A 55726-nucleotide genomic window follows, 5' to 3' on the forward strand; every position below is an offset into this window, starting at 1 on the left:
CCGTAACGAGGCCGAGGGAATGGACTGGGTGCGCCGCCACGACCGCTACGAGTAAGACCAACCCACGGAATGCCTGACTTGCTTGTGAGTGGTAGCGAAGGGAAGGGGATCCAGGGGCTGTAGCGGTTTGCGATGAGACGGATTGTAATTGCTCATAGCCTACTACCAAGGTCGCGTAGCCCCTCACCGTACCTCTCCCCGTGAGAACGGGGCGAGGGGGCACAAGCGTCGCGCTTTGTCCTCAAACCTCTCATCTGGCCCGACGGTTGCGCGAGATGAGACGCTTTCAATCAAAAGTGCTCGGTTGAAGCCCCCTCGCCCCGTTCTCACGGGGAGAGGTACGGTGAAGGGCAGTACCCCGGTGAGCAACTAGGACGGATTCACCAAGAATCGCAAAGACGCGTCGAAACAGCGAGCGCAGGTTCGGCCCTGGATTCCCTTCCCGCTACCTTCGGCGGCGCCGGGAATGACAGCGTTCCACCTACACGCAACGGTCAAGATTTACGAAGACTGGCAAACAGGGAGAATTGCGCCGGAAGAGGTCCGCAAGGGCCTAATGCGGTTCATTCAAGAAGGGAGCGCTCCGAATTGTCATAGCCGGGCTTGACCCGGCTATCCAGAAACCGCCCGCGCAATACGGAGATCCAGGTTGGATTGCCGGGTCAAGCCCGGCAATGACAAAGATCGAGCAGACCTGAAGACGCTTAAGTGAACTGCATTGTCCGCAAAAGCGCCGGTTCATTTCTGCACCGGCGTGCAGTCCATCACCTTCATGCCATTGGCGGAATTGGTGACCTCCAGGCGCTGCTTTCCGCTTCTCTCGTCCTTGCCGAGATAATATTTCAGCGTGACGGGCGCCTTGCGTTGTCCGCCGACCTGCTGGGCCGGAAAGAACTTCTCGTAGGCCTGCTTGTCCTTCCTGAGCCTGGCGACGTTGTCCATCGAGACGAGCGCCAGGTAGGTTTCGAGATCCGAGGCAACGACGAGCTTGTCGCCCTTGTCGCCATAGAGCGCCACCAATTGCTGGGTGACCTTCATCGCCGGAAGATGGGTGCAGGAGAAGGTCATGTACTCATCCGGCCGCTCCTGGGCCAGCGCCGGCCCGGCCGTCAGGGCCGCCAACGCTGCGGCGAGGATGGATCGGGCTGCCGTCATACCGGATCGGCCGGCAGGAAGGCCCAGCTCATCGTGTGCTCGCCCTCGGGCAGGGTCATCACGATCTGCACGCTGCGGCGCGGTCCCTCGGGGTTGGCGAGATGCGCGGTCTCGGCCAGCGTGAAAGGCACGTCGGCCAGGAACAGCCATTCCTTGCCGCTCGGCAGGGTGATGACGATCTGGGTGTCGCCATTGGCGGGCCGGGCGGCGACGGCGGGGTGGAGGTGGAAGCGCAGCAGCACCGGCTCCTTGCCCTTCCAGGGCTCGGATTTGTGGTCGAGGAAGCTGTCGCGGCCTTCCAGCGCGCCGGTGATCTGGCTCAGCGTCAGCTCGCGCTGGTGGATCAGGCCGTAATCGTGGCGGTAGCCGTCATGGGAGGCGGTGATGGTGCTGGCCGCCGGCGAGTTCTCGCGCTGCACCGGCACATGCTTGGGGCCGGAGAGGATGGCCCGGCCGCCCAGGCTCGGCGCCGTCGCGCCGGGCTTCCTGGTGCCGCCGGCGAAATGGCTGGAGGAAGCGTCGGCCACGATGGCGGTGGAATGGGCGCCGGTGGAACGGGCGAGGTGCCGCCAGTTCTCGCGGCCCGGCGCGGGCGCGCCGCAATTGACCACGATGCGGAAATTGTCGGCCGAGAACTCGAAGGCGAGCGTGCCGGCATGGGCTTCCTGCGAGACGTTCACCGGCGGCGGCTTGCCGGTATCGACCAGCAGCACGGCGCCATTGGCCTCCAGGCGCTGATAGCCGCCATGGGGGGCGTTCTGCACCGGCTTGCCGCGGGCATCGTCATAGGCGAGCAGCGTGGCGATCAGATGGCTCTGGGTGTAGCCCATGCCGTTGAAGGCGGCGAAGGCGCCGTCGGCATGGCGGAAGAAGCGCAGCATCGGCATCATGCGGTCGATGGCGCCGATCAGTTCGGGCGGGGCGACGGCATTGCGGGCGGCGAAGGATTGGCGCAGCGGCAGCAGGTCGAGCAGCAGCTCGATATTGGCCTGCGGGTTGCGGGAGATATGGATGCCGTCGGCCAGGATCTGGCGGTTGAGCTCGCTCACCAGCCAGCGCAAGGCCGGGCGGCGCAGGCCCGCCTTGTTGGAGAGGCAGAGACTCACCTGCATCACCGCGATGGCGCAGAGCAGGCGCGGCATGCCGTCGGTGGTGGCGCGGCCGGCATGCAGGAGATAGCTGGTCTGCCAGGCGACCGAGCGCAGGAAGGCGCGGTAGAAGCCGCGATCGGCGCCGTCGAGGATCATCGGCGCCATCGAGACCCAGGCGAGCATGCGCCGCGCCGTCAGCAGCGGGTCGAGCGCCTCGGGCTGGAAGCGCAGGTTCGAGCGCACGAAATCGCCGACGAGGCGGCGCGCCACCTGCTTGCCGGCGGTGCCGTCGGCGGCCCGCAGATGCCTGAGCCAGGTGAAGCCGAGCAGCGTCTCGCGCCAGGCCGGCGAGGGCGGGGCGATGGCGAAGGGGGAGACCTCGTTGAGCACGATGGTCTTGGCGACGAAGGTGAAGCGGCCGAGCACGAGTTCGGCGGCGCGGGTGGGGTCGGCGGCCCTCAAATCCTGCGGGGCCAGCACCAGCTTTTCAGGGTCGCCGCGGCCGAAGCGCCAGCGCATGAAGGGCAGGAGGTAAAGGCGCGTCAGCACGGCGCGGCCGGATTGCGCGGCAGCAGTGAGGGAGAGACGGAGCTTGGGGCCCAGAGTGCCTCGGCTCATTCCTGACGCGGACCTCCAGAGAAGGGAACGAAGGGACGGGCGCCCGAAGCGGGCATGCCGACGTCGGCGATAGGCTCCTTGTGGCCATTGCGTGAGCTTCGCGCAAGCCTCGGGCCGGCGATTTCAGCGACATGGCCCCAGTTTTAAACGGGGGAGGGGCGGCGGATACGCTGGCCGTCGCCCAGAAAGACGCGACAAGCCCTCTCCACGAAGTGGTCTTTGCATTTCTGAAAGAAATGCATGGGGTGGCCGAGCGAAGCGAGGTCGGGAGGGGTGTAGCGGGCAGCGCGTCTCCTCTCGGATGCTTGCGCGACCGTCGTGCCATCTTGTCATGCTTATCGCACTGCCCGCCACACCCCATCCGCCCGAACTTTGTTCGGGCACCTTCCCCAGCTTCGTGGGGAAGGCTTCCCGCGCTTTACGCGGCTACCCCTTCCGCCGCATGCGTGCGGCGAAGAAGCCGTCCATGCCCGCCATCACCGGGTCGGGATCGGGCAGGAGGCTCGGCAGGGTGCGCAGGAAGCCCTCAGGCGTGATGGCGCCCTCGATGCCGCCGATGTCGTCTGACAGCACCGGCTCCAGGGTGAAATCCCCGTTCCCCTCCAGGAAGCGGGAGATCTGCTCTTCGCCCTCCTCCCGCTCCAGCGAGCAGGTGCAGTAGACGAGGAGCCCGCCGGGCTTCACCAGGCTGGCCATGCGGCCGAGCAGGCGGCGCTGCAGGTCGGCCACCGCGCCGATGTCGCGGGCGGATTTGCTCCAGGCGACGTCGGGATGGCGGCGGATGGTGCCGGTGGCACTGCAGGGGGCATCGAGGATGACGGCGTCGAAGGGCTCGGCCTTCCAGGCTAAAATGTCGGCCGTCACCACCTCCGCCTTGAGATCGAGGCGCTTGAGATTTTCGCTGAGGCGCTGCAGCCGCGCCGCCGAGCGATCGACCGCGGTGACCCTGGCGCCGGCGGCGGCGACCTGGGCGGTCTTGCCGCCGGGAGCAGCGCAGAGATCGGCGACCCGGAGCCCCGCGACATCGCCGAGCAGGCGGGCGGGCAGGGCGGCGGCGGCATCCTGCACCCACCATGCCCCGGCCTCGAAGCCCTCCAGCGCCCTGATAGTGCCGTTATGGGCCAGGCGCACCGAGCCGGTGGGCAGCAGGCGGCCGCCGAGCCGCTCGGCCCAGCCGGCGGCATCCGCCTTGACGGTGAGGTCGAGCGAGGGCTCGACCCGCTGGGCCGCCGCCATGGCCGCGGCGGTCGCCGTGCCATACTGGTCCGACCAGCGCTTGTAGAGCCAGGAGGGCGTATCCGCCTCGGGCGGGATGGCGGCGAGAAGCTCTTCCTTGCCGGCCGAGATCTTGCGCAGCACGGCATTGGCGAGGCCCGAAAAGGCCTGGGCGCGATCGTCTCCCCGGGCGAGGCGCACGGCAAGGTCCACGGCGGCACGGTCGGGCACGTCGAGGAAGAGGATCTGGGCCGCCGCCGTGATCAGGATGGCTTCGAGCGGGCCGGATTTGCGCGGCATGCCCTTGGCGAGCAGCTTTTCGAGCAGGGTGCCGATGGTGCCGTAACGGCGCATCGAGACGCCGGCGATCATGCGGGCGAGGGCGAGATCACGCGCTTCGAGCGAGGCGTCGTCGAAGGCGTCTTCCAGCGCCTGGTCCTGGCCGAGGACGCCCGCCACGGCCTTCACCGCAAGGGCGCGGGCGGCAAGGCCGGGAACGTTGGGCCCGGCGGACGGGCGGCGGGCAGGAAAGGGGGGCTTGCTCAAGGGGCTATCAATCCGATTTGCCGCCTCAATAGAGGATTTGGCCGCGGCGCGGAACCCCTGCCGGGCCATGGCAGCCCCGCAAAACCCCCGCTTTTCGCCGCCCGGTCCGTTTCGGCCGGCTGCCTTGCCTCATCGGGCAATCCGTATCATCAAGGGCAGGCCCATGGGCATGGCGGCGGGCGAGCAGGGAGGCGCTTTTGCGCAACATCGATTTCACCTCCTGGCAGAGCCTGCTGGCGACCGTGATCGGCCTCGCGCTCTTCACGCTGATCGGCGTCGGCATTCGCCTGCTGGCGATGTTTACCATCCAGCAGCGGCGCGAACGCCTGAACCGCCAGATCAACGAGCGGGTGCGCACGCTGATCGCGGCCTATCGCACGCTCGGCGGCTCCTTCACCGGTGACCTCACCGTGGATCCGATGCATCTGCGCGAGCTGCGGCAGGCCGCCCCTCCGGCCGAGGGCGAGGCAGAAGGAGAGGTGCCGCCCCTGGACCTCAGCGCCGGCAAGGTGGCGCGTTCCGACCGTGCACGCCGCATCCGCGACGCGGTCGAGGCGGCCTTGTCCGACATCATCCTGCTCGGCACCGAGGAGCATGTGCGCCTCGCCAGTCGTGCGGCGCGCGAGCTGGTCGCCGGCCATCCGGTCCATACGCAGGAACTCGTGATCTCCCTGCGCGCCTTCATCCGCGAGGCCCTCGATCTCGCCCCGATCCCCGCCGATATCGAGCTGCCGGCCCAGGGGCCGGCCCGCCCCTCGGCCTCGGGCGGCGGCAAGGGCGAGCGCGGCAAGGAGGAGGGCCGCCAGGGCGGAGGCGGTGGCAGCGGAATGGGAGGGGGAATGGGTGCCGGCATGGGCGGTGGAATGGGGCTGGGTCTGGGATCTCTCGGGCACGAGGACGACCCGTCGTCGGGCCATGGCGCCTGAAGGGCGCCGGGCGAAAAAGGGGCTTTCACCAAAACGCGCTTTGCCCTCAGGCCAAAAAGGCTCTATCGCCTGCCCATGCCCATCGAGATCTTCGTCGACGCCGATGCCTGCCCCGTCAAGGAGGAGGTGTTCCGCGTGTCCATCAGGCACGGGCTCAAGACCCATGTCGTCGCCAACAGCTTCATGCGCCTGCCGCGCGATCCCCTGATCGACTTCGTGCTGGTACAGGCCGGTCCCGACGCCGCGGATGACTGGATTGCGGCGCGCGCGACGCCCGAGGCCGTGGTCGTCACCAACGACATCCCGCTCGCCAGCCGCTGCATCGCGGTAGGCGCCCAGGTGATCGGTGCCACCGGCAAGCCCTTCACCGAAGCCTCCATCGGCATGGCGCTCGCCACCCGCAACCTGATGGAGCATCTGCGCTCCACCGGCGAGATGACCGGCGGCCCGAGACCCTTTTCCGCCAAGGATCGCTCGGCCTTCCTGCAGGCCCTGGACACGGCGATCATGCGGCTGAAACGGAAGGGCGGATAAACCTTCTCCCCGGCGGGAGAGCGAGGCCTGCGCCACCCTGTCGCTTGGCGATAGGCCGGCTTGCTCCTATCTAGGATGGGGCAGCCAGGAGACTTTCATGTCCGAGCATGACGAAGAGGCGAACCGGCTTTCGGCCAGGGCGAGGCGCTATGCCCGGGTTGGCGTCAATGTCGGCGGCGTGGCGGCCCGCATGGCCGGATCGCGGCTGATGGGGGGCGGCGGTTCCTCGAGCTCCAATGCGGTGGCGCTGGCCAAGGCGCTCGGCGGGCTGAAGGGGCCGCTGATGAAGGTCGGCCAGCTGCTCTCCACCATTCCCGACGCGCTGCCGCCCGATTACGCCGCCGAGCTTTCCAAGCTGCAGAGCCAGGCGCCGCCCATGGGCTGGGCCTTCGTCAAGCGGCGGATGATGGCCGAGCTCGGGCCGGACTGGGCCTCGCGCTTCGGCAGCTTCGAACATGAACCGGCGGCGGCCGCCTCGCTCGGCCAGGTGCATCGTGCCACCGCCAAGGACGGCACCGCGCTCGCCTGCAAGCTGCAATATGCCGACATGCAGTCGGCCGTGGAGGCCGATCTCGCCCAGCTCCAGGTATTGTTCGCCCTGCATCGGCGCTTCGATCCGGCCATCGACACGCGCGAGATCTATCAGGAGATCGGCGAGCGGGTGCGCGAGGAGCTCGATTATCGCCGCGAGGCCAAGCACACCGCGCTCTACCGCAACGCCTTCGCCTCGCTCGGCATCTCCGACGTGCGGGCGCCGCTTGTGTGGCCCGAACTCTCCACCGGCCGCCTGCTCACCATGGACTGGCTCACGGGCGAGCGCATCCTCGCCTTCAAGGAAGCCGAGCTGCCGGTGCGCAACCGGCTGGCGGCGGCAATGTTCGCGGCCTGGTGGCAGCCTTATGCCCATATCGGCATCATCCACGGCGACCCGCATCTGGGCAATTACACCGTGTTCAGCGAGGGGGGCGAGCCTTCTGGCATCAACCTGCTCGATTATGGCTGCATCCGCATCTTCCCGCCGGCTTTCGTCGGCGGCGTGGTCGAGCTTTATCGCGGCCTCCTCCAGGGCGAGACAGAGCGCGTGGTCCACGCCTACGAGACCTGGGGCTTCAAAAAGCTGAGCAAGGACCTGATCGAGACGCTGAATTTGTGGGCGCGTTTCATCTTCGGCCCGCTGCTCGACGACCGCGTGCGCACCATCGCGGATGGCGTGGCGCCTTCCGAATATGGCCGCAGGGAAGCCTATGCCGTGCACCAGGCGCTCAAGCAGAAGGGGCCGGTGACGGTGCCGCGCGAATTCGTGTTCATGGATCGCGCTGCCATCGGGCTCGGCGGCGTGTTCCTGCATCTGCGCGCTGAACTGAACTTCCACCGCCTGTTCGAGGCGGCCATCGAGGATTTTTCGGTTGAGACGGTGGCGGCCCGCCAACAGGCCGCGCTTGCCGAGGTCGGCTTGTAGGCGGCGGCAAAAGGCCGGAAACGCGTCTCTCATCATTGCCGGATATCACGGCGATCCGGAACCTTGGCTGGATCGCAAGGAGATGCCCGGGACAAGCCCGGGCATGACAAGGTCAGAGCCTGATGTGGTGAAGGCTGCCGAAAATGCCTGGGATTCCCGGCTCAGGAGGCGGGGGCTTCGGTGCGGTGATGCAGCGGATGCCGCACAGCGGCGTGATGCACCCGGCGCGGCGTCATCGGGGCGGCGGGGGCTTCGGTACCCGGTGCCGTCTCCACGGCCGGATCGACGCCCTGGCCGGCATTGGCGTTCCACAAAGGCATGGCCGCTGGTGCGACCGGTGTCTTGGCTTCGTCATAACCGAAGCCGCGTTGGATCGAATAGAAGTCGGTGATGCCATCGGCCTGGGCGCAGGAGGCCGCCGCTGCCAGCCCACATGCGGCCAAAACGGAAGTGATCAAAACTCTCATCGTGTTTACCCTTTGGAATATTGCGGTGCTCTCATGTCATCGCCGTGTCAGAAGTAGAGCATAGCGTTGCCATAAGTATGGCATAAACACAGTGTTCGCGAAGTTGTGACGTTTGTTTCTGGCGTGTTGCTGAAATATTTATCAATGATTGTCAGGATTTGCTGATGCAACTTTTCATTGAGAATGAAAACTATTTGTGGTTGCGGCGGGATAAAAATTCAACGTAGTGGTGATGATGACATCTATGCGGCCGAGAACTGCCGTGGGTGCGGTGGTTGCCATCACCGACCCATCCGCCTATGACAGTCCTCCCACCTTTGATGCCCGAATGCCGCCATGACCCCGATGCAACCGGCCACCGACCTCGCCGATCTCCGCAAAGAAATCGATCGCATCGATGCTGCCATGCATGGGCTCTTGATGGAGCGCGGCGAGATCATCGACCAACTCATCGCCATCAAGCGCTCGCAGGCCTCCGGTTCAGCCTTCCGGCCCGGGCGGGAAGCCTCGATGATGCGCGACATCGTCGGGCGCCATCATGGCATCCTGCCGGTCGATATCGTCGAATCGATCTGGCGGGTGATCATCGCCACCTTTACCCATGTGCAGGCGCCCTACACGGTGCATGGCGACATCTCGCTCGGCAATGCGGCGATGCGCGATGTTGCCCGCTTCCATTTCGGCTTCGTGGTGCCCTATGAGACGCATGACGATGCCGGCGACGTCATTCACGCGCTGAGCCATTCGCGCGGCGACCTCGGCCTGGTGCCGGTGGCCGCTCCCGGCGCTTGGTGGCGGGCTCTGGAAGGGGAGACGGCGCCCAAGATCATCGCGAGACTTCCCTTCGTCGAGCGGGCCGATCATCCGGCCGCACTGCCGACCTATGTGCTGTCCAAGCCGATCGATGAGCCGCTTTCTTCCAGCGATGTCAGGCTGGTCTCGGCCGTGCTGCCGATGGCCCTGCCCAAGCTGCCGCAGGGCTGGAGCATTCCCGCCCATGCCGGCGCGGCCCTGCTGGTCGCCCTGCATCCGGGGCAGACCATCGTTGCGCTCGCCGAGGCCCTGCCGTCTGGCACCAGCTTCGAGACTGTCGGCTTCCATGCGCCGGCTTTCGTCCTGCCTCTCAAGTAACCTTCGGAATCCCCAGACATGAACGGTCCCGTTCCCCGCAAGGGCATCCTCGACATCGATGCCTATGTGCCCGGCAAGTCGGCGGCGCCCGCTGGCGTCAAGCTTTGGAAATTGTCGTCCAACGAGACGCCGCTCGGTCCGAGCGCCCAGGCCAAGGCTGCCTATGCCGCCGCCGGCGAGAAGCTCGAACTCTATCCCGACGGCGCCTCTTCCGCTTTGCGGGCGGCGATCGCGGCGCGCTACGGCCTCGATCCCGCCCGGCTGATCTGCGGCGCCGGCTCGGACGAACTTCTCTCGCTTCTGGCCTATACCTATCTCGGACCCGGGGACGAGGCCGTTTACAGCGAGCACGGCTTCCTGGTCTACAAGATCGCCACGCTCGCGGCCGGCGCGACGCCCGTGGTGGCGCCCGAGAAGAACTACACGGCCGATGTCGACGCCCTGCTGGCGCGGGTGACGGCGAAGACCAAGATCGTCTTCCTCGCCAATCCCAACAATCCGACCGGCACCTATCTGCCCTTCGACGAGGTCAAGCGCCTGCATGCCGGCCTGCGCTCCGATATCCTCCTGGTGCTCGATGCCGCCTATGCCGAATATGTGCGGGCGAACGACTATGAATCCGGCCTCGAACTGGTCGCGACCAGTCCCAACGTGGTGATGGCCCGTACCTTCTCGAAGATCTATGGCCTTGCCAATCTGCGCCTGGGCTGGATGGTAGGACCGCCGGCGGTGATCGATGCGGTCAACCGCATTCGTGGTCCCTTCAATGTCTCCGGCCCCGCCATGGCGGCCGGTATCGCCGCCATCCAGGATGACGCGCATGTGGCCGATGCCATCGCCCATAACGACAAATGGCTCGCCTTCCTCACCAAGGAACTCACCGGCCTCGGCCTGGGCGTGACGCCGTCCGTCGGCAATTTCCTGCTGGTGCATTTCTCCAAGGAAGCCGGCAAAGGCGCCAGGGATGCCGACGCTTTCCTGACTGAACGCGGCCTGATCCTACGGCGCGTCGATGCCTATGGCTTGCCCGATGCCCTGCGCCTGACCATCGGCTCGGAAGAAGCCAACCGCCTGGTGGTCGAAACGTTGCGCGAGTTCCTGGGAAAATAACGCGGATTTCTCCTTGTCCACACGCCCTTTCCCACCCTGGGAGAGGGGAGCCAATCCGGAGGCTTTATGTCTGATCTTTCCGCCTTTCCGATCACCAAGCGCTGGCCGGCCCAGCATCCGGATCGGGTCCAACTTTACTCGCTGCCTACGCCCAATGGCGTGAAAGTATCGATCATGCTGGAGGAGACCGGGCTCGCCTATGAGCCGCATCTCATCGACATCGGCAAGAACGAGACCTGGGGGCCCGAATTCCTGTCGCTCAATCCCAATGGCAAGATCCCGGCGATCATCGATCCCCATGGCCCGGGCGGCAAGCCGCTCGGCCTGTTCGAATCCGGCGCCATCCTGCTCTATCTCGCCGAGAAGACCGGCAAGTTCCTGCCCGCCGATGCCGCTGCCCGCTACGAGACCATCCAATGGGTGTTCTTCCAGATGGCGGCGATCGGGCCAATGTTCGGCCAGGTCGGCTTCTTCCATAAATTTGCGGGCCGCGAGATCGAGGACAAGCGCCCATTGCAACGCTATGTCGGCGAATCCAAGCGTCTGCTCGGTGTGCTCGAAACCCGCCTGGAAGGGCGCGACTGGTTGATGGGCGCCGACTACACCATCGCCGACATTGCCACGCTTGGCTGGGTGCGCAACCTCGTCGGCTTCTATGGCGCTGGCGAGCTCGTCGACTATGCGAGCTTGAAGCGCGTGCCGGCCTGGCTCGAACGCGGCCTTGCCCGCCCCGCCGTGCAGCGCGGGCTGGAGATCCCGAACAGAGGCTGACCTTCCCGGGACAGCGGGCTTTCTGCCGGCTTTTCAATCACTGATGACACGAAAAAAAGCGACGCGGCCGTTTCCGGCCGCGTCGCTTTTCATTTCGAAAGTCCAGGTTCGAGGGCCAGTAAGGGCCGCCGTATCAGGCAGGATTTGCCTTCCTAGGCCTCATCGTGCACAGAAGGTGAAAATTTCCAAGGTTCCCATGTCTGACGCTTCCTTTCTCTTCGACCGGCTCTGCGTGATCGGAATCGGCCTGATCGGCTCCTCTATCCTGCGGGCGGCACGCGGCTACGGACTTGCCCGGACGCTGGTGGCGGCGGACCTTTCGCAAAAGGTGATCGGGCGTGTCGAAGAACTCGGCATCGCCGATGTCGCTACCACGGATTTCGGCGCCGCAGTCACGGACGCCGACTGCGTCATCCTCTGCGTGCCCTCGGGCGCCTTCGGCGTGGTGACCGAGATCATTGCCCCGCATCTCAAGCAAGGCGCCATCATCTCCGACACCGGCTCGGTCAAGGGCGCCGTGGTGGCACAGATGTCACCCTTCCTGCCGGTGGGCGTACATTTCATCCCCGCCCATCCCGTGGCCGGCACCGAGCATTCGGGACCTGATGCCGGCTTTGCCGAATTGTTCGAGAACCGCTGGTGCATCTTCACGCCGGCCGAGGACATCGATGCCGAGGCTCTGGCGCGCTATCGCGCCTTCTGGGAGAGGCTGGGTTCCAGGGTCGAGTGCATGACGCCCGAGCACCACGATTTGGTGCTCGCTGTCACCAGCCATGTTCCGCATCTCATCGCCTACAATATCGTCGGCACCGCCGACGATCTGGAGGCGGTTACGCAGTCGGAGGTGATCAAGTTCTCCGCCGGCGGCTTCCGCGACTTCACGCGCATCGCTGCCTCCGACCCCACCATGTGGCGCGATGTCTTCCTCAACAACAAGAAGGCTGTGCTGGAAGTGCTTGGCCGATTCTCGGAGGATCTGGCTTATCTGCAGCGGGCGATCCGCTGGGGGGAAGGCGACAAATTGTTCGACCTGTTCACACGCACCCGGGCGGTGCGCCGTTCGATCATCGACCAGGGGCAGGAGACCGCTGCTCCCGATTTCGGTCGTCCGCATGGCAAGCAATGAAGCCTGTCGCCGGTGAGGCCTGTCGTATGGCCGCCATCAGCCTCGTCAGGGCCGCCAAATCCTGTCGTTTGCAGGCTAGCGGCTGGCTCGGTTGCGACCTTAATTAGCAGGTGACTTCTCTCCAAGGCGGAACGGAAAGACCATGACCGAAACGGTTATTACTTCGGAAAAGCAAAAGGTCGTGCTGGGCTTCGACAAGCGCTTCGTCATGATCGGCGAACGCATCAACCCGACGGGCCGCAAGCTGCTCGCCGCGGAGATGGCGGCCGGCGACTATTCGCGTGTCGTCTCCGACGCGATCGCCCAGGTCGAGGCCGGTGCCCAGATGCTGGACGTGAATGCCGGCATCCCGCTGGCCGACGAGCCGAAGATCCTGGCTGAATGCGTCAAGCTGGTGCAGGATACCGTGCCGGTGCCGCTCTCGATCGATAGCTCCATCGTCGAGGCGCTGGAAGCCGGCCTTTCCGTCTACAAGGGCAAGCCGCTGGTCAATTCCGTCACCGGCGAGGAAGAGCGCCTCGAGCGCGTGCTGCCGCTGGTTAAGAAATACAATGCAGCCGTCGTCGCCATTTCGAACGACGAGACCGGCATCTCCGAGGATCCTGACGTGCGCTACGAGGTCGCCAAGAAGATCGTCGAGCGTGCCGCCGATTACGGCATCTCGCGCGAGGATATCGTGGTCGACCCGCTGGTGATGCCGGTGGGCGCTATCAACGATGCCGGCCGCAAGCTGATGCACCTCCTGCGCCGCCTACAGACCGAGCTGAAGGTCAACACCACCTGCGGGGCCTCCAACTTCTCCTTCGGCCTGCCGAACCGCCGTGGCCTCAATGCGTCCTTCCTGCCGATGATGATCGGCGCCGGCATGACCTCGGCGATCATGAACCCGCTGCATCTGGAGGACATCCAGGCCATTCTCGGCGCTGACGTCGTGATGGGCCACGATCCCAACTGCATGAGCTGGATCAAGAAGTTCCGCGAGCCGCAGCCGGAGGCCGCAGAAGGCGCCGGCGCCGGCCGGCGTGAGCGCCGCCGCGCGCGCGGGTAAGGCGCAAATCCCCTCCCCGGGCCGGGTGCAAGGGATCCCCAGCCCAAGCTTCGTCCATCCGGCTTGCAGCACGGACCATGACGAATACTTAAAGGGTTGAGGCTAGACCCTCACCCCAGCCCCTCTCCCGACTCGGGAGAGGGGGGTCTCATGGCAAGGCCCCCGTCAATGACCAATCCGCTCGTCTTCTTCGCACCCTCCGGCAAGCGCGGCCGTTTTCCCGAAGGTACCTCCGTCCTCGAGGCGGCCCGCAAGCTCGGCGTCGACCTCGATTCGGTCTGTGGCGGGCGCGGCATTTGCGGGCGCTGCCAGGTCGAGGTCGGTGACGGCAAATTCCCCAAGCTCGGCATCGTCTCGGCGCCCGACCACGTCACCGAATGGAACGCAGTGGAGGAGCGCTACGTCTCCAAGCGCGGCCCGCTCGCCGAGGGCCGGCGCCTCGGCTGCCAGGCCAAATTGTGCAGCGACGTCGTCATCGACGTACCGCCCGATAGCCAGGTGCATCGCCAGGTCGTACGCAAGAGCGCCGCGATCCGAGACATCGCCATCGAGCCGGTGGTAGCGCTGCATTATGTCGAAGTGCGCGAGCCCGACATGCACGAGCCCTCTTCCGATTTCCGCCGCCTGCAGGAGGCGCTGGAGCAGCAATGGGGCCTCAAGGACGTCACCGCGCCGTTGGAATCGCTGCGCCTGCTGCAATGGTCGCTGCGCCAGGGCCAGTGGTCGGTGACGGTCGCCATCAGGCACAAGCGCGAGATCGTCGGCATCTGGCCCGGCCTGCATGAGCAGGGCGTGGGGCTGGCCGTCGACATCGGCTCCACCACCATCGCCGCGCATCTGTGCGATCTTGCCAGCGGCGAGGTGTTGGCATCCTCGGGCGTCATGAACCCGCAGATTCGCTTCGGCGAGGACGTGATGAGCCGCGTCTCCTATGTGATGATGAATCCGGGCGGCGATGTCGAGCTGACCACGGCGGTGCGCGAAGCAATCGCCGAGCTCGCCGTGTCCGTCACCAAGGAGGTCGGCCTCAACTCCAACGATATTCTCGAGATGACCGTGGTCGCCAACCCGATCATGCATCATCTCTTCCTCGGCCTCGATCCGACCGAGCTCGGCGGTGCGCCCTTTGCGCTTACCATCGATGGCGCCTACCAGACACGGGCGGCCCATCTCAACCTGCCACTCTCGAGCGGCGCCTATGTCTATGTGCTGCCCTGCATCGCTGGTCATGTCGGCGCCGATACCGCCGGCGTCGTGCTTTCGGAAGGGCCCTATCTCAGGCCGGAAGTGTCGCTGGTGGTCGATGTCGGCACCAATGCCGAGATCGTGCTGGGCAATCGCGAACGCCTGCTCGCCTGCTCCTCGCCCACGGGCCCGGCCTTCGAGGGCGGCCAGATCTCTTCAGGCCAGCGTGCCGCCCCCGGCGCCATCGAGCGCGTGCGCATCGACCCTGTTACGCTGGAACCACGCTACAAGGTGATCGGCTCGGATCTGTGGTCGGACGAGCCGGGCTTCGACAAGGCGGTGATTCGCACCGGCGTTACCGGCATCTGCGGTTCGGGCATTATCGAGGCGATCGCCGAGATGCTGCTGGCGGGCCTGATCACGCCCGATGGCGTTGTTGATGGCGCCATGGCGGCCCGCTCGCCGCGTGTCGAGGAAGACGGGCGCACCTTCAAATACCTCATCCGCGAGGGCGAGCCGCGCATCGCCATCACCCAGAACGACGTGCGTGCCATCCAGCTCGGCAAGGCCGCGCTCTATGCCGGCGTGCGCCTCCTGATGGATCGCTACGGCGTTACCGCGGTCGATCGCATCACCCTGGCCGGCGCCTTTGGCAGCCACATCGACGTCAAGCATGCCATGATCCTTGGTCTGGTGCCTGATTGCGAACTCGACAAGGTCGGCTCGGCCGGCAATGCTGCCGGCACGGGTGCCCGCATCGCTCTGCTCAATGCCTCGGCTCGCACGGAGATCGAGGATGTGGTGCGGCGCATCGAGAAGGTGGAGACCGCCATCGAGCCCTCCTTCCAGGCCCATTTCGTCGGTGCCATGGCGATCCCGCACAAATCCGACCCGTTCCCCCATCTGGAGGCCGCGCTCGGCGTCACCTTCAAGCGTGGCAGCGGCGATGGAGAGGGGGGCGGGGGCCGTGAGCGTCGGCGCCGGAGGGGGTGATCACGGCGACATGCCTCATGTCGTGATATCAGCCCCTCTCTTGGAAACATCAGGCCTTCCGCGATAGGAAGGGGTGATGTTCGCACTCCAAGGATTGCCCATGCCCGCTTCCTTCACCGGCTTCGGCGAGAAGGCGCTGCCTTTCTTCAAGGCGCTCGAATTTCACATGAATCGCGACTGGTTCCAGGAGAATCGCGGCCTCTATGACAGCGACGTGCTGGCGCCCTTTTCGGCCCTGATCGAGGCTGTCAACGCAGCCTGCATCACCAAGGGGCTGCCGATGCGCGGTACGCCGAAGAGCGCGCTCTTCCGCATCCATCGGGACGTGCGCTTCGCCAAGGATAAGCGCCCCTACAAGACCCATGCCGGCGCGGTGATGACCCGCTCGGGGGCCAAGAATGACCCGGGTCTCACCTATTTCCACATCTCGCCCGAAGGCTGCTTTGCCGCCGTCGGCTTCTACGACCTCGAGCCGAAGCAGCTTGCCGCCTTCCGCCAGGCGATCACCGCCACCCCCGAGCGCTTCCGCGCCATGACAGCCAGGCTTGCAACCGCGGGGCTCGCCTTCGATCCGCAATGGAGCCTCAAGCGTCCGCCGCGCGAAGCCGCCGGCATCGAGGATGCCGATCTCGTCGCCGCCCTGAAGTTGAAGTCGATCGTGGTGAGGAGGCCTCTGCCGGACGCGCTGATCCGCACCCCCGAGCTCGTCGATGCCTGCACGGGCTTGATCGAAGACGCTTTGCCGCTGCTCGATTTTGGCTGGTCGGCTTTGGCGGTGTTGGAGCCGGAACGCGGTTGAAAGACCGGCGAGAAATGAGGTCCGGGGAGGAGCGCATTCGCTCTGGGCGCCCTGATCGGGCTCTCTTCGAGCACAAACAAGGCCGAATGACACGGAAAGGGCTTGACCTTTTCCATACGAACGGGTTTTCGTGGCGCCCAGGCTGTCCCGGTAGCTCAGCAGGATAGAGCAACGGTTTCCTAAACCGTAGGTCAGGGGTTCGAATCCCTTCCGGGACGCCAAATTTCTCCAGCAGAATCAACGCCGTCACCTTTGTGGCCGATACGCGCGAAGCGAGAGCGCCGCATATGGCAACGGTTAGCTACGGCACAAAAGATGGCACAGCCGATTCCAGGCTTGTCCTCAGGGGATGAACTGGGAGGTCGCCAAAAACGGCTGAGGGTTACCTTGGCCCGTATGCACGGCTGGGCTGCTTGTCATCAATGAGACGATCGAGTTTGGCCTCGATGCGTCGGGTGGTCTCGACGAAGGCCTGCATCGTGGTCTCTGCCTTGGCGAAACGCTCGCGAGCATCGGAGCTACTGTCCTTCAGCTTGCCGATTTCGAGCTCGAGCTTGAGGCTGCGCTCCTCCATGACGGTGACGCGGCTGTTGAGCTGGCTCGACCACCAGACGACGCCCGCCGTCTGGACCAGGAGTGTGATCACCAGAGCAACGGGAATTTTCTTGTCCACTGCCCAATGTTCCGTCTCGCTTGGCATGGTCATGACCAGCACCCCGCCGCTCTGCCGCCTTCGTAATGGACCGCGAGGCGGCGGTTGCCATCGCGCGAAGTGGCCTGCACGTACCGCAGGCTATCGGTGATGACGCCGCATGGTCTATCGACCGGAACGCTTGCACACCCGCTCAAAGCGATCCCAATCGCCACCAGCGGCATAACAGCGATTGACCTGGTCGCTCGCATCGTTGAAGCGGTCTTTGGCTGCATCGTTCGCCCTTTCGATCTTGGCGGTGGCGTCAATGGCGCCCTGGTTGATGAAGTGCTGGCGGAAGTGGAGGGCACCGGCCAACGCAGCGACGATTGCTGCGATGGTCAACCAGCCGCGGACGGGGATGAGACGGAGCAAGGTGAGGGCGGTAGCGATCATGTCGCCGCCTCGCGATATTTTGCCTGCCGATAGGCGATGATGGCGAGGCCCACGATCGCTGCGGCGCTGCCGCCAGCAACCAGCAGGGCGAAGACGATATCGACCACGCCACCATTGCCGGTGATCGGCTGCAATGCATCCTTGGCCGCGCCGATCGTGGCACTGGCCGTGCCGATCGTGGCTGCAATGGTACCCTTGCCGACGATGGTCGAGGAGATCCTGGCGTCAGCGGGCGTGGCGGTCTCCAGGCCGACTGGCGGTGGAGGAATAGCGGTGGCGACTCCATTGGCCATAAGGAGAGCGGCTTCCCGCACACGAGTCGTGCGGGCGTTCCAGCCCTTGCCGAAGGCCGGCCAGGTCTTGAGGCCGCGCAGGAACCGCAGGCGGGCGTCCTGCAGTTCGTCGATGAGGTCGGTCACCTCATGTCTGCGGATGGCCTCGAGCGTCTTGACGCCCAGAATGCCGTCTACCTCGACCGCGAGAAGGCGCTGGAGCGTCTTCACGGCCTGGGCCGGGCCGGAATTCACGGCATAGTCGAACAAAGCATAGTCCAGACCAGCCGGCAGTTCCCGATAGCGCAAGGGCTGCGCATACTGCCTGTCCAGGATCCGGGCCGCTTCCGCCAGCGTCAGACGCTTGACCTCCTCCGGCGTGGCCTTGCGGCCAAGCCGGCGCGCAGCACCCAGAGTGGCAGCTGTAATCCCATATTTCGTGGCGCCGCCTGGATCACGCGGATGATTCACATACCCCCCCTCCGAGCCGAAGACGAGCGTGATGGTTTGCGCGAGGGAGTCGCTCATGGTGACTGCTCCATGGATAGAGAAATAAGGGCTCGCTGGAGGGAGCCTGTGATCAGTTCATCGATTGCGATGCTGTGTTGTTGGAGCCGCCATCCGACCTATAGGTGGTTTCTTATAAGGACCAGCAGGACGCGAGACGAAGGGCCCAAAAGTGCGGAACTGAGCCGGATAGCTCGCGGTCAAACAAGGCGCCGCTCCCTTTGAAACGTGTATTCTGGAGTAAAGGTGACTCGATTAATCTTATTTTTACTCTTAAATTCTACGTATTATTTGTATATATCAAGATATAATGATAAAATTTCTTAGAGATAGTACGAAGTTTATCGCGAGATAAGACCTAGAAAGCCCACGGCGTTTCTAGAAATTTCATTCAAGATGCTCTGAAATGTCTGACGGTGGCGGCCGAATTTTAGCTAGGAAAGGCCTTTTTGGACGAAATAGGTGGCTTTCCCATTGCTTTGCGAATAAACGAGGTTACCTCGTCCCAAACATCTGGAATCATATCGACAGGCCCGCGGGGGTAATGCCATTTCAGCCATGCGACAAACTTGCGCCATGGCGATCCCGGGACTGAGCGTGCATCGGTTCCCCAGCATCGCTTGACCAAACGGTCACGTTTTCGCTTACTGCCGCAAGTATATTGGATAGTACGATTATCGGCGATCAGGAGCCCTTCTTGTTCGGCAAGCCGGAAGGTCTGGCTCTTCGGCCAATCCTCGGGCAGCCACCGTCCACCGAAGCGGTCGACAACGACGGGTCGCAGCCCCTTGGCGACAATCTGTTTCGTCATGCCGTTGGGGCCGGCCTCGAAGTTGCTGCCATCGAATATCGTGACCTGAGGGCCGGCATCGAGTGAGTTGAAGATCTCGGTCCTGATCATGAAGGCATTGGACCGAATTCCCACATTGGGGAATGGTGTGTCATCGTTGAGGCATTCGTACCCGCCGCTTGCGCCGACGATCCCACAATCCGTGATAGCGTCAAACGCCGAGAGATAACGAGACAGCCAATTTGGAGCGAGAATTCTGCTCCACGATGTCAATGGGAGAACAAACTCTGTCCCGCAGGAGGCCGCGGCTTCCCGGATGACCGCCGTTGGAGGTATTTCGTCGGGGAAGCGCATAGTTCTAAAGCTAGAACAGGGCAGCGAGGACAGCACATTTGCATAAGCAATTGGCTCGTCGGATCCGTATCCTTTTGCGGCAACTACCAAGTCATACTCTTCGCCGGCCGGATAGGCTTTCAGGCTTCTAAAGAATGCGCAAACATATCTTGGATCGTTCAGTTTTCGCCACAAGAATATTACAGTAATGCGTGGCATTGATGTCTGAAAATCCTGAGCGCCCCAGTGGGGTATATAACGGGTGTACCTGTTCCACCATACCTACCTTAGGATGAAATCAGACGAGCTTGTCTTCAATGTGACGGCAGGCTAGCGTCGCCCGCGCATGAGGGGAGAAGTCAATGCGCGCGACGAAACCGGCCGGCAGCCGAGAGAACATTATTCAGGCCGTCGAAGAAGCAGGCTCCACCGACGAGACTTTCTTCGGCTATCCACCGCGCGAAAATGGCCTCTTTCTCCAACAGGATCCTGAAGAGTTCGGTTCGTTCGTCCACTACATGGCGACCAAGGTGAAGCCGGCCGAATACAGCATGGATATCGGCATCGCTTCGGGTGGCCAGACCAAGTTCCTGCGGGATTATTACTCGGCCGACAAGACCATCGTGGTCGACGTCGGCACACATCCTGTGTTCCCGCATTGGGCGCGCATCAAGAAGGATCTGAACAGCGACCTCATCGAGGAGATCATTTCAGATTCACATGCTCCGGAGGTTCGCAAGCGTCTGCTGAAATACGAAAACAAGATAGATTTCGCCTTTGTCGACGGCGATCATACCTATCACGGTTTGCGCAAGGACATCTACCTGACCAAGGAATTGCTGAAGGTCGGCGGGTACATGGTTCTCCATGACACGCTCGGCGTCTGGGACTGCAAGCGTGTCTTTGACGACCTGATCCAAGCCAAAGACTTCATCCTTATCCGCAATTTTGCAATTCGGTTCGGTATCTCGATCTGGCAGCTGCAACGCAAAAAGAGGATTCCTACGGCCTTCAATCGTGCGACGGGGAGAGGGAAGCTCTGACGTGCGGACCTGTTGATTTAGTGCCCGAGGGAACAATTTGCCCGAATCTGCTTGGATGCTGTTCTTCCGCGCGGTAGTGGAGCGATTGGATTTCGCAGAGCAGGAGAGCACGTGGCTGAGGTTACGATTGGCGTTCCGGTCTACAACGGTGAGGACCAGCTCGAGGAGTGTCTGGCATGCCTGCTTGGGCAGACGTTTCGAGACATCGAAATCCTGCTTTTCGATAACGCGTCGACGGATGGAACACAGGTAATCGCCGAGCGTTTCGCCGCGCTCGACAGCCGTATCAAATATACCCGCAGGCCCGAGAATGTCGGTGCTGTAAAGAACTTCATAACCCCGCTCGAACAGGCAACGACCCCCTATTTTATGTGGCGGGCGCATGATGATATCTCAGCGCCCGATTATATTGAGAAGCTCGTCGACGCACTGAAGCAGACACCAACCGCAGCCCTGGCAACAGGGACAATCCAATTCGAGCGCCCTAACGGCCGACCAACGAGAGATTACGCACCTTCGATCCCGACCAGACATGGCCTTTCAGCCATCCTGAACCTGATGTTCGGGTCGCACGCCGGCTGGTACTACGGTATCTGGAAAACGGATACGCTAAGGCCTCTGATTGCGAAGATCTGGACGGACTTCCCTTATGCCTGGGCCTCCGATCATCTGACCCTGTATCCCTTGCTCCTCGACCAGCAGGTCACATCGGCGCCAGAGACCAAATTCATTCAGAGAGTGACGCCCAAAGCGCATGGCCCCCGAACAGGCCAACGCCAGCCAATTCCAGAGCTTTTGAAGTTGCGCCGCGAGTTCCTGCGATGCTGTGATGCTATGGTTGAAGAGCGTGGTTTCAGTCCGATCACGAAACTGATGATCAAGGCCGCTAACCGCCTCTATGTCGGCAAGCGGGTCTATCCGATGAAGAAGATCATCAAGCGCACGTTGTTACGCTATTGACCCTGTTGTGGCCGCGCAGGTACACCAAGGACTGTAATGCCGGGAGGAACATCTTTGGTCACGACAGCACCGGCGCCAATGGTGGCATCACTGCCGATCTTGATCCTTGGCAGCACCGTTGCACCGGCCCCGACAAAAACGCCGTCTCCGACCTCGATCTGACCACAGAGCGTAGCCCCTGGGCCGATATGGACCCCATCGCCGATGATGCAATCGTGATCAACGCTGGCGCGGCTGTTGATGATCGAGCACGTACCTACCCGAACACAGGTCGCCACCACCGCTCCGATCAGAACTTGGGAACCCTTTGAGAGAACGGCATCAGAGGCGACCATAGCAGTCGGATGTACCAGCGAGGTATGTTTGAGCCCAAGGGCATCGAGATCCCTCGCGATGGCAAGACGGTCCCGACCGTAGCCACCGCCGATGGCTAGGGCATAACAGGGCACTGTTGAACTTTTCGCCCGGTTGTGCAGCCATGACCTTAGGCCCTCGATCCCGCGAAGCGTTTCGGCGCCAGCAAATGGCGATTCAATTTCTCGATTATCGATAACTGCGGCTACTGTTATGCCGAGATGGCCCAGAAGTTCGCGTAGAACACGGGAGTGGCCGGTACCGCCCCATAAAACAGCTTCGGTCATGTGCGTATTGTGTTCTCTATTTCACAGAGCACGATACCAGCCGATAACCCTCTACACCAGTTGGAAACGCTGGGTTGTTGGCACGAGCAGGTCAGCACCTTAGCAGGCCCCAGCGGTCATCTGGAAACCGTCTGTAAGGGGGGATACATTGCGGAATCATGATTGGGCGGCCGTTCTTCTGGGTAGCCAAGCAGCGGGTTGTTATTAGAGCCAGAAGTGGCATCTCGGGCTGGGTGCAGGGCGGTGTTATTGCCTTCCTCTCGTGTCGATCCAGCCATCGGTTTGAAGGGCGACGACGCCGGTCGTCGATGACGATGTGACTGAGATTCGCACCTGCGCCGATGTGTTAGTCATCACGTCAAAGGTAGCAGAGCCCCACGTTCCATTCGTACCTGGCATGCTAGTTACTGGCAGAACAAGGCTCGCCGAGCCAGCGCCGCCGGACATCGGCGTCTGATCGGCAATTTCCGGCGAATAGACGGACATCGTGACATAGTTGCTCGTTGTCGTTTGTACTGCGCCGCGGAGTCTGGCTTTCACCCGAATGCCAGACGGCACGGAGAGTGTAACGGTTGTTATGCCAGACGCGGAGTTTCCGTTCCGGTCCATGACCGGCGCGGTCCAAATGAAGTCATCGCCTACCTGAATAAAGGCAGTGATCTGCGACGAGCCGTTGGTGCGGATCGATCCGATACGCCGACGTGCGATATAGCCCGCAGGCATTGTCGGTGCCATAGCGCTGAGTGATAGAAGCGCATCGATCGTTCCGTCATTGTCCTTACGGATCAGGTGGACATGATACCAGGTACTCGCTGCGATCGACCCCGTATCGAGACCACCATTTCCGGTGCCTGCAGCCCAAGCTCCAAGCCCCTTTATGATAGCCGAGCCAAGTGCCATGTTGTAAGCGCCGCCATCTTCATTGGCGCAACCACCTGCCGCGATACCAACGGTCGTGGTTGATGCCTGTGAGAGCGTCAGGCCGTAAATCGTGCCAGAAGGCCATGTCGAACTGCTCGATGTCCAGGCAGGGACACCGCCTGAGATGGCGAGTACCTGTCCCGTCGAACCAATGGCGAGCTTACTGAGCGTGTTGGCTGCGCTGGCGTAAAGCATGTCACCAGTTGCAAAAGTGGTGATATTCGTGCCGCCGTTCGCGATCGGCAATGTCCCGCTCACATGCGTTGACAGGCCAACCTTGGGGGAAAGCTCGCCGCGCGAGAACACCGGCTTGAGTTCATAAGCGCCCATCAGGAACGAGCCTCGATCCAGAAATCGTCTTCGGGGTCATCCGGCGTGCCTTCCAGGGCGTCGATCGCCTGCGCCTCGGACAGGGCTGCCTGCGTCTTCTGCCCGAGAGACTCGGCATAGGAGGCCTTGCCGGTGATGAAATGCGCCGCCTTCTGGGCCAGGGCCAAGGCGAGCACGTCGGTGAATTGCTGGTCGAACAAGCCGGTATTCTCGATGCGCCTGACATAGCGCACGGGGCGCGGGGCCGGTTCGTCGGCGAGGACCTGGCTGCCCTCGACCTTGTGGGGAATGGTCTTGGCGTTCTCGCTGCCATCAGCCGTCAGCGGCATCACCCGCAGGCAGTCGACCGGCAGGTCATAGGCATGGGCCCAGCCGAAGGCGGGCGGCGTTGCCGCGGCCGGTAGCGCGGTGCGTGCCATGGCGAAATTCCAGGGGTGGCGGCGCATCAGGCTCCAGGCCATCGGCCAGAAATTGCGCCGGAACCAGCGTGCCACGGCCGAATTGTCGTCGATGGAGGCCAGCGGCGCCTCGTCGAGATAATCGAGCGCGAGATTGCAGATCTCGGTGATCGAGAGATTGACAGACATGAGGGCCTCCAGGCCACGAAAATTGCTGCCGCGAAAATCGGTCTTGTCGGGGCGGCACGTCGATGAAGCATTGCGCGCCGCCCGGTTTGGTTTGAAGGACTGGGCTTACCTGAAGGCGTTGGCCTGCTTGTATTCGGCGAGCCGGCGGCTCACGACCTCGATCGGCGTCACCTCGTCGATCGCGGCGCCGGCATCGTCGACGAGCTTGGCCTTGATCGCCTCCGCCCGGATTTCGGCATCGACTTCCTCGGCCTCCTTCTGGGCCTCGCGCTCATTGGCCTTGTCCGGGATGAGCTCGAGATGCTCGTCCTCCTCACGCACCTTGCCGACGAGTTCGACTTCCTCATCCGCCTCGACGATGCGGCCGTCGACATAGGCCTTGGCCTTGACGAGATAGCGCGCCATTTCAGAAGCCCCCCACATTCAGGCCGGAGGGGTAGTTGACGATCGCCTCGCGGTCGGCGACGAGGCCCGCCGTCACCGTACCGGCGGCGAAGGTGCCGGCCACGGTGTACTGCACGCCGAGATAGCGCTGGCGCTGGGCGTCGAGCGAGAGCGCCGGCACCTGCACGCGCAGCCATTCCGAGCCGGCGGTGAGGCTGGCGGCCGGGATCGCCGGCGTCTGCACGATGACGTTGGGCGACGACAGGTCCGCATTGGCCGAGGTGACATAGGCGAACTGCACGGAGGTGCCGCCGGTGAGCGCGGCGTTGACGCGGATCACCAGTTCCAGGCTGTCGCCAGGGCCGGGATCACGGGCCTGGGTGAGGTCGATGGTATTGGTCGAGACGGCGCTGGCGGTGATCGCCTGCTTGTCCGACATGAGAAGTTGCTGGTCCAGGATCATGGACATGGCTCCGATGATGGGAATGAGGAAACCCCTCTCCCAAGTCGGGAGAGGGGTAGGGGTGAGGGCAGGAAGGGTAGGGGTGAGGGAAATGGGGCGCCCCGTACGCGATATCCCTCACCCCCCAGCCCCTCTCCCGACCCGGGAGAGGGGAGAAGGCGGCCTCAGACCACGCGGGCCTCGGTGTTGAGGAGCTGGTCGGTCAGCCGCACCGGGATGCCGCGGAACGAGAGGAAGGGCTGGCCCTGGGCGTCCGTCACCGTCTGGAAGGCGAGGGTCGATTTTTCCATGGCCTGGATGTCGCCCCAGGTCTTCACCGCCCGGTTCACATAGAAGGCGGGCTTGCCCATCTTGAGCGAGGGGATCTTGTTGATCGCTCGCACCATCAGCCGGTAGAGGTTGGGCGGCGTCGCCGACTGCAGGCCGCCGGCCGCGGTGGTGGTGTCGATATTGGCGATGCGCACGGCATAGCGCCAGTCGCGCACGGTCAGCCCGCACTTCCACTGATACTTGGTCTGGTAGGCCTGGTAGCGCCCGCCATTGGGGTCGAGGATCGGCGCCGAGGTGGTGACGTCCTGGTGGGTGAGCCCGGCCGTGGTGCCCTTGGGATAGATGCCGTGCAGGGTGTTCGGCCCCCACACCACCAGCCAGATCGAGGTGTTGGAGGCGCCGGTGCCGCCGGCATCGATGACGTTGACGCCATTGCCGGCGGTGAGGCTGGAATAGCGCGGCGACAGGCCGGTGATGCGGTCGGGGTTGACGCCCACCGATTCATAGAACAGCGCCTGGGCGAATTGCTGGTTCATCGCCTCGATGAAGGCGGTGTCCTCGGTCATCCTCGCGGCCATAGGCCGCGACGAAGCGGGTCTCGTCCGGCAAGGGGGCGTCGTAGCGGCCGGTGCTGGTCAGCGCCGTCTCGGCGTCCCGCAGCATGGGTTCGAGCGCGCCGCGGGCGAGGGCCTGGCTCTGGTCTCGCCGGAGGAAGGCGTCGCCGATCAGCCGGCTATGCTCCGCCTTGGGGATCGCGGCGAAGGCCGGGTCGCCGGACGTGCCGCCGGCGGCGTCATCCCCGCCGAGGGCGGCCGCGCCAGCCTCCGGATCATCCGCGAAGCGGCTGTGCCAGGCCGCGATGGCAAAGCCGCGCTCGGCGTCCTGGCGGCGCTGGGCCTTCTGGGCCGGCGTCTGCCCCGAGCTGTCGACCAGGCCGAAATAGGCCTGCCTGGCGGTTGCCTGCAGCGAGGGATCGCGAGCCACATCCTGCTCGTTGATAGCAAAGGCGTTGTCGAGTTCCCCGGCTTCGTAGCGGGCGCGGCCCTGCTGTTCCATGACGGCTGCCTTGCCGAGCAAGGCTTCGCGATCGGCGGCCAGCCTCGTGGCAAAGGCGGGGCGATTGGCCGGCGAGATCGCCGCCAGCAGCGCGCTGTCGCCCTTTTGCGTGCTCCGCATGACGCCGGCAGCAAAGCCGGTGGCGCCGGGGGGCATGGCGCCTGCGGCTTCATCGAGTTCGGCCTGGCGCTGCAGGCGACGCTGGCTGAAGCGCTCCTCGTCGTCGAAGGCGTTTTGGCGGGCGATCCTGGCCTGATAGGCGGCGGCCTCGGGAGGGACTTCGCTCAGCCCGGCGACGGGGAGTTGCAAGCCCTGGCCAATTTCGGCGTCGTAGTCTGGAAAACGGGGCATGGGGGTCCATCGGGCAAAAAAAATCCCCGCCGGGAGCGGGGGTGAGGATGGGAAATGTCCAAGGATGGGGGAGGCTTGGGGGGGGCCGGCTTGCAGCCGCGGCATTCGCCGGAAGCAGGAATGGGCCTCGCGATAGGCAAGTCTCTCGGCACGGTATGCGTGTGCGCGGATGGAGAGGTGATGTCGCACCGTCAAACCTGGTGCAAGGCCGCCGGGAAGTCAGTGAGTCACAGCGTTTGAGAGCGGAGGGAAAGGGGATTTAGGACTGAGGGCTGTCCTTTTGCGCCTGGATCCCCTTCCCGAGCCTTCGGCCCGCCGGGGATGACAGGTCAGGCCTCGATGCCGTTGGCATCAGCAGAACGCTGCGGTAGGAGCGGGCATGAAAAAAGCGCCTGGACCTTTCGGTGGGGCGCTTTTTCTCAGGATCTTAATTTGCCATATCGGGTAATTGCCGTCAACCCCATAGTCGGCAAAGAATATTCAATCCGCAGCGCAAATCACCGAGCTCGGCATGCTGATCCTGCAGGATGCAGGCCTTGAGTGCCTTGAGATAGCGCTTGCCATCGGGCGCGTCGTTGAGGGCGGTGAACATGTCCTCGTAGCGCCGGCGCGCCTTGGCGATAGCCTCGGCATCGCCGGCTTCCTCGCCATGGCCGCCACCGCCCAGCATCAGCATGTCGAGCGAGCGCGGGTTGGGCGAGGCAAAGCCCATGACCTTGGCATAGCGGATCACGGCAATGGCAAAGCGGCAGCCTGCCTCATATTGCCGGGCATTGATCTCCTGCTGCAGGCAGAGGCGCCCGAACACCGAGCCGGCAAGCTGGCTGCGCGCGTCCCCGGGCCGGACGCCCATGCGGATGCGATTCCTTGTGGCCGTGGCGGTGATTTCGGCGACGCTCTCGCGCTGGAGCCGGCCCGAAGGTTCGCGTTGGCGGATCTTCAAGAAGGGAGAGGGGCGCATCTCAGGCGGCCTCCTGGCTAGGGGAGAAAGGAGAAGGGTGCAAATAGCGGTGCAAGCCAGGCGCTCTGGGGTGGAATTACCGAGCCGGCTTGTGATTGGGCGGGGCACTTTGAACCCGTTTCCAGTTTTTAGTGTTCGAGCTGACCGGCACACATCTCGGCGGGCGAACCGGTGGGAGAGAAGTCGAGGAAGCGCCAACTATCGAGAGGCAGCGCCGTCTCCGGCCGCAGGACGTAGCTTTCCCAACGCTTGTCGAAGCCATGCTCGCGCCGGATATCGTTGAGATGCTGCAGGGTGGCTCGTCGATGCGCTTGCGCCTGGCGATCCTGCTCGGCCGTTTCCTCGCTCTCGCCGCCTTCGACCTGATTCTGGGATGGGCCGAGCTGGGCGAGGAGGGCTGTTACGGCCCGATGGTTGCGGCCGAGGGCCCGGGCGATCTGGCGCAGATTGGCACCCTTGGCACGCAGGGCGCGTGCGGTTTCGAGCTGATCCGCCGCACGATAGTGCCGGGGCTTGCTGTTCGGCATCGCCATGTCGATCTCCGATGAGAGGGGCTGGGAGGAAAACGAGCCGGAAGGACGGGCGCTCATCGCAGCCAGGCGGTGACGAGGCTGACGATTGCAGCCAGGAGCCCGCCGGAGAGGGCGCACAAAGCGAGGGCAAGGAGGCGGGTGCCGGCATCGTGGCCAGCCTCCGGCCATGCGTCCCCTGCGATGTCGTGACGGGCGAAGCCCGGATCGTCCGGCTGCTGCATGAGGCTGCCTCCTTTTTGTGTCGTCAGGCCATGAGCCGTCACGGCGCCGCGGCCTGCCTCCGGACTTCCGGAGGCGTCGTGGGGCGCGCAAAGCGCTTGCCTGATTTGTTTTTTCGTATGGCCTACCGGGAGACGCTGGCCCCCGATGCGAATGGCGCTGGGGGAACGTGTACTGGCTATGAACTGAATGTACCCATTATGGGTTCATTAAGCAAGAGGAATGTTCCCAAAAATAATTCTGGTCAAGACGGGATTTCTGGGGCAATGTACCCGTATGGGGAACAATCTCAAAGCGTTGCGCACCGCCAAGGGCCTGTCGCAGCAAGCGCTGGCCGAGGCAATGGGGACAAAGAGGTCCCAGCTCGTGAAGCTGGAGCGGGGCGAGCGGCGCCTGTCGGACATATGGATCGTGCGGGCCGCCGCGGCGCTGAAGGTCGATCCCGGCGATCTGATGTCGAATCGTCTGCAGCTTGCCTCCTTCGATCCCGACGAGCACCAACCCGACGGCTTCTTCGAACCGGAGGCGCCCGAGGCGCTCGATCCCGATGCGCCGCCGCGCATTCCCGGCAATGGCATCGTCGAGATCGATGCCCGTGCCGGCATGGGCGGTGGCGGGCAGGTGGCGCACGCCTATTACCGCGACGGCGATAAGGTCGAGACTCGGGATGCGGTGAAACCCGATGCCTGGGTGTTTCCGCCCTGGTTCCTGCGCGGCATCGGCGCCAAGCCGGGGGAACTGCTGATCATCGAGGCCAAGGGCGATTCCATGCGCCCGACGATTGCGCCGGGAACGCCGCTGATCATCGATACCCGCCATCGCATTCCCTCGCCCGACGGCATCTATGCCATTCGCGATCGCTGGGGCGACATCCAGGCCAAGCGTATCGAGACCTCCAAGATCCTCGGCGATAACACCATCCGGGTGATCAGCGACAATGGCGGCCATGTCCAGATCGCCCGTAGCGAGGACGAGCTGCAGATCGTCGGCAAGGTCGTCGCCGGCTGGCATTTTTTCTGATTTGGTTCCGGCTTCTGATTTGGTCCCAGTCTGGCTTGACAAAATGTACCCATATTGGGAGCATTGTTCCCATAAGCCACGGGATTTGCCCGTGATGGGAGCTGTCAGCCATGCCCGACTATACCCTGGCCTTCGAGGAGCTTCATCTCGTTCAGATCGGCGGCCTGCTGGCCGGACCCCTCGATGGCGCCGCTCACGTCTGCTTTGGTCTTTCCCGCACCGCAATGCGCTTCGACAGCGTGAAGCTCAATGTCTGGAACCGGCAGGAGCGCAAGGCGTCTTTCACGACGCTGAGGGAGGGCGATCCCTGGTTTGACGAAATCTGCAACGCCCTCGTCGTCGATGCCGTCTATGGCGCCCTGATCGCCGATGCCGTGGAAGGGCACTGGCGCCAGAAGCCCAGTGCCTATGACCGCGCCCGTGATCGCCGGGAGGCGGCGTGAAGACGGCGCAGGCGAAGCCAATACCGAGGGAAGAGGCGATTTCCAATCGAACGGTCTATCGACTTTTTCGGAAAATGCGCCAGGGTTGGACTTTCGTGTGAGGGGCGCAGCGCCAAAGCCCTACGTCTGATCCTGAAGGGGCCGCGCGCGGATGTATTGCTATCTGACCATTCGTCCGCCTTCTCCGGCTTGCGCACCGTCGGACACGCGGCGGCTGGTCGCATTCCTGCAAACCTTGCCGGATTTGCGACAAAAACATCCTGTGTCGTTCGGCCATGCGCCCGGAAAGCCCTGGGTTGACCTGACGATCGTCAAGACGACTGATTCCGGTGAGTGGGCCAGCAACGGCGAGTTCATTCCGTTCTTCGATCGCGTGGTGCTGGTCGGCACCGAGAGCCCGCCCTGCTTTGGCTGGTATTCGGACCTTGCCACACGGATCGCCGAATTTCTCGGCTGGGAAGCGATGGAAGATGGCGAGAACCAGCTGATTCATCCGAAGAGGGACTATCCGGAGTGAATCTGCGTCTGTTGGCCCTGCCAATACAATCGTGATGGCATCACCGCCGGCAACCACGTCCCGAAACTAGGCTCCTACGGCGTCGAGCCGTGCCTTGAGGTCTGCAACCTGCTCTTCCAGCGTGCGCACGCGCTCCTCAAGCTCGGCAATGGCCGATGGGGATGCCGCCGCGGCGCGCGGTGCCGGGGCGGCGATCATGGAGACCTCGACATCGCCCGAAAGCAGATGCGCGAAGCGGTCCTCGCGCTGCCCCGGCGCGCGGCCGATCTCCTTGACCAGCGGCGGGCGGGCGCTGGCGAGCAGATCGAGCTCCTGCCTGATCTCGTCGGCCGAGCCGAAGCTCGCCATGCGGTCGGTCCGGGTCTGCAATTCGTTCAGCGTCTGCGGGCCGCGCAGCAACATCACCGCCAGCAGGGCCGATTGCTGCTTGGTCAGGTTGAAGCGCTGGCCGGCGAGATGCTCGTAGCGCTCGACGCGCGAGCCGAAGGCGCGGCGCACCAGTCCCTGCTGTTCCAGTGTCGCAAGCGTATGCCCGATCTCCCCCGCCTCCAGGGCCATCACCGGCTCGCGCGACGTCTTCTGGTTGGCTGCAGCCTGCAGCGCGTTGAGCGTCAGCGGATAGGCGTCCGGCGTCAGCAGCTGCTTTTCGATCAGGCAGCCGAAGATGCGGGCTTCCATGGCATTGAGAAAGGGCGGTTCCTGGGACATGGGAAAAGCGGCCTGTTTGCGCAAGGAGGATCAGATTCGAGTGCTACCCGCTCACCGGCCATAACTCAACTGGCCGGCAGGCATTCCTTCATCGGCTTGCGGGGGGCTACGCTCTGATCCATACCGGACGCATGAGATGGCTGCCTCTGCGACGGGTGCAAGGCCGACAAGGGGAGGGCAGCATGAACGGCAAGACGGCGCTTATCACCGGCATGACGGGACAGGACGGTTATTACCTCACCAGGCTGCTGCTGGAGAAAGGCTACCAGGTCCACGGCATCAAGCGGCCATCTTCCTCCTTCAATACGGCGCGGCTCGACGCGATCTACCAGGATCCTCATGTGGAAGGACGGCGCCTGCATATCCACTATGCCGACATGCAGGATGGGCAGAGCCTGGTGCGGGTCATCGATGCGGTGCAGCCCGACGAGATCTACAATCTGGCGGCGCAGAGCCATGTACGCGTCAGCTTCGATATGCCCGAATATACCGCCGACATCGACGCCATCGGCGCGCTGCGCCTGCTGCAGGCCATCCGCACCCTCAAGCTGGAAGGGCGCTGCCGTTTCTACCAGGCTTCCACTTCCGAGCTCTATGGCGGCCAGAGTGACCGGCCGCAGGACGAGAGCTCACCCTTCAATCCGCGCAGTCCCTATGCCATCGCCAAGCTCTATGCCCATTGGACCACGGTGAACCACAGAGAGGCCTATGGCCTGCACGCCTCCAACGGCATCCTGTTCAACCATGAAAGCCCGGTGCGCGGCGAGACCTTCGTCAGCCGCAAGATCACCCGGGCGGTGGCGGCCATCGAGGCCGGCCGGCAGGACAGGCTCTATCTCGGCAACCTCGGAGCCCGGCGCGACTGGGGCCATGCCCGCGACTATGTGGAGGGAATGTGGCGCATGCTGCAGCAGGACCAGCCCGGTGACTATGTGTTGGCGACGGGCCGGGTCCATTCGGTGCGCGATTTCGTCGAACGGGCCTTCGCCCATGTCGGGCGTTCACTCGACTGGGTTGGCGAGGGTATTGCGGAGAGGGGGCTCGACCGGGCCAGCGGACGCGAACTCGTCACCATTGACCCGCGTTATTTCCGGCCAACCGAGGTCGATTGTCTCATCGGCAATGCCGCCAAGGCACATGCCGTGCTGGGGTGGCGCCATCACACTACCTTCGAGGCGCTGGTGACGGAGATGATGACTGCCGATATCGAGACCGAGCGCGGCAACAAGCTGGATGAAGGCGGAGGTCGAGAAAGTTAGGATCCGGCAGATTTGATCCTGTCTTCATGGGCAAGATACCAGGCATAGGTCCGGGCCAGGCCATCCTCGAGTCCGATTCGCGGGCGCCAGCCGAGTGCAGTGATGCGCGAGGAATCCATCAGCTTGCGCGGCGTGCCGTCCGGCTTGCTGCGATCATGCGTGGTGGTGCCGGCATAGCCGACGACGCGCTTCACGGCCTCCAGCAGTTCCAGGATGGTGATGTCCTCGCCAGCCCCGATATTGATCGGCCTTTCATCCGAGTAGTCCCCGGCGAGGCGCACCAAAGCGTCGGCACAGTCGTCGACATGCAGGAATTCGCGCCGAGGCGTGCCGCTGCCCCAGATCTCGATCGCGGGCGCTTGGCGCAATTTGGCTTCGTGCACTCGCCGGATGAGGGCGGCGAGGACATGACTCGACGCCAGGTCGAAATTGTCGTGCGGGCCATAGAGATTGCAGGGCATGGCGGCGATGAAGTCGCAGCCTTGCTGGCGCCGATAGGCCTGCACCAGCTTGAGGCCGGCGATCTTGGCGATCGCATACCACTCATTGGTCGGCTCGAGCGGGCCTGACAGCAACTGATCCTCGCCGATCGGCTGGGCGGCATCGCGTGGATAGATACAGCTCGAGCCGAGCATGACAAGCTTGCTCACGCCGGCGCGGGCGGCCGCATGCACCACATTGGCCTCGATGGCGAGATTGTCGTAGAGGAAATCGGCCGGAAAGCTGGCATTGGCCAGGATGCCCCCCACCTTGGCGGCGGCGAGGAAGATCACTTCGGGGCGCATCCGCTCGATCCAGGCTTCGGTATCGGCCTGCCGCCGGAGGTCGAGCTCGGCCCTGCCCGCCGTCAGCAGCGTGCAGTCTTCGCCCTGGAGCCGCCGCATCAGGGCGGCGCCGACCATGCCGCGATGGCCGGCAATCCAGACCCTTTTGCCCTGCAGCGACATCGTGGGCCTCCATCCTGGTTCTGTCTTCGTCCTCCTATAGCAGGCCTGCGCTACCTAGACCCGTCGCAAGACCGGATTTCATGCCTCCTTTTCGCCGAGCGTCGGGCGCACGCGCAGCCAGTGCAGCAGCAGGGCCACCCCGAGGAAGGCGGTTCCGCCGAGATCGGCCCAGGCGTCGGCGGCCAGCAGCAGGGCGCCGCCAATGGTTGCCAGGATCCGTTCGAGCGCATTGGCATGGCGCAGCGCATAGCCGGTGGCGCCCATGGCGAGCCCGACCAGGGCGAGGCAGGAGGTGGCCGTGGTCAGCAGCACCTGCAGCCATTCGCCGAGATCGGCGGGCCAGCCGCCGCCCGGGGCCAGCATCAGCAGGCGCAGGCCGTCCGGTGTCAAACAGAACATGAAGGGCACCAGGAAGGCCGGCAGCGTGTATTTCCAGGCCTGGATCATGGTGCGGAACGGCGTGCCGCCGGTGATTGCCGCCGCAGCAAAGGGGGCGAGCGCCGTGGGCGGGGAGACGTCTGCCAGCACGGCGTAATAGAACATGAACATGTGGGCGGCCGGTTCCGGCACGCCGACGCCAGTCAGCGCCGGCACCAGCATCACCGCGGCGATGATGTAGCTCGCCGTCACCGGCACGGCGGTGCCGAGGATCCACATGGCGATGGCGGCGAGGATGATCACCACCACCCGCTCGCCGCCACCGAGCGTGACGATGATCGAGGAGATGGTCAGGCCGAGGCCGGTGAGGTTGACGACGGAGACGATGATGCCGGCGCAGGCGCAGATCGAGGCGATGCCGAGCACCGAGCGCGAGCCATCGATCAAGGCCTCGATCATGCGTGTCGCTGCGGGATCGGGCGTACGCCCGGCGCGCAGGGCCAGCCAGGCTTCGAGGCCGGAGGCGAGCGTGGCCGCCGCCATGCCCCAGAACACGCAGACCGAGATGCGCCCGTCGAAGAGATTGACCAGGCCGATCTGCGCCGACAGGCCGGATTTGCCGAAGCCATAGGCAGCGAGGCCCGCGACCACGCCGATGGCGAAGGCGCGCGGGGTCACCAGGCGGGAATGGCCGCGGATCATCGACAGGCCGAAGGCGATGGCGATCGACCAGAACACCGCCAGGAAGGAGGTGAAGCCGAGGATGAGGAAGACGGCGATCGCGCCGAGCGAGAGGAAGTGGTAGCCCTCGCTCACCGTCAGCTGCCAGAGCGAGGCGTCGGAGGTCTTTACCGGCGTGACCTTGAGGCGGCGGGCATCGGCCTCCGTCATCAGCCAGCAGGAAAGGTAATAGAGCAGGGTCGGGATGGTGGCGTAGATCAGGATGTCGAGATAGTCGACATTGAGATACTCGGCGATGATGAACGCGGCTGCCCCCAATGTCGGCGGCGATAGCGTGGCGCCGATGCCGGCTGCCGAGAGCATGCCGCCGGCAACGTTGGGTGTGTAGCCCGAGCGCCGCAGCATCGGCCAGGCGAGCGAGGCGATGGTCACGGTGGTGGCGACGCCCGAGCCCGACACCGTGCCGAGCAGGAAGCCCGAGGTCACCACGGCGCGGCCGGGTGCGGAGGGCGAGGGCGTCTTGCCGAACAGGGCGAAGGCCCAGTCGATGAAGAACTTGCCGGCCCCGCCGCGCTCCAGCACCGCGCCATAGATGGTGAACAGGATGATGAAGGTGGCGGCGACGTCGAGCGGCGTCGAGAACAGGCCTTCCAGCGTCAGGGCGTTCTGGCCGATGATGCGCTGCAGGGAGAAGCCGCGATGGTCGAAAGGCTCGGGGATATAGGGCCCGAAATAGCAATAGAACAGGAAGATGATGGCGATCGCTGGCAGGATCCAGCCGACGGTGCGGCGGGTCGCCTCCAGCACCAGGAGGATCAGGGCGCCGCCGAGCACCAGTTCCTCCGGTGTCGGGCGGGTGGGCCGGGCCTTGTAATCCTCGATGGTCAGGCAGAGCACCAGGGCTGTGCCGATGCAGAGTGCGACCAGGATCCAATCGAGCACGCGGGTGGTGATCAGGAGCCGGCTGCGCGTCGCCAACGGCATCAAGGCGAAGGTGAGGCCCACCACCACGAGCTGCAATGCCGCTGGCAGGCTGCGGGCGAAGATGCCGCTCTGCAGCGCCAAGGCGAGGCAGGCGAGGGCGCCGATCAGCCCGGCCAGCCATTCCTCGATCGAGGCGGCGCGCGGCGTGCGGTCGCGTATCAGCGGGAACAGAGCGAAGACCAGGGCCAGCACGATGGCCAGGAAGCTGACGCGATAGATCGTGGTGTTGACGGCGAACTGCGTCCAATAGAGCACATAGGCCGAGAGGCCAAACAGGCACAGGCCGGTCACCCGCCCGAGCCAGCCGGACAGATGTGCCGCCGGCCCGCCCTCATTGTCGGAAGCGAGCTGCTCGAATTCCTCTTCGGTCAGCTCGACCCTGGTTTCGGTTTCACGCATGGGGCCAATCTGATTTGCTAACCTGCATAGGAGATCTTCCTGGAACGGCAGGCTTCCAACCGGTTCTCGCAGCCGCTGGGTCCCCAGGACGGAAAGAGCCGGCAAGGATGCCGGCGATCCCAGGGGTCACTTCAGCACGCCCTTGGCCTTGTAATAGGCCTCCGCCGCCGGATGGAAGGGCACGGCCGTCTTGGTCGCGGCCGTGGCGAGCGAGAGCTTGCGGGCTTCGGGATGGACCTTGTGGATCTCATCGAGATTGTTGAACAAGCCATCCAGCATGGTTGTGATCAGGCTGTCCTCGGCCTTGGCCGAGACGATCAGCACATTGGCGATGCCGAGGCCGGCGACGTCGCCGGTCAGGCCGGCATAGGCGTCTTTCTTGAGGAGGAAGGGGCGGTAGAGGCCCGGATATTTCTGCTCGACCACGGCGAGTTCGGCATCGGCCGGGATGAAGGAGATCGGCGGCTGGCTGGTGGTGGCGAGGTCGCGCACTGCCGAGGTCGGTACACCGCCGATCCAGAAGAAGGCGGTGACCTTGCCATCCTTGAGCGCGCCGACCGATTCGGCTACGCCGAGATTGTCGCGCGTCACGTCGGTCTTGGGGTCGAGCCCGGCGGCGGCCAGGATACGGTCGGCAATCGATTCGGTGGAGGAGCCGGCCGAGCCGATGGAAACGCGCTTGCCCTTGAGATCGGCGATACGGCTGATGCCGGCATCCTTGCTCGCCACCACATGCAGGAAGGAGTCGTAGAGTACGGCGAGCACCGCGACATCCTGCTTGCCGTCCTGCTCATAGGCGCCCAGGCCGTTGACCGCGTCATAGGTGGAATCGAGCGTGGAAAAGCCGAGCTCCGCCTCGCCGGCATGCAGCAGCTTGGCATTGTCGACCGAACCGCCGGTGACCTGGGCCGTTGCCTGCAGATTGGGGACCTTTTCAGAGAAGATCTTGGCCAGGCCTCCGCCATAGGGATAAAAAACCCCACCTGTGCCGCCGGTGGCAACCACCATGCGGATACGCTTTTGCGCCAATGCGGGCGCAGAGAAGGCTGTCAAGGCAAGCCCGGCGCCGGCGGAAAGCAGGCCGCGACGGTTGAGGAGCATGGTGGACATGTGGATCTCCCTGGATGCTATTCGTTATGGTTGCAGGAGATCATAGGGAGCAATCGCCGATCTGCAAGCATGCTCCGCCGGCTTGCCGAAACGCTACGGCAATCGGAGAGCTTTTCATGAGAAGAGCGTAGAGCCTCGGTAGATCTGCCTCACGAAGGCCGGCCGCCCTCCCGGGCGATCGATTCGTGATTGCGCAGTACGAGCTGGCTCAAGCCATGCTTGGCGGACAGGCGGGTCAGGTTGGCTTGGCGCGCGGCGAGATTGGCGGCGGCCGAGACGCTGTCGTTCCGGGCGGAAATGCGCACCCGATCGCCCAGCGGGCCGGAGAACGGCACGCCGGCGGCGAACAGGCGCAGATACCAGTCCCAATCCCAGTAGTAGGGCAGCTTGTCGTCGAAAGGGCCGAGATTCTGGTGCAGGCTGCGCGGATAGACGACGCCAGACACCAGCAGGCGATTGTCGCGGCGGATGGCTTCGGCGTCGGCATGAGCCTCGAAGGTGAGTTCGCTGCCGGCGTCGGCGCGATCGCCCTCGGCAACGATGCGGCCGGAGGCATAGAGAAGGCCGCGGCTGTCGGCCTTGGCGAGCACACGCTCGAGATGATCCGGCTCGGCCCACCAGTCGTCGTCGTCCAGGAAGGCGATGCGCCGGCCGCGCGCCGCGGCGACACCGAGATTGCGGGCCGGAACCTGGCCGCTGCCACCGGTCAGCAAGGTGTGGAGGCGATCGACGCCGAGTTCTTCAGCAAGGCGCGCCCCGCTGCCATCGCCGTCATCCACCACGACGAGCTCGAAATCCCGGAAGGATTGAGCCTGCGTCGAGGCCAGCGCCCGCCGCAGGAGGTCGGGGCGGTCCTTGGTGGGGATGATGATGCTGAGTTCAGGCTGGGACATGTCGGATATGGTCAGGCGCTGCTGGAGATCGAAAAGCCTTCCCGCGATGGCATCTTGCGATTTGACGGAGTCATCCAGAATCGAAAAGACGCGTCGAACCAATGAGCTAGAGCAAACAAGCGTTCAGTCATGAACGCGCTTTGCTCTAGGCGGGAAGAGCCTGCTCTCTCCTCAGCGGCCGGGCTTGCCTTTGATCATATGCGGCAGCATGCCCTTGCGCTTGGCCTCGTAATAGTAGCCGCTGGAATAGAGCCGCACCGCGCGGTCCGGACTGCCGCCGGAGACGCGCCAGGCATTGGCGAGATAGGCGGCGCCGTAGGTGAGGTTGGTATCGGCGTCGAACAGACCGGCGGCACCGCCTTGGTAACCCATGCCACGGGCGGTATCGAGGCGCATCTGCATCAGGCCCAGATAGGGGCCGTTGCGTGCGCCAGGATTGAAGCCGCTTTCACGCTTGACCACGCGGCGCAACAGGCTCTCAGGCACGTTGTAGCGGGCGGCGTGCTTGGTGATGAGAGAATCGACATTGCCGATGGGCTTGAGATCCAAAGGCTCGGCTGCTGCTTTCTGCACGGCCACCGGTGCCGCCGTGGGGATGCTGGCGGTCTGGATTTCGGCCTCGTGCGCGGCGGGCGCCGCCGGGCTCGCCTCGGCGATGTCGCGTGGGCGGGCTGGCGGCAGGGGGATGGCGGCGAGCGCGGCTTCGCCGCCTTTCATCGCCTCGAGGGGTGCCGCGGCAACGGAAGTGGCCGCAGCACCGGAACGCTTAGCGCGCTTTTCGAGCTTGGCCTTGGCCTTGAGGACCGGGCCGGGTGCTTCGACCGCCATGGCCTGGGAGGGAGCCTGTTTTGCCTGTGTCTGCGCCTGTGCCAGACCGGGGAGGGTGAGGAAACCGGCTGTCACACAGCCGGCCAGCGCAAATCCAAGGTTTCTCAAGCGTCTCGTCTCCGCCATCCTCAAGGGCTCGTCCCTCCGTCGTCGACATCGAATTTCACGCCCTGCGCCAGCGGCAGGGTCCGGCCGTAATTGATGGCGCTGGTCTGGCGCCGCATATAGGCCTTCCAGGCGTCCGAGCCGCTCTCGCGACCGCCGCCTGTTTCCTTCTCGCCGCCGAAAGCGCCGCCGATCTCGGCGCCCGAAGGGCCCATATTGACATTGGCGATGCCGCAATCGGAACCCTGGGCGGAGACGAAGCGCTCGACCTCGCGCATGTCGGTGGCGAAGATCGAGGAGGACAGGCCCTGCGGCACGCCATTCTGCAATGCGAGAGCCTCGTCGAACTCGCTATATTTCAGCACATAGAGAATCGGAGCGAAGGTTTCGTTAACGACGGGGCCGACCTGCTTCGGCATCTCGACCAGGGCCGGACGGGCGTAATAGGCCTCCTGCGGGCCGGCTTCCGCGACGCGGGCGCCGCCATGCACGGTGCCGCCGGCCTTGCGGGCCTCCTCGAGCGCCTTCTGCATGCCGTCGAAGGCAGCCTTGTCGATCAGGGGACCGACCAGCGCTTCGGTGGTGAGCGGATTGCCGACGCTGATGCCGGCATAGACCTTCTTCAGCTTGCCGACGAGGTCGTCATAGACGCTGTCATGCACGATCAGGCGGCGCAGCGAGGTGCAGCGCTGGCCCGCCGTGCCCATGGCGGCGAAGGCGATGGCGCGCAGGGCGAGATCGAGATCGGCCGAGGGCGTGACGATCGAGGCGTTGTTGCCGCCGAGCTCGAGGATGGATCGGCCGAAACGGCGGGCGACACGCTCGCCGACGATACGGCCCATGGCGGTGGAGCCGGTGGCCGAGACCACGGGAACGCGCGGATCGTCGACCAGAACCTCGCCGACCTCGCGGGCGCCGAGGATGAGGGTGAGCAGGCCGTCCGGCACGCCGCCGAAGCGTGCGGCAGCACGGTTGAAGATGGCTTCCACGGCCAGTGCCGTGAGCGGGGTCTTCTCGGAAGGCTTCCACACCACGCTGTCGCCGCAGACGAAGGCGAGAGCCGCGTTCCAGCTCCACACTGCAACCGGGAAGTTGAAGGCCGAGATCACGCCGACGACGCCAGCCGGGTGCCACTGCTCCATCATGCGATGGTCGCCACGCTCGGTGGCAATGGTGAGGCCATAGAGCTGGCGCGACAGGCCGGTGGCGAAGTCGCAGATGTCGATCATCTCCTGCACTTCGCCCAGGCCCTCGGAGGCGATCTTGCCAACTTCGAGGCTGACCAAGCGGCCGAGCTCGGTCTTGGCGGCACGCAGTTCCTCGCCGAGCAGGCGTACCAGTTCGCCGCGCTGCGGGCCGGGCACCTTGCGCCAGGCTTCGAAAGCGGCCTGTGCCTTGCCGATGGCCGCCTTGGCGTCGGCCGGGCTGTCTTCCTGAACGGCGCCGATGGTCTCGCCGGTGAGGGGGCTGCGAACGGTGCGGGAGCCGCCGGTGAAGCGGCTGGCCGGAACCCCGAGAGCCTCGAGAAGCTGGCGGGTTTCGGCGGCAGGACTGGTCATGATGACTCGCTCAATTCAACGCGATGTGGCGACGCTCATACCTTTTTTGGCGGTCATGGGGAACCCCTGCGACGCCTGGCGGATTCTCAGCTGCTTTCCGCGGCGGCATAGACCCTGGAAAAATCCAGTTTTTCGAGGTCGTTTTCGTGCTGGAGAAATTGCAGATAGCCGGCATCCCAGATGCCGAGGCCGAGGGCCATGCAGGAGTCGATGGTGAGCAGATGACGCCAGCTGCGCGCCGGCGTGAGGTCGAGCTTGGCGCGTTCGCGGGTGTTGTAGAGCCACTTCGGATTGACCTCCCGTACCACATAGGCATCCTCGCGCGGGTCCGAGCCGATGCCGGCGGCGTGGCCGAACAGCTTGCCGAGCATGGGGCTCGCCGTGTTCGGCTCGAGCGACCACATGAAATCCTCGTTGTAGGTGTCGTGCTCGTCCTCGCTCATGTCGCGGGTCACCGCCGCGAAATCCTGCGTGGCCCAGCGCGGGAAGTCGGGGACGGCGACAAATTCGAGGCGGCGCGGCTCGACATCGGCGAACATGTCGTTGGCGAAGGGAATATCGGTGGGCAGCGCGGCCGGATGCAGGGGATCGGCGCCGGTGTGAAGCAGGATGCGGTGTTCGATATTGGTCGCTGGTTCGTCGAGGCCGATGAAGACATAGAGCATGCCGGCTCGCGGCAGTGCGCTGGCAGCGGGCGGAAGCTCGGCTAGGTCGATCTGGAGCGCGAACTCCATGGCTTCCCCCTTGGCCGTGCGAGGCCAGGCGAGCGAGGCCGGCAGGTCCGGCAGGCCCCCGATCCGGCTCTGGCCGATATCTCCGGCTCCGGTCCCCAGCAGGATCGCAATGGCGGGCAACTCATGGGGCAGGATGCGTTCGGCATGGGCGCCGAGGCCGACATTTTCGAGCAATTGGCGGGGAGAGGGGACGGGATCGGGCATGGGAACTCGCGAAGCTCGCTGCGGTTGGCAACCCTCATACTGTCTGAGGTCGTCACGAGAAACCTCCACGTGTCCCCCTCTCCCCGGTGGGGAGAGGGGGTGGGGGAGGACACTGGTGAACGCTTGCTCATTTCCCTCACCCCTGCCGCTCTCCCGACCCGGGAGAGGGGCTTGCCAGCCCGTCGAGAAAGGCCTTGATCCTGTCGCGGTCATCAGGCGTCGGGTTGTAGACCAGCATGCTGAGATCGGGCCGGCCATCGACGGCGAAGGACGAATATTCCAGCGTGATCGGGCCGAGCACCGGATGGCGCAGGCGCTTGACGCCGTCGCCATGGGCCCGGACGTCGTTGTCGCGCCACATCGTCTCGAATTCGGGGCTGAGCCGGCAGAGTTCCTCGATGAGGGGCTCCACTTCAGCCGCCGCCCCCGCGCGCGCCGTGTCGGCCCGGAAGGTCGCCACCACGAAGCGGGCCACGCTCTCCCAGTCATATTGGGCGGCGCGCACGTTAGGGTCGAGGAACATGAAGCGCAGGACGTTGCGTTGGTGGGGCGGCAGAGCGCCATAGTCGGTTAGAATCGCTGCGGCGGCCCTGTTCCAGGCCACGATGTCCCAGGTCGCGGTCTTGACCAGGGCCAGGCTCGGATGAAGCGCGTCGAGCACGCGCTGCAGCCGTGGCGTGACGTCCTCGCCCTTGCGGTAGCGTACTTCGGGCGGGCGCCCGAGGCCGATGAGGAAGAGGTGCTCGCGCTCGACTTCGGTCAGCAGCAGGGCGCGGGCGATACGGTCGAGCACGTCGGCCGATGGCGCGCCGCCGCGCCCCTGTTCGAGCCAGGTGTACCAGGTCGGACTGATATTGGCGCGCTGCGCCACTTCTTCCCGGCGCAGGCCGGGTGTGCGCCGGCGCGCCGGCCCGAAGCCGAAGGCGGCCGGGTCGAGCTTGGCGCGGCGATCCCTCAGATAGCTGCCGAGCTTGATTTCCTGCGTGATCTGCCCGTTCATCCTGTTAGTCATTATAATACGATAAGGTCACTACTTTACCAGGATAAACCAAGGGCCAATGCTTGTCTCCTATCTTGCTAGGAGACTTGCTCATGCGCGTATTCGTGACCGGCGCGACCGGATTTGTCGGCTCGGCCGTCGTGAAGGAATTGATCGGGGCGGGCCATCAGGTTCTCGGCCTGGCCCGGTCGGAAGACAAGGCGACGGTTCTGGCTGCGGCGGGCGCCGAAGTTCATCGCGGCTCGCTGGAGGACCTCGACAGCCTGAGGGCCGGCGCTGTCAGCTCGGATGGTGTCATCCACCTCGCCTTCAACCATGATTTCTCGACCTTCGCCGCCAATTGCGAGGATGACCGCCACGTGATCGCGGCGCTCGGCTCGGCACTTGCCGGTTCTGACAGACCCCTGATCGTGACCTCGGGCACCGCCATGGCCAGCACCGTGCCCGGCGAGCTGGCCAAGGAGGACGGCGCCGTGATCAGTTCGAAAGTAATCCCGCGCGCTGCCTCGGAGGAGGCTGCCGCGGCCGTGGCCTCGGAGGGTGGCAACGTCTCGGTCGTACGCCTTCCCCAGGTGCACGATACGGTCAGGCAGGGTCTCGTCACCTATGCCATCGCGGTGGCCCGCGAAAAGGGGGTGTCGGCCTATATCGAGGAGGGCCGGAACCGCTGGTCGGCGGCCCATATCCTCGATGTCGCCCGCCTCTACCGGCTCGCGCTGGAGAAGGCCGAACCGGGTGCGAAATACCATGCGGTGGGGGAGGAAGGCGTGTCGCAGCGGGAAATCGCGGAAGTGATCGGCCGAGGCCTGAAGGTGCCGGTCAGATCCATCCCCCTCGGCGAGGCCGGGACCCATTTCGGCTGGCTCGGCCTGTTTGCCGGGCACGACATGCCGGCTTCCAGCGAGCAGACCCGCAGGAAGCTCGGATGGCAGCCCACCGGCCCCGGTCTGATCGCCGATCTTGAGGCGATGGATTACGCGGTGTGAAGGGCAATTCCCCTCTCCCGACTCGGGAGAGGGGAGCCTTATGCGAAATTCATCGGGTCGATGTCGATGTCCACCGCCAGCTGTCCGCTCACCTTCGGTCCGGCGGCGAGCCAGGCGCGGATATAATCCTGCAGGGCGAAGTCGCGCGGGGCTTGCAAAATCAGGCGCATGCGGTGGCGGCCGCGGATCACCGCGATCGGTGCCTCGGCCGGGCCAAGCACGCGCAGGGCAGCGTCGAAGGGTGCCGATTTGACGAGCTGGCGGGCGAAGCCCTCCGCCTTGCCGCGATCCTCGTCGGAAATGGTGAGGGCGGCCATGCGGCCATAGGGCGGCAGGCCGGCCTTGGCGCGCACGGCGATCTCGCGCGCATAGAAACTCTCCTTGTCGCCCGAAACCAGCGCCTGCATCACCGGATGCGAGGGATCATAGCTCTGTAGCAAAGCGCGGCCGGGGCGCTCGCCGCGCCCGGCCCGACCGGTGACTTGGCCGAGGAGTTGGAAAGTGCGTTCGGCCGCACGCGGATCGCCGGTGCCCAGGCCGAGATCGGCATCGACAACGCCGACCAGCGTCAGAAAAGGGAAATTATGGCCCTTGGCGACGAGCTGCGTGCCGATGACGAGGTTGGCCTCGCCCTTGGCGACGGTGTCGAGCTCCTGGCGCAGGCGCTCGGCGCTACCATGGATGTCGGAGGAGAGGATCACGGTGTGGGCCTCCGGGAAGAGACCTGAGACCTCTTCGGCGATGCGCTCCACGCCGGGGCCGCAAGGGGTGAGCGTGTCTTCGCCCTCGCAGCTCGGGCAATGGCGCGGCACCGGCGCAGTATGCCCGCAATGGTGGCAGACCAGGCTCTTGCGGAAGCGATGCTCCACCAGCCAGGCCGTGCAGTTCGGGCATTGGAAGCGATGCCCGCATTTGCGGCAGAGGGTAAGGGGAGCATAGCCGCGCCGGTTGAGGAAGAGCAGGGCCTGCTCTCCCGCTGTCAGCGTTTCCTTGACCGCCGAGACCAGGCTGGGCGCAATGAATTTGCCGCGCTCGGGCCCACCTTCGCGCATGTCGACGGTAGTGATCGACGGCAGCGCCCGCCCGCCGAAACGCTGGGGCAGGGTGATATGGCCGTAGCGGCCGCGATCGGCATTCACCCTCGATTCGATCGAGGGGGTGGCCGAGGCCAGCACCACCGGCGCATCGATCAGCCGGGCACGCACCACCGCCATGTCGCGGGCATTGTAGCGCGGCCCGTCCTCCTGCTTGTAGGAACCGTCGTGCTCCTCGTCGACGATGATGACCCGCAGGTCGACGAAGGGCAGGAACAGGGCCGAGCGGGCGCCGGCCACCACCGCAACCTCGCCCTTGGCGATGCCGTGCCAGAGCTTCGCCCGCTTGTTGGCCGATATGCCCGAATGCCACTCGGCCGGGCGTACGCCGAAGCGCTCGGCGAAACGGTCGAGGAACTGGTTGGTCAGCGCGATCTCGGGCAGCATGATCAAAGCCTGCCCGCCTTGCCTGACGGCCTCGGCCACCGCCTCGAAATAGACCTCGGTCTTGCCCGAACCGGTGACCCCTTCCAGGAGCATCGCCGAGAAGCGCCGGGCCGCCACGGCCTGGCTCAGACTGGCGGCGGCCAGCGCCTGGGCTTCGTTCAGGCTGGCGCTGCCGAAGGCGAGATCCGGTGTGCCTGCCACCGGTTCCGGTGGAAGGGCCAGGGGCTCGACCGCGCCGGCATCGACCAGACCGTCCACCACGCTCGGTGACACCCCGGTCGCCTCGATCAGCGCGCGCTTTTCATGCACGAAACCATCGGATAGATGGTCGAGCACGCGCCGGCGCGCAGCGGTGAGGCGCTCGGGCTCGTGCTTGCCCAGGCGATAGCCGAGCCTCTGCTTCTCCGGCGGCAATTCCGGCGCGCGCAGCGCCATGCGCATGATCATGCCGCGCGGCGTCAGCGTCCAGTTCGCCACCCATTCGATGAAGCGGCGCATTTCAGCCCCGAGTGGGGGAATTTCGAGGCGCTCCTCCACATATTTCAGCCGGTTGGAGGAGGCAGGCAGCACGCCATCGCCGTCCCAGACCACGCCGACCACCTCGCGCGGGCCGAGCGTGACGCGCACGACATCGCCCGGCATCAGCGTGTTGCCGAAGGGCACGCGGTAGCTGTAGGTGCGCTCCAGAGCCACCGGCAGCAGCACCTCGACGACTTCGCCAGGATTAGCCATGGAGCCCCATGCTCCGGGAGGCTTGCCTCGATGGATTAGGCGCAATGATCATCCCCGACAGGTCGGGGAGGGGGCTGAGTCTGTCAAGGACCTGCCCGTCAGAACGTGCCGACGCTAGCAGGATGACGTAGCGGCATGAAAGGCTTGGCTGGCCTGATCTTCCATCGCTATGGTTCTTTCGATGGCGGGGAGGCTCATCGAGAAGCAAGACGGGCCGGTTATTGGGATCAATGCGGCTAAAAAAAACCCATGGGAGTACGGAAATGGCTCAGATCGACAAGGATGAGGCTCCAGGCTGGCATGCCATCGATGCAGCTTGCGAGCGTCTCTATCCTGGGCAGAAGGAAGTCCATGTCGCCGCGGTGCCGCCGCCAGGCTTGGGAGGCTCCAGCGTCCTCAACGGTGTTTCCGTCTATCAAGGCGCCGGCGACACACCGCATTGGCACTATGTCACCTATGGCTTGACCGAGCTTTTTGGCAAGGAATCAAGCGATCCGGACGAGAGTGGTTTTGGTTTCGAACTCACCTTTCGTCTCAAGCGTGGCGAGGAGATGGAACCACCCAAATGGCCGTTCGAGATGTTGCAGGGGCTGGGACGCTATGTCTTCAACACCGGCAATGTGTTCGAACCCGGACAGTATCGCCAACGTCTCGCTCCGATCGTTCAGGAAATCGAGACGCAGATTTTCAACCTGATCTTCATTGCCGATCCTGACCTGCCCGATCTCGACACCCCAAACGGCAAGCTACGTTTCGTCCAGGCGGTCGGCATCACCGGTGACGAGATGGATGCCGTCTGGAATGTTGGAGTCGATTTGGTCGCGTCGCTGTTGGCCAGCCGCTCGGCCAAAAGAGTGACGGATATTGCCAGGGCCAGTATCCTCGCCGATCCCGTTGTGCTGAGCGTCGTCGAGGACCGGGCCCGGCAGGATGGCTCACCCACCGAAATCATCTATGGCGATCGTGTCGAGGCCGAAAGGGACAGTTCGACCACCACGCTGATCTTCAGCGCGACGACCTTGCGTTCTCTGCTGGCGGTGCTGCCCTATCGCTGGCGGTTCGGCCGGGAGCTGTCACTCTATCATCCGGAGTGTGTGGTGGTGTGGGGAAGAGGTGACGCGAATACTGTTCGCAGCGACGGCATCCATACGCATGTCACCCTCGATGACCAGGGCTATCGCGAGCTTCTGGCGACGGTGCGTCCCGTCGCCGGCAACTATACGCTGACCTCCCTTCCCGGGCTCAGCCTCCAGGTCGAAGCCACGGAGATTCGGGATGGAGAAGGTAAAGTCGTCTACCGCATCGGCGCAGCAAACTGAGGCTGGGCTGGGCGGGTACCCGGATCTGTCCGGAAAATCCGCCTGCTGGGCTCTCTACTTCGTCTTGAGCAGCATGATCGACTGCACGCCTTCTTCCTCGCTGGCGTCGAAACGGGCGGTGACGCCATTGGGCAGAGGATAGAAATAGGCGCGGTTCTTATCGAGGGGGAAAAGTTCCTTCGTCGGCTTGCCCATCAGACGTTTCAGGGTGATCAAGGGATCACCGATCCTGACGCTGCCCACGCTGCCGTTGAACGGTTTGGTGAGTTTGATGCTCGCGACCTGCTTGTCGGTCGACAGGTAAAGTGCAAAGCCGTCGGCGGGATAGAGTGCGAGGCGTTCGCCCATCGCGCTGGTATAGGGCTCTGGCTGGCGGGTGGAGCCAAAAATGCGTTGAGCCTCTGCAACGCTGGCTCCCAATCCGACAGGGACACCTTCAATGGCCGGTACGGTCGTGGAGGCGGCGGGTGGAGGCTCCGAGCCGAAACGGCCGTCGTAGCCGGCGAGTTGAATCGCCAGGATGTCCTTGTCGCGGGCATAATAGTCGGAGAGCTCTGTGATGTTGGCCTTGGCATTCTTTTCCGTGCAAGGCGCCGGCCGCTCGGCCGCTAGCTTGCGCTCGCTTTCGGCGATCGCATCGCGTCCTGCCTCGCTGAGGAAGGCAGGCAGAGCCACCGCCTCCAATTGCCATTTGCCGCGATGGCAGGCGTCCGCATAGGCGTTGTGTCTGATACGCGCTTCAGTCAGGCGCAGCAGGGAGTTGACGATCGTGTCGTTGAGGCGACCCTGATCCAGTGTCCGGGAGCGCTCGACGAAGAACTTTTTCAGGTCGGGATTCAATCCGCCGTAGGTGGAAGGAGGCGGCGCGGGACCTCCGAAGACGGCGATATTGATGTCCTTGAAACTGTAGAAGCCGATGGAGTAGCCGAGCTGGAACAGGGCCAGCGGAATGGCCGCGATCGCTACCAGGGTACGCGGCCAGCGGCGCGGTGGCTGGCCGGGAGAGCCATCGCGGCGCAGCATGGTGAAGGCGAGCCCCAGGGCGACGATCGCCATCACGATGCCCAGCAGATTCAACTCGGATTCGAACACCACCTCGCCGTTGACGGTCCGCTTGTCGGAAGCGCCCAGGAAGAGCCAGAATGGCAGCACGCCAAGAAGAATGGCAGCCAGCGGGCGGTTCATATTGTGCCAAAGACCTTGCGTGGGCTCGCTCACGAACAGGCTCCCTATCATTGCTGCGTCGGGCCGATGGGCCCGATTCGCGCGCAAATCTGGGGGCAGGCGCTTGGGAAGGTCGAGTCCCCCAGGGAACAGAGACTGGCGAGGGGAGCTCGGTCCGTTTGAGAAGCGCAGCTATCGAGATCGCCCGCCAGGTCGCTTTAGGCGGCGCTCAGCCCTCATATTCCGCCCAACATTGAGGGGTCTCATAGACCCTCACGGAAGCGACCAGCGGCAGCAGCGGCTTGATCCTGTCCCAGATCCAGATCGCGATATTTTCCGCGGTCGGATTTTCAAGCCCTTCGATCTCGTTGAGGCAATAGTGGTCCAGGCGCTGCAGCAACGGACCGAAGGCCGCCTCCACGTCGAAGAAATCAACGACGAAGCCGGTATGTGGATCGACCGGGCCTTCCAGCTGCAGTTCGACACGATAGGAGTGCCCGTGCATTCGATGGCAACGGTGGGTTTGCGGGACGTTGGGAAGGCGGTGCGCGGCCTCGAAGGTGAATGCCTGCGTGATCTTCATGGAATACCGAGCATTTTATGGGTTTGCAGTGTCAATCGCCACCGCGGATTCGCCAGGCAGTAGGCGACCGCAGCTGCCGTGTTCGCCTCGCGCTCCGGTCCGTCCATGGGTTGGAGCAGCAGATGCTGGAAGGACAGATCTTCGAACTGGCAGGGGTCGAGCCCGGCTTGAGGGTAGACGAATTTGAGTTCGTCACCCGCGCCGACCACGATCGGCGCGCCGGCCTTTGGGCTGACGCAGAGCCAATCGATGCCCGAGGGGGGAGCGACGGTGCCGTTCGTTTCGACCGCGATCTCGAAACCCGCCTCATGCAGGGCCGCGACGAGATCGGCGTCGACCTGAAGAAGAGGCTCACCGCCGGTCAGCACGACGAGGCGCTGACCTTCGTCGCCACCGGTCCAGGTCCGGTTTATGGCGCGGGCGAGTTCATGCGCGCCGGCGAAACGTCCACCGCCCGTTCCGTTCATTCCGACAAAGTCGGTATCGCAGAATTGGCAGATGGCCGTCGCGCGGTCAGCCTCCCGCCCGGACCACAGATTGCAGCCGGCGAAACGGCAGAACACGGCGGCCCGGCCGGCGTTACGACCTTCGCCCTGAAGCGTGTAGAAGATTTCCTTAACGGCATAAGTCATGGTCGGAGGCCCGTCGAAACGAAGGGGCGAATAGAGCATAAACGCCTCTCTCCGCAACCTTGGAGGATGGTCGCCGACAATTCTCATGTCATTCCGGCGGCATTATGCGCATGCAGCGACGGTGACGTAGCGATCCCCGGACCGGTACGTCTTCAGCGCCGACAGGCGGGTCTTGGAACCCGCCCATCTTGCCTCCTTGCTTGCACCTTCCCCCTTGCTCGTCTAATCAGCCGGCATTCCAATCAAAGGTGACAGGTCATGGCGACGCAAAAGCTCCTCCTTCTTCCTGGCGACGGCATCGGTGTCGAAGTGATGGCGGAGGTCAAACGCCTGATCGCCTTCCTCAACAAGACGGGCCTCGCCTCCTTCGAGACGGAAGAGGATCTGGTCGGCGGCGCCGCCTATGACGCCCATGGCAAGGCGATCTCCGAAGATGCCATGAAGCTTGCAGACCAGGCCGATGCGGTGATGTTCGGTGCTGTCGGCGGTCCGAAATGGGCCGACGTTCCCTATGAGGCGCGTCCGGAAGCCGGCCTCCTGCGCCTGCGCAAGGATCTCGGCCTCTTCGCCAATCTGCGTCCCGCCGTGTGCTATCCGGCGCTGGCCGAAGCCTCCTCGCTCAAGCGCGAGCTGGTCGAGGGCCTCGACATCATGATCGTGCGAGAGCTCACCGGCGGTGTCTATTTCGGCGAGCCCAAGGAGATCGTCACGCTGGAGAACGGCGAGAAGCGCGCCGTCGATACCCAGGTCTACACCACCCATGAGATCGAGCGCATCGCCCGCGTCGCCTTCGACCTCGCCAAGGTGCGCCGCGGCCTGGTGCATTCGTCCGAAAAGCACAACGTCATGAAATCGGGCGTGTTGTGGAAGCAGGTCGTCACGGAGGTCCACAAGGCCGAATATCCGCAAGTCAAGCTCGAGCACATCCTGGCCGACAATTGCGGCATGCAGCTGGTGCGCACGCCCAAGCAGTTCGACGTGATCGTCTGCGACAATCTGTTCGGCGACATGCTCTCCGACGTCGCGGCCATGTTGACCGGCTCGCTCGGTATGCTGCCCTCGGCCGCGCTCGGCGCCGAGGATGCCAAGACCGGCAAGCGCAAGGCGATGTATGAGCCGGTGCACGGCTCGGCGCCCGACATTGCCGGCAAGGGCCTGGCCAATCCGATCGCCACACTTGCCTCCTTCGGCATGGCGTTGCGCTATTCCTTTGGCCTTTCCGAGGCCGCCGATCGCCTCGACGCCGCCATCTCGGCGGTGCTGAGCGAGGGGCTGCGCACCAAGGATATCGCCAGCGCCGGCCAGAACGCCGTCTCGACCAGCGAGATGGGCGCGGCCGTGATCAAGGCGATGGGGTAAGGTTGAAGAGAGGACTTCTCAGCGACATGCAGGCATGTCGCTGAGACCGCTCTTGCTCCTCAATGAGTGGCCTCGCCCCAGGAGCAGACTGGAAGTTCGCGTTCCGAACCTAGCGCCGCCACAGGCCCTCGCGTTCGAGGTCGTCCATCGTGCGCGAGATGCCTTCGCGCAGGATGGCGGCCATGTCGTCGATCTGGGCGCGGGTGATGGTCAGCGGCGGCGACATCACGCACATGTTGACGATCGGCCGCACCAGCAGGCCGAGTTCCTGGCAATGGCCGTCGATGCGCTTGCCGATGGTCTCGTCGAGCGCCCCACCCTCCTCGCCGGCAGGCCCGGCGACGCATTCGATGCCAGCCATCATGCCGAGGCCGCGCACCTCGCCGACCAAAGGCAGGTCCGCGAGGTCCCGGAGCCGGGCCTGAAAATAGGGCGTGACCTCGCGCACATGGTCGAGGACGCCGTCTTCCAGGATATCGAGATTCTTCAGGGCGACCGCGCAGCCGATGGGATGGCTGGTGTTGGTCAGACCATGGGCGAACATCGCCTCGGGATGGTTGGAACGCCTGAGATCCGCGAGCAGCCGATCCGAGATCACCACGCCGCCCAGCGGGAAATAGCCCGAGGTGACGCCCTTGGCGAAAGTGATCATGTCGGGATCGAGCCCGAATACTGCTCCCGAAGCGAAGACATGGCCGAGGCGGCCGAAGGCTGTCACCACCTCGTCGCAGATATAGAGGATGTCGTTGGCCCGGCAGATCTCGCGGATGCGCGGCAGGTAGCCCTCCGGTGGCACGATGACGCCGCCCGAGGCCTGGATCGGCTCGGCGACGAAAGCCCCGATCCGCTCGGCACCGACCCGGGCGACGGTGTCGCGGAACTCGTCGACCAGGACATCGGCGAATTCGGCCACTGTCTTGCCGCCGGGACGGCGGAAGGGGTTGGGTGACGAGAGCTTGATGACGAGATCGCTGGCGCTGTCCATCCAGTCATTGTCGCGCGGACGGGCATTGAGCGAGGCGGAAAGATAGGTCGAGCCGTGATAGGCGCTGCCGCGGCTGAGGATCAGCTTCTTGTCCGGGCGGCCGCGCACATTGTTGTAGAACTGCATGAAGCGCAGCGCCGTCTCCACGGCCGAGGATCCGCCGGTGGTGAAGAAGACATGGTTGAGGTCGCCCGGCGCATGGGCGGCGATCCGCTCGGCCAGGGCGACGGAGGGCGAGCTCGTGGTGTACCAGGGCGAGCTGTAGGACAGCGCCATTGCCTGTTCGCGCATGACGTCGGCAAGTTCGCGACGGCGATGGCCGATATTGGTGCACCACATGCCGGCGGGGCCGTCGATCAGACGCTTGCCGGCGGCATCGGTGATGTAGATGCCGTCGCCCTCGCCGATCAGCGGGCGTGCCTCGTCGCCCATGGTTTCCGCGACGGGCCAGGGCTGGATCAGATGGCGTTTGGCGCGTTCGGTGAGATCTTCCTCCGCTACCGCCATCGCCGTCGAGCCAATCGTCGTCATCGTCGTCACCTCGTCTTCACCAGCTGGGACATGTCCTTTGGTCGTGCCGGGGGAGGGATGGACCTTCCCTCGCCGGGCCCCCCAAAAAACGCAGGCCTGTCAGCACTCCCGCTACGAATGTTCGATTGTATAATTGCTATACGTTCGTTCAGTTATAATCATGATACTGAACGAACGTATAGCAAAAAATCGCATTGACAATCCCACCGTTCTCACCAAGCATGCTGGAAAGACGCCGGCTCGGATCGGGCGGCGGGACAGGGTGGCTTCACCAGGATGAACACTTCCACGAGCACGGGCCGCACGCGGATCAACCGGGCCGAGCGCCGGAGCGAGTTGATCGATGCGACGATCGATTGCCTGGCCCGTTACGGTTATGAGGGCACCACGATCGGTGTCGTCGCCGAGGCGGTCGGCATGTCCCGCGGCATCGTGAACTTTCATTTCGAGACCAAGGAACAATTGCTGCTGGAGACGTTGCGTTTCCTGTCGGACGAATATCGCGATCATTGGCGCGCTGCCCTTGCCCAGGCCGGGCCATCGGCTGCGGAGCGGCTCTGGGCGATGGTCCTGGCCGATTTCGACCGCAGGATCTGCACGCCGCGCAAGCTGGCAGCCTGGTGCGCTTTCCGGGGCGAGGCGAAGGCCCGTCCGACCTATCGCAGCATGTGCAACGACACAGACCAGGAGAATCTCGGTGTCGTCGCCGATCTCTGTGTCGAACTCGTGCCGGCGGGCATCGATGCGCATAAGCTGGCGCGCGCGATCGTGTGCATGCTCGAAGGCCTGTGGCTGCATCTGATGATCGCCCCCAAGAACCTGTCGCGGGAGGAGGCGCGCGACGTCGCGGCCTCGCATCTGGCCATCGTGCTGCCTGAGCATTTTATGCCGTCGGGACCTATCCCGGCGGTGCGTTCGTCCCTGGGCCGTCCCTTGCCGGAAGCCCAGCCGTCCTGAGCGAGCAAGAAGGAGGAAGAGCCGACTGTCGGCGCGGATACGAAACGCTTTCGGGCAGGCTCGTCCGTAGAGCGACGACCTCGATGGAATGTTCTACCCGGACAGCCGGGGCGGATGCGCCGAAGAGCGCCGGTTTCCGCTCGTCCGGATCCTGAATGACGCCGAGCGGGCTTTCTCGGTGCGAACAGCCGCGTGCTTCCGTCTGAAGCGAGGCGTCGTGGCATCGTCAAGAGCAAAGCGCGTTCGAGTATGGACGCTTATTTGCTCTAACTCCTTGTTCTGACGCGTCTTTGCGATTCTTGGTGATTCCACCAAATCGCAAAACGCTTCAGGCCCCATCACAGCAATTGCACCCCTTTGTACAGGGCTGCAATCCCCATCCGTCGGCGTCTGGCGTCGGCGGCAATGATGACGCACGTCCAGAGGAGACCCTCATGCCGTCTTGCCCGACGCCGATTTGGAGATCGCGTTCTCGCCGAAGTCGCCTCCGACCGCCCCAGCTCTTGGCTCTCGCCGCTGCGGCCATGGCCGCCCTGATGGCTACCGGGCCCGCAATGGCGGGCGACAGGGTCGTCAACGTCTATAGCTGGGCCGATTACATCGATCCCTCCACCCTGGAAGGCTTCAGCAAGGAGACCGGCATCAAGGTCGTCTACGACACCATGGATTCCAACGAGGTGCTGGAGACCAAGCTCTATGCCGGTCATTCCGGCTATGACGTGGTCGATCCCACCGGCCCCAACCTGAAGCGCGAGATCGCAGCCGGCGTGTTTCAACCGCTGGACAAGGCCAGGATCCCCAATCTCCAGCACGGCTGGGACAAGGTGTTCCAGCGCCTGGCCTTCTATGATCCGGGCAACCGATACGCCGTGAACTATATGTGGGGCACCACCGGCATCGGCTACAATGTCGAGATGGCCAGGAAGCGCCTGGGCGATGTGCCGATCGACAGCTGGAGCATCGTGTTCAAGCCGGAGAACCTGGCCAAATTCGCCGATTGCGGCGTGAGTATTCTCGATACCCCCGACGAGCTGATCCCGCCTGCCCTGAAATATCTCGGGTTCGATCCCGATTCCAAGGACCCCAAGGATATCGCCAAGGCGGGAGAGCTGCTCAAGGCCATCAGGCCCTATGTCCGGACCTTCAGTTCCTCGGGTTATCTGAGCGCGCTCTCCGCCGGCGATCTGTGCCTGGTGGTCGGTTGGGCCGGGGACGTCATCCAGGCGCGCAACCGCGCCATCGAAGCCCATGCCAAGTCGCCTGACAGCCCCCTGGTCGACATCCGTTATGTCGTGCCGAAGGAAGGCGCGCTGATCTGGGTCGACGGTTGGGCGATCCCCAAGGATGCCGAGCATGTCGAGGAGGCCCATGCCTTCATCGATTACATGATGCGCCCGGAGATAGCTGCCAGGAATACGGAGTTCATCTCCTACGCCACTGGCAATCTCACCGCGCAAAAGTTCATCAAGCCCGAGATCCTCAAGGATCCCGCCATCTTCCCTGATGAGGCCACCATGGCGCGCCTGTTCACCACCACGGCGCCGGACGCCAAGATTCAGAAACTCTGGACGCGGACCTGGACCAACATCAAGACCAACGAATAGGGTTTCGGGCCAGCAGGCGCTTGCCGCGCCTGGGCCGGGCGCCACTTATTTCGTCTTGCCGGCCGAGACGTCCATGATCAGCCGTGCCAGCAGATAAAGGCGCGGCACCACCGAATCGAGCTCGACATATTCGGCGTCGTTGGAATGGGCGCCGAAGCCACGCAGACCGAGGCCTTCCAGCACCGGTCCCTTGGCTTTCAGTCCCGCAAAGGCGGCGTCCGTGCCGCCGCCGCCGGCCTTGTCGATCACGCTCAGCTTCTGGCCGATCTCGCCATAGATGGCGCCGGCCCGTGCCGCCAAGGCGCGCCCGGCGTCGGTGGGCTGCAGGGGCGGGCGGCGGCGCTCGAACAGCGCCTCGATCTTGCTGTCGGGCAGGAGCTTGTTGGCGATGCGCTCCTTCACCGTCTTCTCGATGCGGTCGAAATCGGCCATGCGCAGCATGCGCACATCGGCCTGGGCCGTTGCTTCGGCCGGGATGACATTGCGGTTGGTGCCGGCCTTGGCCACCGTCCAGTTCAGCTTGAGGCCGAGCTTGGGATCGGAAAGATCGCGCATCTGCAGAATCTGGTGCGCCAGTTCATAGAGCGCGTTGACGCCGCGCTCGGGTGCAGCCCCGGCATGGGAGGCCTTGCCCTCGACCTTGAGGGCGACGGCGCCGATGCCGGCGGTGGCGAGGATGATCTGGTCGGTGCCGATGCCCCCGCCTTCCAGGGAAAACACGGCGTCCTGCTCGGCGCCGAGCTCGGTGAGAAGCGCGCGCGAAGCGGGCGAGGAGATCTCTTCGTCGCCGTTGATCATCACCGTCAGCGTGCCGTAGTCCTTGAAATTCAGCTCCTTCAGCAGCGCAACAGTGCTGAGGGCGAGGGCAACACCGTGCTTGTCGTCGGCGATGCCGAGGCCATAGGCCTTGTCGCCCTCGATGCGGAACGGCTGCTGCGCCAGCATGCCCTTGAGATAGACCGTGTCCATATGGGCGATCAGAGCGATCTTCCTGGTGCCGGTGCCGGTGAAGCGGGCAAGCACGACCTTGCCCGGTTTCTCGGGCGTGTCCTGCATGCGATAGACGCCCTTCGGCTCGATCTGCTGCACCTCGCCGCCCAGGGCCTTGAGCCGGTCCGCGATCAGGGTGGCGATCTCGGCCAGGCCATCGGGGTCCTTGCTGCCCGATTCGATCGAAACCAGCGCCTTCATGGTGTCGATCAAGGCTTGGCGCTGTGCTTCGGCCTGCTTGAGCACGGCTTCTTGCGGGGCGGCGAAGGCGGGGCTGGTCTGCGTGGTGACGGCCAGAACCGGCAGCGCGGTCATGATGATGGCAAGGGCAGCGGCACGAGATCGCGAGCAACGAAGCATCTGGTTCCTCTCGGACTGCGATCACCCTCCAATGACCCGGGCAGATGATGCATAAATGCCGCGCATTCTCAAAATAGTATGCGGGATGACGGTAAATACCCCGCACCAACGGCTCTGTTCGCTGTGCGACCTTTATTCCCGCTGCTTCTCGCCCTACATTGTTCTTGCCGTCACGCGACTTGCATCGGCAGGCGATACGGGACGCGAGATGATCATACCGCTCTATGACGACAACCCGCACCGGCGCATCACGCGAGCCTATGTGAATTGGGCGCTGATTGCCGCCAATGTCTCGGTTTTCGTGTTCTTCCAGTCCGGCTACGTGCCCGGCACCTTCGTGGCGGATACGGCGGGCTTTACCTATTCCTATGGCATGATTCCGGTGGTTCTGT

55 protein-coding genes and 1 tRNA gene (1 of these 56 cut by a window edge) are annotated in these 55726 nt (G+C 64.2%); 23 read left to right on the forward strand and 33 right to left on the reverse strand.

The genetic code is table 11. The features are described 5' to 3' along the window. Positions 1-738: 738 nt before the first annotated feature. The 3 genes from QM672_RS26850 to QM672_RS26860 form a co-directional block, all read right to left on the reverse strand. Positions 739-1155 (reverse strand): hypothetical protein, encoded by a 417-nt coding sequence (locus QM672_RS26850; protein ID WP_415086302.1) that lies wholly within the window; start codon positions 1153-1155, stop codon positions 739-741. Continuing rightward, positions 1152-2864 (reverse strand): heparinase II/III domain-containing protein, encoded by a 1713-nt coding sequence (locus QM672_RS26855; RefSeq protein WP_367626451.1) that lies wholly within the window; start codon positions 2862-2864, stop codon positions 1152-1154. The genes QM672_RS26850 and QM672_RS26855 overlap by 4 nt, the downstream gene beginning before the upstream one ends. A gap of 426 nt (positions 2865-3290) precedes the next feature. Further along, the gene (locus QM672_RS26860) at positions 3291-4625 is read right to left on the reverse strand and encodes an RsmB/NOP family class I SAM-dependent RNA methyltransferase (protein WP_311932779.1); all 1335 of its coding nucleotides are present in this window, start codon (positions 4623-4625) and stop codon (positions 3291-3293) included. 197 nt (positions 4626-4822) lie between these two features. Here QM672_RS26860 and QM672_RS26865 point away from each other — a divergent pair, with 197 nt between their 5' ends. The 3 genes from QM672_RS26865 (at position 4823) to QM672_RS26875 (ending at position 7544) form a co-directional block, all read left to right on the forward strand. Continuing rightward, the gene (locus QM672_RS26865) at positions 4823-5551 is read left to right on the forward strand and encodes a hypothetical protein (RefSeq protein ID WP_311932781.1); all 729 of its coding nucleotides are present in this window, start codon (positions 4823-4825) and stop codon (positions 5549-5551) included. Between the two features lie 75 nt (positions 5552-5626). Continuing rightward, positions 5627-6085 (forward strand): YaiI/YqxD family protein, encoded by a 459-nt coding sequence (locus QM672_RS26870; RefSeq protein ID WP_311932782.1) that lies wholly within the window; start codon positions 5627-5629, stop codon positions 6083-6085. Between the two features lie 97 nt (positions 6086-6182). Further along, on the forward strand, positions 6183-7544 hold the full coding sequence (locus tag QM672_RS26875; protein WP_311932783.1) for an ABC1 kinase family protein: 1362 nt from the start codon (positions 6183-6185) through the stop codon (positions 7542-7544). A 161-nt stretch (positions 7545-7705) separates the two neighbouring features. Here the strand turns inward: QM672_RS26875 and QM672_RS26880 are convergent, their stop codons facing one another. After that, on the reverse strand, positions 7706-8011 hold the full coding sequence (locus QM672_RS26880; protein WP_311932785.1) for a hypothetical protein: 306 nt from the start codon (positions 8009-8011) through the stop codon (positions 7706-7708). 336 nt (positions 8012-8347) lie between these two features. On the opposite strand from QM672_RS26880, the gene QM672_RS26885 reads away from it, so the two are divergent. The 8 genes from QM672_RS26885 (at position 8348) to QM672_RS26920 (ending at position 16395) form a co-directional block, all read left to right on the forward strand. Next, complete coding sequence (locus QM672_RS26885; RefSeq protein WP_415086306.1) at positions 8348-9142, forward strand: chorismate mutase; 795 nt, start codon at positions 8348-8350, stop codon at positions 9140-9142. Positions 9143-9160: 18 nt separating this feature from the next. Further along, entirely contained in the window at positions 9161-10252 is a 1092-nt protein-coding gene (hisC, locus tag QM672_RS26890) for a histidinol-phosphate transaminase (RefSeq protein ID WP_415086308.1), read from the forward strand. A 66-nt stretch (positions 10253-10318) separates the two neighbouring features. Further along, complete coding sequence (locus QM672_RS26895; protein ID WP_311932788.1) at positions 10319-11023, forward strand: glutathione S-transferase N-terminal domain-containing protein; 705 nt, start codon at positions 10319-10321, stop codon at positions 11021-11023. 196 nt (positions 11024-11219) lie between these two features. Further along, positions 11220-12149: a prephenate/arogenate dehydrogenase family protein gene (locus QM672_RS26900; protein WP_415086310.1), complete on the forward strand. Its 930-nt coding sequence runs from the start codon at positions 11220-11222 to the stop codon at positions 12147-12149. A gap of 142 nt (positions 12150-12291) precedes the next feature. Next, the gene (locus QM672_RS26905; protein ID WP_415086312.1) at positions 12292-13197 is read left to right on the forward strand and encodes a methyltetrahydrofolate cobalamin methyltransferase; all 906 of its coding nucleotides are present in this window, start codon (positions 12292-12294) and stop codon (positions 13195-13197) included. A gap of 168 nt (positions 13198-13365) precedes the next feature. Further along, the gene (locus tag QM672_RS26910) at positions 13366-15375 is read left to right on the forward strand and encodes an ASKHA domain-containing protein (RefSeq protein WP_415086314.1); all 2010 of its coding nucleotides are present in this window, start codon (positions 13366-13368) and stop codon (positions 15373-15375) included. Between the two features lie 76 nt (positions 15376-15451). Then, positions 15452-16174 carry a TIGR02453 family protein gene (locus QM672_RS26915; RefSeq protein ID WP_367626457.1) on the forward strand — a complete coding sequence of 241 codons (723 nt, stop codon included), beginning with the start codon at positions 15452-15454 and terminating at the stop codon, positions 16172-16174. A gap of 144 nt (positions 16175-16318) precedes the next feature. Beyond that, a tRNA-Arg gene (locus QM672_RS26920) sits at positions 16319-16395 on the forward strand. 161 nt (positions 16396-16556) lie between these two features. Here QM672_RS26920 and QM672_RS26925 read toward each other — a convergent pair. The 4 genes from QM672_RS26925 to QM672_RS26940 form a co-directional block, all read right to left on the reverse strand. Next, positions 16557-16880 (reverse strand): hypothetical protein, encoded by a 324-nt coding sequence (locus QM672_RS26925; protein ID WP_367626458.1) that lies wholly within the window; start codon positions 16878-16880, stop codon positions 16557-16559. 111 nt (positions 16881-16991) lie between these two features. Further along, positions 16992-17261, reverse strand: coding sequence for a hypothetical protein (locus QM672_RS26930; protein ID WP_311944048.1), 270 nt, complete (start codon positions 17259-17261; stop codon positions 16992-16994). Further along, on the reverse strand, positions 17258-18061 hold the full coding sequence (locus tag QM672_RS26935; RefSeq protein ID WP_415086317.1) for a glycoside hydrolase family 108 protein: 804 nt from the start codon (positions 18059-18061) through the stop codon (positions 17258-17260). Before QM672_RS26935 ends, QM672_RS26930 begins: the two co-directional genes overlap by 4 nt. Before the next feature lie 409 nt (positions 18062-18470). Next, positions 18471-19382: a hypothetical protein gene (locus QM672_RS26940; protein WP_415086319.1), complete on the reverse strand. Its 912-nt coding sequence runs from the start codon at positions 19380-19382 to the stop codon at positions 18471-18473. A gap of 143 nt (positions 19383-19525) precedes the next feature. Between QM672_RS26940 and QM672_RS26945 the strand changes: the two genes are divergently transcribed. Both QM672_RS26945 and QM672_RS26950 read left to right on the forward strand, forming a co-directional pair. After that, positions 19526-20206, forward strand: coding sequence for a class I SAM-dependent methyltransferase (locus tag QM672_RS26945; RefSeq protein WP_394315217.1), 681 nt, complete (start codon positions 19526-19528; stop codon positions 20204-20206). 111 nt (positions 20207-20317) lie between these two features. Continuing rightward, positions 20318-21166 carry a glycosyltransferase family 2 protein gene (locus tag QM672_RS26950; protein ID WP_394315216.1) on the forward strand — a complete coding sequence of 283 codons (849 nt, stop codon included), beginning with the start codon at positions 20318-20320 and terminating at the stop codon, positions 21164-21166. Here QM672_RS26950 and QM672_RS26955 read toward each other — a convergent pair. The 10 genes from QM672_RS26955 to QM672_RS27000 all read right to left on the reverse strand — a co-directional run bounded on the left by QM672_RS26955 (position 21160) and on the right by QM672_RS27000 (position 27884). After that, positions 21160-21807, reverse strand: a complete 648-nt coding sequence (locus QM672_RS26955; RefSeq protein ID WP_394315215.1) for an acetyltransferase — start codon at positions 21805-21807, stop codon at positions 21160-21162. The genes QM672_RS26950 and QM672_RS26955 overlap by 7 nt on opposite strands. 246 nt (positions 21808-22053) lie before the next feature. Next, positions 22054-23058: a hypothetical protein gene (locus tag QM672_RS26960; RefSeq protein WP_415086322.1), complete on the reverse strand. Its 1005-nt coding sequence runs from the start codon at positions 23056-23058 to the stop codon at positions 22054-22056. Continuing rightward, on the reverse strand, positions 23058-23645 hold the full coding sequence (locus QM672_RS26965; protein WP_367626466.1) for a hypothetical protein: 588 nt from the start codon (positions 23643-23645) through the stop codon (positions 23058-23060). The genes QM672_RS26960 and QM672_RS26965 overlap by 1 nt, the downstream gene beginning before the upstream one ends. A gap of 105 nt (positions 23646-23750) precedes the next feature. After that, the gene (locus QM672_RS26970) at positions 23751-24050 is read right to left on the reverse strand and encodes a hypothetical protein (protein ID WP_311944060.1); all 300 of its coding nucleotides are present in this window, start codon (positions 24048-24050) and stop codon (positions 23751-23753) included. A 1-nt stretch (position 24051) separates the two neighbouring features. Further along, the gene (locus tag QM672_RS26975) at positions 24052-24498 is read right to left on the reverse strand and encodes a Bbp16 family capsid cement protein (protein WP_415086325.1); all 447 of its coding nucleotides are present in this window, start codon (positions 24496-24498) and stop codon (positions 24052-24054) included. A gap of 158 nt (positions 24499-24656) precedes the next feature. After that, a complete protein-coding gene (locus QM672_RS26980) occupies positions 24657-25328 on the reverse strand; it encodes a major capsid protein (protein ID WP_415086327.1) in 672 nt (223 codons plus the stop codon). Further along, positions 25264-26169 carry a hypothetical protein gene (locus QM672_RS26985; protein ID WP_415086329.1) on the reverse strand — a complete coding sequence of 302 codons (906 nt, stop codon included), beginning with the start codon at positions 26167-26169 and terminating at the stop codon, positions 25264-25266. The genes QM672_RS26980 and QM672_RS26985 overlap by 65 nt, the downstream gene beginning before the upstream one ends. 454 nt (positions 26170-26623) lie before the next feature. Continuing rightward, the gene (locus tag QM672_RS26990) at positions 26624-27130 is read right to left on the reverse strand and encodes a hypothetical protein (protein WP_415086331.1); all 507 of its coding nucleotides are present in this window, start codon (positions 27128-27130) and stop codon (positions 26624-26626) included. 128 nt (positions 27131-27258) lie between these two features. Continuing rightward, positions 27259-27663, reverse strand: coding sequence for a hypothetical protein (locus QM672_RS26995; RefSeq protein WP_415086333.1), 405 nt, complete (start codon positions 27661-27663; stop codon positions 27259-27261). Between the two features lie 53 nt (positions 27664-27716). Further along, complete coding sequence (locus tag QM672_RS27000) at positions 27717-27884, reverse strand: hypothetical protein (protein WP_311944085.1); 168 nt, start codon at positions 27882-27884, stop codon at positions 27717-27719. A 274-nt stretch (positions 27885-28158) separates the two neighbouring features. On the opposite strand from QM672_RS27000, the gene QM672_RS27005 reads away from it, so the two are divergent. The 3 genes from QM672_RS27005 (at position 28159) to QM672_RS27015 (ending at position 29862) form a co-directional block, all read left to right on the forward strand. Further along, complete coding sequence (locus QM672_RS27005; RefSeq protein WP_415086335.1) at positions 28159-28902, forward strand: XRE family transcriptional regulator; 744 nt, start codon at positions 28159-28161, stop codon at positions 28900-28902. 110 nt (positions 28903-29012) lie between these two features. After that, positions 29013-29345: a hypothetical protein gene (locus QM672_RS27010; RefSeq protein ID WP_311944086.1), complete on the forward strand. Its 333-nt coding sequence runs from the start codon at positions 29013-29015 to the stop codon at positions 29343-29345. 151 nt (positions 29346-29496) lie between these two features. Beyond that, the gene (locus QM672_RS27015) at positions 29497-29862 is read left to right on the forward strand and encodes a hypothetical protein (RefSeq protein WP_367626874.1); all 366 of its coding nucleotides are present in this window, start codon (positions 29497-29499) and stop codon (positions 29860-29862) included. Between the two features lie 66 nt (positions 29863-29928). Here the strand turns inward: QM672_RS27015 and QM672_RS27020 are convergent, their stop codons facing one another. Then, complete coding sequence (locus tag QM672_RS27020; RefSeq protein ID WP_394312482.1) at positions 29929-30570, reverse strand: YceH family protein; 642 nt, start codon at positions 30568-30570, stop codon at positions 29929-29931. A gap of 182 nt (positions 30571-30752) precedes the next feature. Here QM672_RS27020 and gmd point away from each other — a divergent pair, with 182 nt between their 5' ends. Further along, on the forward strand, positions 30753-31829 hold the full coding sequence (gene gmd, locus QM672_RS27025) for a GDP-mannose 4,6-dehydratase (RefSeq protein WP_311944092.1): 1077 nt from the start codon (positions 30753-30755) through the stop codon (positions 31827-31829). On the opposite strand, the gene QM672_RS27030 is transcribed toward gmd, so the two are convergent. The 8 genes from QM672_RS27030 to QM672_RS27065 all read right to left on the reverse strand — a co-directional run bounded on the left by QM672_RS27030 (position 31826) and on the right by QM672_RS27065 (position 41651). Next, positions 31826-32776 carry a GDP-L-fucose synthase family protein gene (locus tag QM672_RS27030; protein WP_415086339.1) on the reverse strand — a complete coding sequence of 317 codons (951 nt, stop codon included), beginning with the start codon at positions 32774-32776 and terminating at the stop codon, positions 31826-31828. The two genes, gmd and QM672_RS27030, sit on opposite strands and share 4 nt — an antisense overlap. A gap of 78 nt (positions 32777-32854) precedes the next feature. After that, positions 32855-35218, reverse strand: a complete 2364-nt coding sequence (locus QM672_RS27035) for a TRAP transporter permease (protein WP_415086341.1) — start codon at positions 35216-35218, stop codon at positions 32855-32857. A gap of 126 nt (positions 35219-35344) precedes the next feature. Beyond that, positions 35345-36328, reverse strand: coding sequence for a TAXI family TRAP transporter solute-binding subunit (locus QM672_RS27040; protein ID WP_415086343.1), 984 nt, complete (start codon positions 36326-36328; stop codon positions 35345-35347). 149 nt (positions 36329-36477) lie between these two features. After that, on the reverse strand, positions 36478-37221 hold the full coding sequence (locus QM672_RS27045; protein ID WP_415086345.1) for a glycosyltransferase family 2 protein: 744 nt from the start codon (positions 37219-37221) through the stop codon (positions 36478-36480). 171 nt (positions 37222-37392) lie between these two features. After that, positions 37393-38157: a lytic transglycosylase domain-containing protein gene (locus QM672_RS27050; protein WP_311944101.1), complete on the reverse strand. Its 765-nt coding sequence runs from the start codon at positions 38155-38157 to the stop codon at positions 37393-37395. A 20-nt stretch (positions 38158-38177) separates the two neighbouring features. Beyond that, positions 38178-39713: an aldehyde dehydrogenase family protein gene (locus tag QM672_RS27055; protein ID WP_415086347.1), complete on the reverse strand. Its 1536-nt coding sequence runs from the start codon at positions 39711-39713 to the stop codon at positions 38178-38180. An 86-nt stretch (positions 39714-39799) separates the two neighbouring features. Next, entirely contained in the window at positions 39800-40651 is an 852-nt protein-coding gene (locus QM672_RS27060) for a YwqG family protein (protein ID WP_311944103.1), read from the reverse strand. Between the two features lie 136 nt (positions 40652-40787). Continuing rightward, complete coding sequence (locus QM672_RS27065) at positions 40788-41651, reverse strand: helix-turn-helix transcriptional regulator (protein ID WP_415086349.1); 864 nt, start codon at positions 41649-41651, stop codon at positions 40788-40790. Between the two features lie 92 nt (positions 41652-41743). Between QM672_RS27065 and QM672_RS27070 the strand changes: the two genes are divergently transcribed. Continuing rightward, positions 41744-42637: an SDR family oxidoreductase gene (locus QM672_RS27070; protein ID WP_367626863.1), complete on the forward strand. Its 894-nt coding sequence runs from the start codon at positions 41744-41746 to the stop codon at positions 42635-42637. A 38-nt stretch (positions 42638-42675) separates the two neighbouring features. Here QM672_RS27070 and QM672_RS27075 read toward each other — a convergent pair whose 3' ends face one another. Then, positions 42676-44850 (reverse strand): primosomal protein N', encoded by a 2175-nt coding sequence (locus QM672_RS27075; RefSeq protein ID WP_415086352.1) that lies wholly within the window; start codon positions 44848-44850, stop codon positions 42676-42678. 263 nt (positions 44851-45113) lie between these two features. On the opposite strand from QM672_RS27075, the gene QM672_RS27080 reads away from it, so the two are divergent. Next, positions 45114-46169 (forward strand): suppressor of fused domain protein, encoded by a 1056-nt coding sequence (locus QM672_RS27080; RefSeq protein WP_311945021.1) that lies wholly within the window; start codon positions 45114-45116, stop codon positions 46167-46169. Positions 46170-46223: 54 nt separating this feature from the next. On the opposite strand, the gene QM672_RS27085 is transcribed toward QM672_RS27080, so the two are convergent. The 3 genes from QM672_RS27085 to queE form a co-directional block, all read right to left on the reverse strand. Further along, positions 46224-47387 (reverse strand): hypothetical protein, encoded by a 1164-nt coding sequence (locus QM672_RS27085; RefSeq protein ID WP_415086354.1) that lies wholly within the window; start codon positions 47385-47387, stop codon positions 46224-46226. Between the two features lie 175 nt (positions 47388-47562). Beyond that, the gene (gene queD, locus QM672_RS27090; protein WP_311945025.1) at positions 47563-47916 is read right to left on the reverse strand and encodes a 6-carboxytetrahydropterin synthase QueD; all 354 of its coding nucleotides are present in this window, start codon (positions 47914-47916) and stop codon (positions 47563-47565) included. Continuing rightward, positions 47913-48548, reverse strand: a complete 636-nt coding sequence (gene queE / locus QM672_RS27095; protein WP_367626890.1) for a 7-carboxy-7-deazaguanine synthase — start codon at positions 48546-48548, stop codon at positions 47913-47915. The genes queD and queE overlap by 4 nt, the downstream gene beginning before the upstream one ends. Before the next feature lie 258 nt (positions 48549-48806). On the opposite strand from queE, the gene leuB reads away from it, so the two are divergent. Continuing rightward, positions 48807-49907: a 3-isopropylmalate dehydrogenase gene (gene leuB / locus QM672_RS27100; protein WP_311945029.1), complete on the forward strand. Its 1101-nt coding sequence runs from the start codon at positions 48807-48809 to the stop codon at positions 49905-49907. Between the two features lie 109 nt (positions 49908-50016). Here the strand turns inward: leuB and QM672_RS27105 are convergent, their stop codons facing one another. Continuing rightward, the gene (locus tag QM672_RS27105) at positions 50017-51423 is read right to left on the reverse strand and encodes an aminotransferase (RefSeq protein ID WP_415086357.1); all 1407 of its coding nucleotides are present in this window, start codon (positions 51421-51423) and stop codon (positions 50017-50019) included. Between the two features lie 276 nt (positions 51424-51699). Between QM672_RS27105 and QM672_RS27110 the strand changes: the two genes are divergently transcribed. Together QM672_RS27110 and QM672_RS27115 are read left to right on the forward strand one after the other, a co-directional pair. Then, positions 51700-52380: a TetR/AcrR family transcriptional regulator gene (locus tag QM672_RS27110; RefSeq protein WP_415086359.1), complete on the forward strand. Its 681-nt coding sequence runs from the start codon at positions 51700-51702 to the stop codon at positions 52378-52380. Positions 52381-52916: 536 nt separating this feature from the next. Then, positions 52917-53984, forward strand: a complete 1068-nt coding sequence (locus tag QM672_RS27115) for a polyamine ABC transporter substrate-binding protein (RefSeq protein ID WP_311945033.1) — start codon at positions 52917-52919, stop codon at positions 53982-53984. Positions 53985-54029: 45 nt separating this feature from the next. Here QM672_RS27115 and QM672_RS27120 read toward each other — a convergent pair whose 3' ends face one another. Continuing rightward, on the reverse strand, positions 54030-55334 hold the full coding sequence (locus QM672_RS27120) for a M20/M25/M40 family metallo-hydrolase (protein WP_367626858.1): 1305 nt from the start codon (positions 55332-55334) through the stop codon (positions 54030-54032). A 208-nt stretch (positions 55335-55542) separates the two neighbouring features. On the opposite strand from QM672_RS27120, the gene QM672_RS27125 reads away from it, so the two are divergent. After that, positions 55543-55726: the beginning of a rhomboid family intramembrane serine protease gene (locus QM672_RS27125; protein WP_068298207.1), read on the forward strand. 566 nt of this gene lie beyond the right edge of the window; 184 of the gene's 750 nt are visible here — the first part of the coding sequence; its start codon is at positions 55543-55545; its stop codon lies beyond the right edge, outside the window.

Origin of the sequence: Labrys sp. (in: a-proteobacteria) (genome assembly GCF_047605565.1) — a bacterium.
GTDB classification, from domain to species: domain Bacteria; phylum Pseudomonadota; class Alphaproteobacteria; order Rhizobiales; family Labraceae; genus Labrys; species Labrys neptuniae.

Excerpts from the sequence above, each read along its gene's own strand:
- QM672_RS27005 (WP_415086335.1), top strand. The coding sequence starts at position 28,159 with ATGGGGAACAATCTCAAAGCGTTGCGCACCGCCAAGGGCCTGTCGCAG.
- QM672_RS27000 (WP_311944085.1), bottom strand. The coding sequence starts at position 27,884 with ATGCAGCAGCCGGACGATCCGGGCTTCGCCCGTCACGACATCGCAGGG.
- QM672_RS26930 (WP_311944048.1), bottom strand. The coding sequence starts at position 17,261 with ATGATCGCTACCGCCCTCACCTTGCTCCGTCTCATCCCCGTCCGCGGC.
- QM672_RS27120 (WP_367626858.1), bottom strand. The coding sequence starts at position 55,334 with ATGCTTCGTTGCTCGCGATCTCGTGCCGCTGCCCTTGCCATCATCATG.
- QM672_RS27040 (WP_415086343.1), bottom strand. The coding sequence starts at position 36,328 with ATGTCCACCATGCTCCTCAACCGTCGCGGCCTGCTTTCCGCCGGCGCC.
- QM672_RS26955 (WP_394315215.1), bottom strand. The coding sequence starts at position 21,807 with ATGACCGAAGCTGTTTTATGGGGCGGTACCGGCCACTCCCGTGTTCTA.
- QM672_RS26880 (WP_311932785.1), bottom strand. The coding sequence starts at position 8,011 with ATGAGAGTTTTGATCACTTCCGTTTTGGCCGCATGTGGGCTGGCAGCG.
- QM672_RS27070 (WP_367626863.1), top strand. The coding sequence starts at position 41,744 with ATGCGCGTATTCGTGACCGGCGCGACCGGATTTGTCGGCTCGGCCGTC.
- QM672_RS27035 (WP_415086341.1), bottom strand. The coding sequence starts at position 35,218 with ATGCGTGAAACCGAAACCAGGGTCGAGCTGACCGAAGAGGAATTCGAG.
- QM672_RS27055 (WP_415086347.1), bottom strand. The coding sequence starts at position 39,713 with ATGACCAGTCCTGCCGCCGAAACCCGCCAGCTTCTCGAGGCTCTCGGG.
- QM672_RS26990 (WP_415086331.1), bottom strand. The coding sequence starts at position 27,130 with ATGCGCCCCTCTCCCTTCTTGAAGATCCGCCAACGCGAACCTTCGGGC.
- QM672_RS27020 (WP_394312482.1), bottom strand. The coding sequence starts at position 30,570 with ATGTCCCAGGAACCGCCCTTTCTCAATGCCATGGAAGCCCGCATCTTC.
- QM672_RS27015 (WP_367626874.1), top strand. The coding sequence starts at position 29,497 with ATGTATTGCTATCTGACCATTCGTCCGCCTTCTCCGGCTTGCGCACCG.
- leuB (WP_311945029.1), top strand. The coding sequence starts at position 48,807 with ATGGCGACGCAAAAGCTCCTCCTTCTTCCTGGCGACGGCATCGGTGTC.
- QM672_RS26905 (WP_415086312.1), top strand. The coding sequence starts at position 12,292 with ATGACCGAAACGGTTATTACTTCGGAAAAGCAAAAGGTCGTGCTGGGC.
- QM672_RS26935 (WP_415086317.1), bottom strand. The coding sequence starts at position 18,061 with ATGAGCGACTCCCTCGCGCAAACCATCACGCTCGTCTTCGGCTCGGAG.
- QM672_RS26855 (WP_367626451.1), bottom strand. The coding sequence starts at position 2,864 with ATGAGCCGAGGCACTCTGGGCCCCAAGCTCCGTCTCTCCCTCACTGCT.
- QM672_RS26995 (WP_415086333.1), bottom strand. The coding sequence starts at position 27,663 with ATGGCGATGCCGAACAGCAAGCCCCGGCACTATCGTGCGGCGGATCAG.
- QM672_RS27030 (WP_415086339.1), bottom strand. The coding sequence starts at position 32,776 with ATGTCGCTGCAGGGCAAAAGGGTCTGGATTGCCGGCCATCGCGGCATG.
- QM672_RS26910 (WP_415086314.1), top strand. The coding sequence starts at position 13,366 with ATGACCAATCCGCTCGTCTTCTTCGCACCCTCCGGCAAGCGCGGCCGT.
- QM672_RS26970 (WP_311944060.1), bottom strand. The coding sequence starts at position 24,050 with ATGGCGCGCTATCTCGTCAAGGCCAAGGCCTATGTCGACGGCCGCATC.
- QM672_RS26875 (WP_311932783.1), top strand. The coding sequence starts at position 6,183 with ATGTCCGAGCATGACGAAGAGGCGAACCGGCTTTCGGCCAGGGCGAGG.
- QM672_RS27115 (WP_311945033.1), top strand. The coding sequence starts at position 52,917 with ATGGCTACCGGGCCCGCAATGGCGGGCGACAGGGTCGTCAACGTCTAT.
- QM672_RS26870 (WP_311932782.1), top strand. The coding sequence starts at position 5,627 with ATGCCCATCGAGATCTTCGTCGACGCCGATGCCTGCCCCGTCAAGGAG.
- QM672_RS27060 (WP_311944103.1), bottom strand. The coding sequence starts at position 40,651 with ATGCCCGATCCCGTCCCCTCTCCCCGCCAATTGCTCGAAAATGTCGGC.
- hisC (WP_415086308.1), top strand. The coding sequence starts at position 9,161 with ATGAACGGTCCCGTTCCCCGCAAGGGCATCCTCGACATCGATGCCTAT.
- QM672_RS27045 (WP_415086345.1), bottom strand. The coding sequence starts at position 37,221 with ATGTCCCAGCCTGAACTCAGCATCATCATCCCCACCAAGGACCGCCCC.
- QM672_RS26900 (WP_415086310.1), top strand. The coding sequence starts at position 11,220 with ATGTCTGACGCTTCCTTTCTCTTCGACCGGCTCTGCGTGATCGGAATC.
- queE (WP_367626890.1), bottom strand. The coding sequence starts at position 48,548 with ATGACTTATGCCGTTAAGGAAATCTTCTACACGCTTCAGGGCGAAGGT.
- QM672_RS27010 (WP_311944086.1), top strand. The coding sequence starts at position 29,013 with ATGCCCGACTATACCCTGGCCTTCGAGGAGCTTCATCTCGTTCAGATC.
- QM672_RS26945 (WP_394315217.1), top strand. The coding sequence starts at position 19,526 with ATGCGCGCGACGAAACCGGCCGGCAGCCGAGAGAACATTATTCAGGCC.
- QM672_RS26980 (WP_415086327.1), bottom strand. The coding sequence starts at position 25,328 with ATGACCGAGGACACCGCCTTCATCGAGGCGATGAACCAGCAATTCGCC.
- QM672_RS26895 (WP_311932788.1), top strand. The coding sequence starts at position 10,319 with ATGTCTGATCTTTCCGCCTTTCCGATCACCAAGCGCTGGCCGGCCCAG.
- QM672_RS26965 (WP_367626466.1), bottom strand. The coding sequence starts at position 23,645 with ATGTCTGTCAATCTCTCGATCACCGAGATCTGCAATCTCGCGCTCGAT.
- QM672_RS27075 (WP_415086352.1), bottom strand. The coding sequence starts at position 44,850 with ATGGCTAATCCTGGCGAAGTCGTCGAGGTGCTGCTGCCGGTGGCTCTG.
- QM672_RS27105 (WP_415086357.1), bottom strand. The coding sequence starts at position 51,423 with ATGACGACGATTGGCTCGACGGCGATGGCGGTAGCGGAGGAAGATCTC.
- QM672_RS26985 (WP_415086329.1), bottom strand. The coding sequence starts at position 26,169 with ATGCCCCGTTTTCCAGACTACGACGCCGAAATTGGCCAGGGCTTGCAA.
- gmd (WP_311944092.1), top strand. The coding sequence starts at position 30,753 with ATGAACGGCAAGACGGCGCTTATCACCGGCATGACGGGACAGGACGGT.
- QM672_RS26925 (WP_367626458.1), bottom strand. The coding sequence starts at position 16,880 with ATGACCATGCCAAGCGAGACGGAACATTGGGCAGTGGACAAGAAAATT.
- QM672_RS26975 (WP_415086325.1), bottom strand. The coding sequence starts at position 24,498 with ATGTCCATGATCCTGGACCAGCAACTTCTCATGTCGGACAAGCAGGCG.
- QM672_RS26940 (WP_415086319.1), bottom strand. The coding sequence starts at position 19,382 with ATGCCACGCATTACTGTAATATTCTTGTGGCGAAAACTGAACGATCCA.
- QM672_RS26850 (WP_415086302.1), bottom strand. The coding sequence starts at position 1,155 with ATGACGGCAGCCCGATCCATCCTCGCCGCAGCGTTGGCGGCCCTGACG.
- QM672_RS27065 (WP_415086349.1), bottom strand. The coding sequence starts at position 41,651 with ATGAACGGGCAGATCACGCAGGAAATCAAGCTCGGCAGCTATCTGAGG.
- QM672_RS27080 (WP_311945021.1), top strand. The coding sequence starts at position 45,114 with ATGGCTCAGATCGACAAGGATGAGGCTCCAGGCTGGCATGCCATCGAT.
- QM672_RS26960 (WP_415086322.1), bottom strand. The coding sequence starts at position 23,058 with ATGGGCGCTTATGAACTCAAGCCGGTGTTCTCGCGCGGCGAGCTTTCC.
- QM672_RS26885 (WP_415086306.1), top strand. The coding sequence starts at position 8,348 with ATGACCCCGATGCAACCGGCCACCGACCTCGCCGATCTCCGCAAAGAA.
- queD (WP_311945025.1), bottom strand. The coding sequence starts at position 47,916 with ATGAAGATCACGCAGGCATTCACCTTCGAGGCCGCGCACCGCCTTCCC.
- QM672_RS27110 (WP_415086359.1), top strand. The coding sequence starts at position 51,700 with ATGAACACTTCCACGAGCACGGGCCGCACGCGGATCAACCGGGCCGAG.
- QM672_RS26915 (WP_367626457.1), top strand. The coding sequence starts at position 15,452 with ATGTTCGCACTCCAAGGATTGCCCATGCCCGCTTCCTTCACCGGCTTC.